Origin of the sequence: Streptomyces sp. JJ66 (genome assembly GCF_019303495.1) — a bacterium.
Taxonomy (GTDB): domain Bacteria; phylum Actinomycetota; class Actinomycetes; order Streptomycetales; family Streptomycetaceae; genus Streptomyces.
Genome location: NZ_JAEVFI010000002.1, coordinates 320,335 through 363,742, shown reverse-complemented (window position 1 = coordinate 363,742; position 43,408 = coordinate 320,335). Strand labels below are relative to the sequence as shown.

Sequence of the window (43,408 nt, the reverse complement as noted above, 5' to 3'; positions counted from 1 at the left end):
GCCACCAGCACCACGGGCACCGACCCCGCCACCGCCCCCACCGCAACTACGGGCACCGACACCGCCTACGACCTCCTCCACGCCCGCCTCACCACCGCCGCCCGCACGCTCGCCGCCCGCGCACAGGCGCTCAACGAACGCCGCACCACCACCTTCGGCACCACCGAGCTGTCCCTCATCGGCAACGCCGACCTGCACACCGCCCAGCCCGCCACCGCGCGCGCCCTGGTCCACGTCGCCGGGCACCTGCTGGCCGGGTTCCACCCCGCTCCCGCGCCCGGCGCCGAGCCCGCCGCCGTCACCGACGTCTTCCAGCTCCACCACCCCGACGGCCGCCCCGCGCCGCCCGACGCCGTGCCCGGCCTGCTCGACGACGCCCGCTTCCAGCACGACTTCGCCGAACTGCACCGCTACTACCGCCAGGCGCGTCTGCTCCAGCTGCGCCGCACCGGCACCCTGCTGCTCGCGGTGTTCCGGACCGGGGACCGCCCCGGCGACCTGCGCGTGCTGCGCTGGCGGCTGTCCGCCCCAAACGAGCCCCCGCGCTACCTGGACGCCAAGGGCGAGCGCGACCACACCGCGCCGCCGCCGCACGACGTCACCTGGGTCACCGCCACCCGGGGCGAGCACGTGCGCGGCCGTCACCCGCACGTGTCCGTGGCCGATGGGACGCTGTTCGTCTCCACCGTCGGCGGCAGCCTCGTCGTCAAGCTGACCGACGACACCGAGACGCCCGACGGGGTGTACTCCGAGCCGGTGGACGAACCACTCCAGTCGCTCGCCGACGCCGAGGTGGCCCACGCCCGCGTCGGCCCCCTCGTGCTGCTGCGCGTGCGCCCCTACAAGGAGAACGCCGACCGCTACCTGGTGTTCAACGAGCGCACCGGGGACGTCGTGCGGCTGGACGGCATCGGCCTGTCCTGCCGCCGCCTGCCCGAGGACGAGGGCATCATCTTCCCCGGCGGCTGCTACCTGGCCACCGCGCCCGCCGGGGCCGCCGCGCGCACCTTCGACACCGACACCACCGGGCTCGCCTTCGAGGACGCCGTGGCCGCACCCGGCGGCGAGGACGTGCTGTACGTCTTCCACGCCCGCGCCGAAGGCCGCACGCTGCTGCTGCCCTACAACCAGATCCGCAAGGAGGTCGCCGCGCCGGTCACCGCGCGCGGTCACGCCCTGCTGGACGACGGCACGCTGGCCGTGCTGCGCCCGCGCGACACCGAACCCGCCCGCCTCCACCCGGTGCAGCTGTGGCGCACGCCGTTCACCTCCGAGGCGTACGCCGCCGCCCAGCCACCCGTGGACGGTCCGCTGGGCCGCGTCGGCAACGCCGAACTGGTGCGGGCCGTCTCGGACGCGCTGTCCCTGGCCCGCATGGCCGACGAACTGGCCCCGGGCACCACCGTCTTCGCCGACATCGCCGCCGCCTGCACCCGCCTGGCCGACAGCCACCCGTGGCTGGCCGACGCGGAGTTCACCGACCTGCGCGAGCCGCTGACCGACCTGGGCACGGCCGCCGAGCAGGTCGTCGCGGAGTTCGCGCGCGTGGAGGAGCTGCGCGCGCACGCCGCCGAGCGGGTCGCGCGCACCGCCGAGCACGTCACCGCGCTGATCCGCCGCGCCCGGGGTGAGGCACCGCGCGACCCGGCCGCCTGGGTCACCCTGCTGACCGAACTGCGCCGCGCCCAGGGCACGGTGGAGACCCTGCACGAGCTGCGGCACGTGGACACCGCGCGGGTGAGCGCGCTGTCCGGCGAGGTGGCCGAGGCACTGGCGGCGACCGGACGCCGCGCGGTGGCCGCCCTCGCCGAGCCGCACGCCTTCGACACCACCGCCGCCACGCTCGCCGACCTCACCGCGCGGGCCGCGAAGATCGCCACCGTGGCTGAGGCGGCGCCCATCGAGGAGCGCGTCGCCGAACAGGACGAGCGGCTGCGGACGGTCGCCGACGTCGCCGGCGGCCTGGAGGTCACCGACGTCACCGTGCGCACCGCGCTGCTGGAGCGGGTCGGCGAGGTCATGGCCGCCGTCAACCGGGCCCGCGCGGTGCTCGACGGACGCCGCCGCGAACTGCGCGAACGCGAGGGACGCGCGGAGTTCACCGCCGAGTTCGCGCTGCTCGGCCAGGCCGTCGCCGGAGCCCTGGCCGCCGCCCGCACCCCCGCCGAGTGCGACGAGCAACTGGGCGCGCTGCTGCTGCGGCTGGAGGACCTTCAGTCGCGGTTCGCGCTGGTGGACGACGCGCTCGCGCAGCTCGACGGGCAGCGCGAGGAGATCTACGAAACCTTCTCCGCCCGCAAGCAGGCCCAGCTGGACGAGCGGGCCCGGCACGCCCAGCGGCTGGCCGAGTCCGCCGAGCGGGTGCTGGCCACCGTCGTCCGCCGCGCCGCGACCCTGGCCACCGCCGAGGACGTGAGCGCCTACTTCACCACCGACCCACTGGTGGCCAAGGTCCGCGCCAGCGCCGGAGAGCTGCGCGCACTGGACGACACCGTCCGCGCGGACGAACTGGACGGCCGCCTGAAAGCCGCCCGCCAGGAAGCCGCCCGCGCCCTGCGCGACCGCGCCGACCTCTACGACGCCGAGGGCACCGTACGCCTGGGCCGCCACCGGTTCGCCGTCACCACCCAGCCCGTGGACCTCACCCTCGTCCCGCAGGACGGCGCCCTGGTCTTCGCCGTCACCGGCACCGACTACCGCGCCCCCGTGCCCGACGCCGACTTCGCCCACACCCGCGCCTTCTGGGACCAGCCGCTGCCCTCGGAGTCCCCGGAGGTCTACCGCGCCGAACACCTGGCCGCGAGCGTGCTGGACGCCACCGACCCGGCCGTGCTGCACGACGCCGCCGCCACCGCCGACGGCCTGCTCACCCTCGTCCGCGCCGCCGCCGAGGCCGCCTACGACGAGGGGTACGACCGTGGCGTGCACGACCTGGACGCCGCCGCGATCCTGGCCACCGTGCTGCGCCTGCGCGCCGACGCCGACCTGCTGCGCTTCCCGCCCGCCCCCCGCGCCGCCGCCCAGCTGCTGTGGGCCTACGGCACCGACGAGCCCACCCGCACCGCCTGGACCGTCCGTGCCCAGTCCCTGGCCCGCGCCCGCGCCGCCTTCGGCACCCCGGCCGCGCTCGCCGACCTGGCGGACGACATCACCGCGGCGGCCCGGCACTTCGCGGACACCACCCGGCTGCCGCTGCCCGTCGCCGACACCACCGGCGCCTACCTGGTCGAGGAACTGGCGCTCGGCGGACCCCGGTTCGCCACCGGCGCCGCCGCCCGCGCCCTGCTCGACGGCTTCCGCGCCGCGCTCGGCGGCGCGCACTCCACCGGGGCGAAGGAGTTCGCCGAGGACCTGCGCGCCCTCGGCACCGACCTGGCCGCCCGCCACCAGCTCACCCACGCCTGGCTGCACTCCTACGCGGCCTCCCAGGGGCCGGGGCCAAACCGCCCCGCACCCGTCGCGGACGAGGCCGACGCGAATCTCCCCGCACCCGTCGCGGACCTCCCCGAGACCGACGCGGACCTCCCCGCACCCGTCGCGGACCTCCCCGAGGGCGACGCGGACCTCCCCGAGGCCGTCGCCGTCGAACTCACCGGCGACGCCCTGGACCGCCGCGAGGTGCGTGCCCCGCTCACCGCCACCGTCCCCGCCCTCCTGGGCACCCACCCCCGGCTAAGCGGCGGCGAACTGCCGCTGCGGCTCGACGAGTTCCTGACCCGCACCGCCGACTTCCGCACCCACCGCGTCCCGGCCCACCGCGCCTACACCCGGCAGCGCAACACCCTGCTCGCCGCCGAACGCGAGCGACTGCGACTGGCCGACTACCGCCCGCGCGTACTCCCGTCCTTCGTGCGCAACCGGCTCATCGACGAGGTGTACCTGCCGCTGATCGGCGACAACCTGGCCAAGCAGCTCGGCACCGCGGGCACGGAACGCCGCACCGACAGCCAGGGCCTGCTCCTGCTGCTCTCCCCGCCCGGCTACGGCAAAACCACCCTCGTGGAGTACGTCGCGGCCCGCCTCGGCCTGGTCCTGGTCACCGTGGCCGGACCCGCGCTCGGCCACCACACCACCTCACTCGACCCGGCCGCAGCACCCGACGCCGCCGCCCGCCGCGAGGTGGAGAAGCTCAACTTCGCCCTGGAGATGGGCAACAACGTCTGCCTCTACCTGGACGACATCCAGCACCTGTCCCCCGAACTGCTCCAGAAGTTCGTCCCGCTGTGCGACGCCCAGCGCCGCATTGACGGCGTTTCGACCGGTGACGGCCGCCCGCGCAGCCACGACCTGCGCGGCAAGCGGTTCGCCGTGGTGATGTCCGGGAATCCCTTCACCGAGTCCGGCGCCCGCTTCCAGGTGCCCGACATGCTCGCCAACCGCGCCGACGTGTGGAACCTCGGCGACGTGCTGGGCGGCCGCGAGGAGCTGTTCGCGCTCAGCCACATCGAGAACGCGCTCACCGCCAACCCCATCCTCGCCCCGCTCGCCGCCCGCGATCGCGCCGACATCGACCTGCTGGTGCGGATGGCCGCTGGCGACACCACCGCCACCCCGGACCGGCTCACCCACCCCGCCAGCCCCACCGAACTGGAGCAGATCACCGCCGTCCTGCGCCGACTGCTGCACGTGCGGCGCACCGTCCTGACCGTCAACGCCGCCTACATCGCCTCCGCCGGGCAGGACGACGCCACCCGCACCGAGCCGCCGTTCCGCCTCCAGGGCTCCTACCGCACCACCAACCAGCTCGCCGAGCGCATCGTGCCGGTAATGAACGACGCCGACCTCGAAGCGCTCATCGACGACCACTACCGGGCCGAGGCCCAAACCCTCACCAGCGGCGCCGAAGCCAACCTGCTCAAACTCGCCGAACTCCGAGGCCGCCTCACCCCCGACCAGGCCACCCGCTGGAACGACCTCAAAGCCCGCTACACCACCCCGCCCACCGCATGACCAGCACGGCGCCCGAGCCCACTACAACTCCAGCGAGTTGGCGATATGGTGAGGTCTGTTCGAATCTCATGCCTGCTCAGTCGCGCTCGCACGCTGGAACCCCCTTGTTCCAGCTGAACCGGTTGACCTGCCAGACACCCTCGTCGCTCTTCTCGGCCCCTAGCGTGATCTGGACGACTTCGGTCTCCAGGGGTTTGTCCCGGCGGACTTCACCTGTGTTACGGGTCTTCTCGTACACCGCGCTCTGGTCCTCACAGAACCGTGCGGCGGCGACGTCCCCCTTCAGCTCCGTCACCTCCAAACCGAAGAATCGGTAGGTTCCGGCCACGGTTTCGCCGTTTTCGCGCTTTTCCTCGATCTTGTCATTCCAGTATCGGAACGCGCTGCCGGTGAAGTACCGGGAGAGGTGGGGCGTGCTGCCTTCCCCCTTGGCGACTGCTTCGATGCGAGCCTTGACCGAATACTCGACGTCATGGAGCACTGCGGCCTTCCCGGCGTCGCCCGTGTCAGGACTTTCGACCTCTACCGTGACGTCCGGGGGGAGGGTGAAGCGGGGTGCGGGTGGTGCCGCAGGCGCTTTCGTGGTGGGAGACGCACTGCTCGTGGTGCGGTCACCGGTATCCTCGATCGCGTCGCTGGTCTGTCCACCGTTGCTGCCACCGCATCCGCTGATGGTTACGGCCACCATGGCCATAGCGGGCAGGGCGCCTGCCGTTCTGCGTCGTCCGCTCTGCATTTCCGGGGGTCCCCCAGCGTCCTCGGTCCGTTGCTGCCGCACGATGATGGCACGGAGAGGGTCACGGCTGCGCGCCGGAGTGCGGGGGTGGTCTGGACCTATGTCGCGGGCCGCCCCGCTTTCTCAAGAGCTGCGATCGCGGATTTCTGCCCCTGCCCGTGGCTTGCGCTGACAGGAGCGCAAACCGTCTCCGCGGTGCGCTCTCGGTGCGGAAGGGACGAGAGCACACCAGGAACAGAGACCGGTTTGGGCGGAAGATATCGTCCCTACGACGGAGCCATCACCCGGGGAGGAACCGCGTGCGTCTCACGCTGACCGTCGTCGACCCACTCGGTGGAAGCCGCGCCGACGTGGTGCTGGACGCCGATCCCGAGTCCCCGGTGGGGGCCGTGGCCAAGGAGCTGGCCCAGCGGGTGGGCGGAGGCGGCGCCCAGGTCATCCAGCTCGGCGGGGAGCGCGTCAGAGGTGGTGCGCCCCAGCTTTTCGTGGGCGGCTACCCGCTCGACCCGGAACAGACCGTGCTGGAGTCCGCGCTGCGCGAGGGCTGTGTCGTCAGCCTCCACGACCCCGCGGGGTGTGCCCCGGGTGAGCCGACCGGCGTCGCGGAACTGCGGGTAGCTGGAGGCCCTGCGGCGGGTACGGTGCACCGTCTGGGGCTCGGGCGTACGGAGATCGGGCGCGGCGCCACCAGCCGGGTACGCATCGAGGACCCTGAGATGGCCGACCGCGCCGCGACCCTGACCATCGGCGCCGACGGAAGGTGCGTCCTCACCGTCCACGGAGAGGGCGATGTCAGGAAGGCCGCTCGCCTCGACGGCGAGCAGGTCGAAGGCGATACCGCCTGGCCGGGAGGTGCACAGCTGACCCTCGGCAACAGCCTCATCGAACTCGCGCCCTACACGCCCCCGAACGCGGCCCTGCGCGTCTCCGAGGACGGCGAGGGATTCGACTACAACCGTCCGCCACGTCTTCTTCCGCCTGACCGCGAGACCACGTTCCGGCTGCCCTCGCGCCCGACGGAGGGGCAGGCCCGTCCGCTGCCCTGGCTGATGGCACTGCTGCCGCTGGTGACCGCCGTCGTCATGGCTATCGCGCTGGACCGCATGTACTTCCTGTTCATGGCGGTCGCCAGCCCCATCATGCTCTTTGCCAACTACTTCATGGACAAGCGGCATGGCCGTAAGTCCTACGCCGAGCAGCTCCGGGAGTACGAGGAACACAAGGCACGCATCGAGAAGGACGCCCGCTCCGCTCTCGCGGCCGAGCGACAGGCGCGGCGCTTCGGTGCGCCCGACCCGGGAACGATTCTGAACACCGCGACCGGGCCGCGCACCCGGTTGTGGGAGCGGCGCAGGACCGACGGCGATCACTTGCTCATCCGGGTCGGCACCTGCTCGCTGCCCTCCGACGTGGTGCTCGACGATCCCGAACAGGATGATCACCGTCGCAAAGTGACCTGGGACGTGACCGATGCGCCGGTTACCATCCCGTTGGCCGAACGAGGAGTGGTCGGCGTCGCGGGCATGGGCGACACGGCGCGGGCGCTCGGAAGGTGGCTGCTGGCCCAGACAGCGGTGCTGCACAGCCCCTTGGACGTGCAGTTCTACATCCTGACCGACGCCTCGGGCCAGGAAGCCTGGGACTGGACGCGCTGGCTGCCGCATGCCCGCCCTACCCTGGAACAGGACGCCAACTGTCTGCTGGGCACCGACGCCGAAACGGTGGCGGCGCGGTTCGCGGAGTTGACGGCCATACTGGACGCACGCCAGAAGGCGATGAAGGAGCACAACGCACGGGGTGCCATCTTCCAGGAGCCCGACCTCGTGATCGTGCTGGACGGCTCCCGCAGGCTGCGCTCGCTGCCCGGGGTCGTGCGACTGCTGCGCGAAGGCCCTGCGGCGCGGATGTTCGCCGTGTGCCTCGACGCGGAGGAACGCTTCCTGCCCGGCGAATGCCAGGCCGTCGTCGTGGTGGAACCGAAACCGGAGAACAAGCCGGAACCTGTGACACCGGCCGCTGAGGAGTCCACGTCGCGGCGCGGCAGGCGGGGACGCCGGGAAAGCGAGGCGGCTCCCCTCTCGGATTCCGTTACCCCGGCGGTGAGCGGTTTCCCCAGCTTCGCACCCTGGAACCCCCACCCTGTCCAGGCCGCCCACGGTCAAGCTGACGCGGCCCCGCGAGAGGACCTGGTGCGTTTGCGGGTACAGCAGACCGGAGCTGACCGCGTGCGCGGCGTCCGGCCCGACTTCGTCACCGCGGCGTGGTGCGCCCTCGTTTCCCGCTCCCTTTCCGCTATCCGGGACATCAGCGGAGCCGCCGACGACGCCTCCATCCCCAACGCCAGCCGTCTGCTGGATGTCCTCGAACTGGAACCGCCCACGGGCGAGGCCGTCGCCGCGCGCTGGCACCTGGGTGGTCAATCCACACGTGCCGTCATCGGTGAGTCCTACGACGGTGCCTTTTCCATCGACATGAGCAAGGACGGGCCGCACGGCCTGATCGCGGGCACCACCGGTTCGGGCAAGTCGGAACTGTTGCAGACGATCGTCGCGGCCCTCGCCGTGGCGAACACGCCGGAGAACATGACCTTCGTCCTGGTCGACTACAAGGGCGGCAGTGCTTTCAAGGACTGCGTCAAGCTCCCGCACACCGTCGGTATGGTCACCGATCTGGACGCGCACCTGGTCGAGCGCGCCCTGGAGTCGCTCGGGGCCGAACTCACGCGCCGCGAACACATTCTCGCCGACGCCGAGGCCAAGGACATCGAGGACTTTCAGGGCCTGCTCCGCCGGGAACCGGGACGCTTCGCCCCCATGCCACGCCTGCTGATCGTCATCGATGAGTTCGCCTCCATGGTTCGCGACCTGCCTGACTTCGTCACCGGACTGGTCAACATCGCCCAGCGTGGACGCTCCCTGGGCATCCACCTGCTCCTGGCGACCCAGCGGCCGTCCGGGGTCGTCTCGCCCGAAATCCGGGCCAATACCAACCTGCGGATTGCCCTGCGGGTGACAGACGGCGGCGAGTCCTCCGACGTCATCGACGCACCGGACGCTGGCCACATTGCCAAGTCGACGCCCGGCCGGGCCTACGTGCGGCTCGGCCACTCCTCCCTCGTGCCCTTCCAGTCCGGACGCGTTGGAGGGCGGCGCCCCGGCGCGCAGGACACCCAGCTCCCGCCACCATGGTCCGCACAGCTGGGATGGACTGAACTGGGCCGTGCCCTTCTCACCCGGCCCGCAGGCGCCAAGCAGCAAGAAGACGAGATCACCGATCTCAAGGTGCTGGTCGACGCGGTCAACGAAGCCAACGACCGGCTCGGCATCCCTGCCCAGCACAGCCCGTGGCTGCCCGCGCTCCCGGAGTCGATCCTGCTCGATGAGGTTCCCGCCCCAGCCCCCCTCGGCGCGCTTCCAGCGGCTCCGTACGGCATCGAGGACCTGCCAGCCAAGCAGGACCGGCGCCCGCTCGCCGTGGACTTCGCGAACTTCGGCCATCTGATGGTGGGTGGCTCGCCCCGCAGCGGCCGATCGCAGCTGCTGCGCACCATCGCCGCCTCGCTAGCCCGCACCCACTCCATCACTGACGTGCACCTCTACGGCATCGACTGCGGCAATGGTGCGCTGAACGCCCTCGCCAAGCTGCCGCACTGCGGGGCGGTGGTGGGGCGCAACCAGACCGAGCGGGCAGTGCGGCTGATCAAGCGGCTCAAGCAGGAACTCAGCCGCCGCCAGAACCTGTTGGCGGCCGACGGTTACGCTGACATCGGTGAGCAGCGCGCTGCCGTGGCCGAAGCCGACCGGCTGCCCCACATCGTGGTTCTGCTCGACCGCTGGGAAGGCTGGACGGCCTCCCTGGACGATGTCGACAACGGCGGCCTGACCGACGAGCTGATGACCATCCTGCGGGAGGGCGCCAGCGTCGGCGTCCACGCCATCCTGACCGGCGACCGCAGCCTGCTGATGGGCCGCATCAGTACCCTGACCGAGGACAAGTGGAGCCTGCGGCTATCCGACCGCACCGACTACTCCCTCATCGGCCTCAACTCCCGCAAGGTGCCCGACCAGCTGGTACCGGGACGCATGCTGCGCAGCGAGACCGGCACCGACGCCCAGATAGCCCTGCTCGACGCGGACGTCTCCGGCCAGGCCCAGTCCGCGGCTATCGCCGCTATCGGAGCAGCTGCCACCGAACGAGAACAGGACGTGCCGCGCAGCCGCCGCCCGTTCCGGGTCGACGTCCTGCCCGCTCAGCTCCGCTTTGACGACGCCTGGGAGATGCGTGACGTACAGAGCACCAGCTCTCCGCTCTGGGGTCTGGTCGGAGTCGGCGGAGACGAGCTGACGGCCTTCGGCCCCGATCTGGCAGAGGGCACTGCGGCGTTCATCATCGGCGGACCGGCGAAGTCCGGCAGATCCACTGTGCTGCTGAACTTCGCCCGCTCCTACCTCCGCCACGGCACCCGCCTCGTCGTGGCCGCGCCGCAGGCGTCACCACTGCGGGAGCTAGCTGGCGAAGAAGGCGTCCTGCGGGTCTTCACCGACGACGACATCGACGAGGATGAGTTCGCCGACCTCATCGGGACGTCGTCGGTGTCCGACCCGATCGCCGTTCTGGTTGACGACGCCGAACTTCTGGACCGCTGCGGGGCCAAGGACGAGCTGAAGACCCTGGTGCGTCGCGGTGCGGAACACGGCCGGGCTCTGGTCATGGCGGGCGACGAAGAGGAGATGTGCTCCGGCTTCTCAGGCTGGCAGGTGGAAGCCCAGAAAGCTCGTCGCGGCATCCTGCTCTCTCCCCAGAGCACGTCGGGGGCGGACCTCGTCGGCACCCGGCTGTCCCGAAGCCTCATCGGCGGCCAGGTCGAGCCAGGCAAGGGCCTGTTGCACCTTGGTGACGGCGTGCTAATGGCGGTCACCACACCGATGCCCTGACGCCCGGCGGCCGGTTGGGGGAGGGGTGCTCGCTGCCCAGGGCATCATCGTAAGGTGGACCCAAAGCTCCTTGCGCCACTGCAAACACACGCGCGCTGGTGGTCGGGGGGACACCACTACGTGAGGGAGGGCTGCTCGATGAGCGGAGTAAACGTAACCTTCGAAGAGATGAAGAAGGCCGAGAAGAAACTGAAGGACAAGAAGGACGACCTCGAAAAGGAACTCGACGGCCTGGAAAAGTACGTCGAGGGTCTCGTTCGGGACGGCTTCGTGACCGAAAGCGCTTCTCAGGCGTTCGACGACTCTTTCAAGGAGTTCACACGGGGCGCCAAGAAGACCGTTGGCGGGCTGGAAGGCATGGGGGACTTCCTCAAGGGTGCGGCCGACGGCCTCCGTCAGTTCGACCAGGACCTGGCCCGCCAGATGAAGGGCTGAACCAAACGGCCTAGCCGGTTCGGAGGCAGCGGGGAGCGCGACGACCCGTCGCGCTCCCCGCTGCCCTGTACGTCGTGAAGTGGGGGCACATGAGCGGTTCGGACCAGATCTATGTCGACTACGACATGCTGGAGCAGACACGCAAGGACATCAAGAACATCTCGGATCAGATGAAGAAGCCCTGCCGGGAAATGGAGAAAGTCGACGGAGCGGCGATGGGCGTCACGGAACTCGAGGCGCGCATGGACCAGTTCGGTGACGAGTGGTCCCACGGCATCAAGCAGCTTGCGAAGTTCTCCGACGTGGCCTCGGAGGCACTCGCGGAGATCAAAAAGGGTTTCGAGGAGATCGACACGAAGTACGCTGATGCGTTGCGGAACCCCCAGAAGGGCGGGGGCAAGTGAGTGTGACCACCCCCTGGTCAGGCCCGCCACGCTCGCCCGACCTCGAAGGCAAGTTCCCCGCACTCGGTTTCGTACCGTGTCCCGGTGACCAGGAGGCAGCCGCAGACGTCGCCTCTGTCGTCCGCGACACCGCCGACGCCCTCCGCGACATCGCGCACGTCCTCAACGGCACCGGCCGGGGGGATTGGAAGGGCGAATCGGCCGAGGCATTCCGGGAGCAGTTCCACGACGACTTCCGCCCCAAGGTCAACGACGCCCGTGACTCCTTCACCAAGGCCGCTGGCGCCCTGGAGGACTGGGCCCGGCACATGGAAACGTCCCAGCGCCAGGCTTTCAGGCTGGAAGACGAGGCCCAGACCGCCAAAGACGCGGTCGACTCGGCGAACACCAAGCTCGGAACCCTTCCTCCCAAGCCGATGCCCTGGGAGCTCGCCGGCGAAACCGCGGCGGAGAAGAAGAAGCGCGAGGAACTCGAAGACGACCACACCTCGGCAGAGCGCGCGGTAAGCCTCGCTGAGAACGAACTGGCCCGCATCCGCGAGCGCGCCCGCGGCCTCGCCCGCTCCTACCAGGAGTACGGCGAGGACATCGCCGACCGCATCAAACAGGCCATCGACATCGCCCCCAACGAGCCCGGCTGGCTCGACAAACTCGGCGCCGCGATCGGTGAACTCACCGAAGCGCTCGGTGATATTGCAGATCAGGTGCTCGACGCCTTGAAGGACCTCGCACCCCTCCTTGACTTCATTGCCACCGCTGCCGGTCTCTTGAGTACGCTTATGGGACTTCTATCGCTCATACCGGGCCTGCAGTTTCTCGCTGTTCCCGCGCTCATATTCGGAGGAGTGGCCCTGCTCACCTCCTACCTGTCCGCTGCCGGAAAGACGGGGAGCTTCCTGAAGGCGTTCAGTGATCCAACGGTGATCACCAATGCTGTCACCCTCGCTTTCGGTGGAGGTGCCTTCGCCGCCGGGCTGAAACTTGCCCGGGTGGGATCGGGCGGAATGTCGTACGGTAAACTGATCGCCGACTCCATGAAGTTCAAGCCTACCGTTTCCTCATATCCCAGTTTCATGTCCAGTGTGCTCACTAACCCCGGGGTCATTGAGGGCGGTGAGTTGGCGATGAATGCGACCAGATTCTCCTACACTTGGACGGGCAACGCGTTTTCCATGGGGCCTGGCGGCGGTTACCAGTTCTACAAGGACACCCGGGACTGGATTGCGGACGACGGCCCTCGACCAAAGGAGATCTTCCCCAATGAAGAGGTCCAGAGCGTCCCGGTGAGCGAAGCCATTCGGCGCATGGCCCGCAGCCCCTTCGCGCCGTTTATGACCAAGGTGGCGGGCCGGTGATCGGAGCCTCAGCAGCCGACTCTATAGAACCAGGAGTCATCAATCTTTACGCCCCCACAGACTGGTTCGATCTACTGGTGGACGGCGATGACGTCCAAGCCGCCTACGACCGCTGTGCCGACCTGATCGACCAAAGCTATCCGCACCAGGATGCGGCTTTCCGTGCCTCGCTCACCGAAGCGCTCATGGCCTGGCGTGAAACGATAATGCAACAGGGCATCATCATGAGCGGCTTCCTGGCAGTGCCAGACAGCGAGCACGGTGATGCCGCGTGGCAGGTCACCGCTGGAGTTGTGGCGACGCCACCCATTCATCGCGACGTTGACCTGGTGGAGGTGGTGCTCCGACAGTTCGGAGGCGAACTCGGAGACAAGAAGGAGGTGTATGTCGAATTGTTTGAGACGGAAATCGGTCTCGGGGTCGGCATCATGTCCCAACCAAGGTTCAGCCCCAGTGGTGAGCTGGTTCTGTTTCCCCCACTAGCGGAAAGCAGCACGGGCGGTGCCACAGCTACCTTCAACCATGTCGATAGCTGGACGAAGCTAGGCTTGGCGGCCGTCCTTTCGTGCCCGCCAGAGGGTGGTAAGGGCCTTCTGGTCATCGGAAACTGTCTGGACCCGGAGCAGGTGCTGCCGTTGGGCGCTATCGTCACGCTGATCGGCGGCAAATCCCACTTCGTTGACTCTGCAGTGTAGGGCGAAAGCGAGATGAGATAACGGATGGTCAAGCGCTGGCTGTCGTGGTTGCATCCCGTCTGGGAGTATCACGGCCTCGCCTCAAGGAGGGCTGTTGCCGTCGCCACCGTCGCGGCTGTGCTGCCTTCATTGCTCCTGCTACTCCTCGTCGTGCTGGGTTCCACTACTGAACAGCGGCTGGCATACCCCGTGCTCGCGGTGGTGCTGTTGCTTGGATACTTTCTGTACTCTCGTGTCGTCATGGGCGCGTACCGGCGTCGGTACGCGCTCCTCTTCGCGCTTTCCGCGCTCGGTCTGCTGGTCACCTATCTGGCTGGAAGCTCCAGCATCGTCTTGAGCGAGCGCGGGCAGCAGGTCACCGCAGTGGTAGTGAACCGGTACAAGCCGGCCAGGGCTGGCCCGCAGTGCGAGATCGCTCAGCTGAGCGGTGAGCGGATTCCTGGCGAGGTGTCCTGTATCGGTCTGTCCGTCGGCGACCGGGTACAGGTGACCGTCGATCCGACCGGTGCCCAAGAACCCCTTAGGGGCACACCCGGCCTGAGCAAGGTTTATCTCGGGATCACCATCTCAGGGGCAACGATGGCGCTCACTACCGTCTTGGCGGCAATGGCTGGGGAGAAACGCAAGCGCCAAGCCGGGACCATGTCACCGTCACCCTTGCCGGACCTTCCCCCGCCCCCGTCTGCCCCGCCGCCTGGGCGAAACGACGGCGGCTTCGGTCCTCCACCAGCTGCTTTCTGACCAGGGGTGCTGCCCATCGACGCGGAGCACTTCAAGGACATAAACCGGGTAATGAAATTTTGAAGCTTAAAGTACCAGTTTTTGCATAACAGTAAAAATGATCGTAAGGAGTCCGAACTTGAGTCAGCGACTGCGGCGCCCCACGAAGCTAGCAACTGCCATCTTGGTCGGTGCCGTACTGGCCATGACCGGCTGTGGCAGCTCAGACATTTCGACTGAGGACAAAATCGACGGTGTGGATGGTGGTGCAGCCACTCCGGCGCCCAAGGAATCACACACCGAGAACCAGCAGCCGTCCGTCGACTTCGATCTGCCGGATGACGTAAAAGTCGAGATCTCCAACGAGAATCCGAAAGATCCGGCAGAAGAAGCAATTCTCGCCGCTCACGCTGACATCCTTATGGCGAGGCAAAAACTTTTCACCGATCGAGAAGAAGCCGATAAGTGGCTGAGTACCTACTTCACTGGTGAAGCGAAGCAGTTCTACGGTTCCGAGGTTGAGCGGTCCCATGAGGAAGGCTGGACGCTCACAGGAACCTATCGATACTACAAGCGTGAGATCGTTACCAGTAGCGGCGACGTGGCAGTGGTCGAATATTGCGAAGACCAGTCCAAAGCATTCGGGCGGGACATCGATACCGGAGAAGTGGCAAAAACAAGTGCCAGTCCAGATGACTACAGACGCTACACGGCCACCCTTTACAAGGATCCTGGCGGGTTGAACATTTGGCAAATGGAGTCGTTCGACGTGGAACGGGGGGCGGTGGAATGCCAATGAAGTTTGGGGTCCGTGCCGCGACCACGTTTGGCGTGGTCGCGATCCTTAGCTGGGCCGTGGTCCCCGTAGCACACGGAGCAGACCCTGTGCGACCACCTGACAAATCAGGTAGCACTGGCGGGAGCAATGGGTCCGAGAGTATCTTCGCAGGAATAAAGTACCATACAAATCGCAAAGGGGGTCCCCAAAGTTCTCCCGTGGTTGCTGCGAACGAAGATTGGGATCCCCCTCTCTGCTGGATGCAGCCGAAGTACACCGGTAAAGAAATGAAAGATGAATCCGAGGAAATGTCGGAGAATCTTCCTTCTGGTGTTGATGCCCGCGGAGGAATCGATGATTACCACGAGGATGAAGAGGGTGCGTGGTGGTATCGCACCTACGACGTTCGCCGTGAAAGAGATGATAAATGGGCGGCAGCCATGAGGGAATGCGGTGCTCTGGGTGATAGTATCCAGTGGGTTCCGGACGGCGACGCGCTTCCTGATATGGCAATATCGCCCGTGGTGCTGTCCATGATTGCCTTTCGCTATATGACGCTCCCCGCACCGCCGGTTACCCTCAGCCCTTCTGCCGATAACCAGAAGGTCAATCTGGAAACACATGCAACTTTCCATGCGCCGCTCGATCGCGTGTGGGTCACAGCTACGTTCCAGGACTTCGGTCTCGATATAGCAGCGACAACAGTTGCAACTCCTACGGAACTGCGAATAGACGCAGGGACTGGCCACGCTGATCCGAAATTTTGTACCTATAGCCTCGACGAGACAGAGGAGGGCTATAAAGTCAACACTGCAGAGGAAAACTGCAACATCACATACCGCCAGTCCTCTGGTGGCGACACATATCCCCTGCAGGTCCAAATTGTCTGGGACATCACATGGACTGCGACTGACAATCCTGATGGCCCCCCGCAACAGCCAGCCATTCCTGATGGACTATCGACCGACGAAGTAGAAGTAACGGTACAGGAAATCCAGACCATCGTCCGTTGATGCGGCTCTCATATTCCAAGCCATTCGCAACGTGACGCGGAAGGTGGTGTCCTCTCGGTGCGGCCCGGATTGAAGGTGCGCGCCGAACGGCTTGTGCTTCTGGCCGTACCCGGGATCGCTGCCGTTCTCGCGGGGTCCGGGCACGCCGAGACTCGGACTCGATGAGCATGCCGACCAGGACCCCACATGCGCCGTGGCTTCGTGCCGACAGAGGTGAAGAACCTTGTGCAGGTGTGCGGCCGGGACGTCCTCGTGCCGCGAGCCACGGGCTCTCTTGCCGCCCCAGCGAACATGGCAGCCCCGGGGCAGGCATCGGTGAGGATGCACCTGGTCGCCAATCCGTGAGGTGAGGTCCCGGCGGGGCTTCGCCCGGTGCAGTCTCACACAGCTGTGTGCTCCGAACGCGTAAGCGACCCTCCTGGCTTTGCCGCCGTCCTGGCCGTCGCGTGCTATTGCGGTGGGCCTCGGGCCAGTGGTCAGCGCGGTGGCCAGGTGATGTCGGCGGCTTCGAGCCTGCGGCGGTACGTGATGTGGCGGCGGCGCATGAACGCCGAGGACAGGAAGAGGTACGCGAGCCAGATCGCGCTCGCCCCACCGGCGAGGGCGAGACCTGCTGTGACCAGGGCGCCGGTGAGGGCGACGGCGGCGAAGAATCCCATCGGTACCAGGAGCGCGAGCCGCTTCAGCCGGGCGAAGCGCGACGTGCCGTAGAGGTCCACCATGATGCGCGCGTGCAGCAGGTCCACCTCGCGCTGGTGCTCGGGCAGTGGTGTGAGAGCGCGGCCGTCCGGCCGCATGCCCGGCAGCGGGCCGCCGTTCGTCGCCTGTGGCCACTGCGCCCGGGCGTGGGCCAGGCGCCGGTCCGCGTCCGGGAGCCGCCGGAACGCGAAGACGGGGTAGCTCCGGCCCGTGTTGAAATCGGGGGAAAGGCCCGCGTAGCGGTAGCCGTAGTGCTCCGCGACGCACGCGAAAGCCGCGAACTTACGCCGCGAGTTCCACGGGTTGATCAAAGTGTAAGACTCCGCCCCCTGATCGGCGGCCTGGATCAGTGCCGTGATCTGGTGCTGGGGACTCATTCCGCCTCCTCGTGCGCTGAGACGCCGCGTACGTCATTGCTGAGTGATGATGACACGCCAAGTGTCGCGGCCAGCATCCGACGGCGGCTACACACTGGTGACGGTATGAGCCTGGCGTGAGCGCTAACCTCGGTCGTCGGGGGCCAAGGGCCCATCACCGCACCGAGATACCGTTTCACGGGGGATAGGGTGAGATGTCCTTCTTCAAGTTCGCCACGGACGAGGTCAAAGGCATGGCCAGAACGCTGGAGTCGAGCGGTGGCCGCATGAGAGACGCCTCCAGGGAGATGCAGCACACGGACGCGTCGCAGGTCGGTGACTCCGGCCTCCAGGCGGCCTGTGACGACTTCGCGGACTCCTGGAACTACGGTTTCGGCCAGCTTGCCAAGCTGACGAGGGGCATCAGCAAGGTGGTCGACGGCGCGGCGGAGGACCTCACCAAGCTGGACGACAAGTACCGCCAGGAGCTGGAGAAGGCTTCCGAAAAGGGGGACAAGTAATGGGTTCCTCGACGTACCCCAACCTCGGTTTCGACCCGGCTCCAGGTGATCTGGAGGCCGTAGGCCAGCTCGTGTCGGCCCTCGGCCGGGTTTCCCGGGACAGCGGGACGGCGAAGACGGAGGTCGACAAGCTGGGCACCTCCGACGGCTTGTGGGTCGGTGAGTCGGGGACGGCGTTCAGCGACTCGGTCGCGCCAGTCTCTCCGTATCTTCAGAAGGCGCTCGGCTCGATGGGCGCGGCGCACCGCGCCCTGTCGTCCTGGGAGACCCAGCTCTCCGGCTTCCAGGCCCGCGCCCGCCGGCTGGAGGACGAGGCCGCTAGCGCCGTCCAGTGCGTCAGCGCTGCGCAGAGCGCTGTGGATGCCTTGCCCACGGACGTTTCCCAGTTCACCGACGCAGAGAAGGACGCCCACGAGTCCAAGAAGCAGGACAAGCAGCGCGCGCTGGACACCGCCAACGACGAACTCACCAGCATCCGCAACCGTGCCCGCACGTTGCACACTGAGTTCACCGAGGCGGCAGGCGGTGCCGAGCGCACTATCCGCGACGCGGCCGACGATGCTCCGCCGGAACCCGGCTGGTTCGAGGAAGCGGTGGACGCGATCGCCGACTTCGCCGCCGCTGCGTGGGAGACGGTGACGGACCCCGACTTCTGGAAGCTGATCGGTGACTTCCTGGCTGACCTGGCTCTCGTCATCGGCATCATCTGCCTGTTCGCCATGCCCTTCGGCGGCATCGCGGGCCTAGCGCTGATCGGCTTCCTTGTCGGTGCGGGCGCTCTTGGATTCCATGCGGCCGCCCTGGCCGGCGGAGCCGAAGGCGTCACCTGGCAGACACTCGCCTGGGATGCTGCGGGTGTCCTCACCGGCGGCGTCGGCCTGGCTGGTTCGGCGCTCGCCAAGTCCGGCATGGTGCTTGTGCAGGCGGGCCGGACCCTTCGAGCAACGCAGGGGTTCGCGGCTGCCCTCTCCCGGGTACGGCCGGGCAACGTGCTGGGCGGCCTGCGCCAGCTCCCGAGCGGTGTTGCCAATTCCGCGCGAGGCTTCAGGATGTCCGCGAAGGGGTGGACGCACTTCGCCACCGGGAAGGTGGTGGACGGTACGGCTACCGTTGCGGGGGCCGCCTTCGCCCTCGGCTCCAACAGCAACAACGGACGCTGGCTGGACGGGGACTGGAACGGTTCCGACATCCCGCTGCTCGGCCCGCTCTCAGCCACCCGCGAATATGTCGCTGCCGACGAGCCTGCGGCTGCGGCGTCCGGCCGCCCCCGGCTCGATGCCCCCGCTACCCTCACTTCCGCCGGGGCCAGCTTCACCAGCGCCCTCCAGCCCTCGCAGTGGGGAACGGCCGCATGATCGAGGACGTCGCAGATGCCCGGGACATTCCGTACGCGTTCACGTACGAGGTTCCTGAGGAGTTCGTCCGCCTTCCGGAGCCCACCGCCTCGGACGGCTGGCAGGAGGCTATGGCCACACTGCTGCCGGAAACCGACGAGAACCAGCGGCTCTCCGCGAGCGCGCAGATCCGCAGCCAGCTGTCCCGCGTGAGTGCCGAAGAGCTCACTATTCTCAACGCCCTGTGCGTCGGCACCGAGGAGGTGGACGGCGACGAACGCCTGTCCATGGGGCTCCTCGCGGTCTCCGTCCGGGCCAGCGGCCACGACGACGGTCTACTAGCGGGGGAAGGCATTTACCGGGCAAAGGAGAGGTCGTTGTTCGCGGGGCAGCGCGGCCTCCTGGAGCTCGACTTTGATCTGGGCAAGGGCTGGCAGGGTCCGCAGGACATGCTCCTCGCCGTGAAACTGCCTTGCGGCCCGGCCGTGATGTCGACGTCGCTGCGGTCCTTGCAACTCCCGGCGCAGGAAGGGGGCTCCGTCCCCGCCCCACTGCCGGTGGCCTCCCTTCAGCTGATCGTGCCCGCTCCGTGTGCCTACTGCGTATACGTGACCATCGCCACGCCGTCGGTCTTCCTGCTCGACTCCTACTGCACCCGGCTCGCGCACATAGGCCGCACTCTCACCTTCGAGGTCGGCGCAGAGGGCTGAGGGCACGCTTACTGGTGGCTTTGTGCCGTTTGTCAGGGAGGTGTGACGGTGGCTGGGGCGGGCAGGGGCTCCTCGTGGCGGTGTCGGTGGTGGCTGATAATCTGCGGGCGCCTGGTGAAGTCGGCGGAGAGCGTCGAACGCCAGGGAAGCCGGAGGCAGGTGTAACCGGGGGAACCGGGTCAGGAACACGTGCGTGCGGGGGTATTGAGGTGAGGGCCCAGGAGAAGGCTGTCGCGGGTGCGCATCGTGGGTCGCGGGGCGGGGATTCGGTCGGGGATCGGCTGCCGTCCGCGCCGCGTGAGCGCAAGCCCGCGCTGGCGGCGTTGGCGGTGCTGCTCATCCTCGTCGGCGCGCTGGGTGCGACCATGCTCGTCATGCAGGCCGGAAACCGGGTGGAGGCCGTGCGCATCACCGAGCGGGTGCCCGCTGGGCAGCACATTCCACAGTCCGCGATCGAGCCGGTGATGGTGGCGGAGGACTCCGCGGTGCAGTACGTGCTGTACAGCCACCGTGAACTGCTGAAGAAGAAGTACCGGTCCTCGACCGACCTGGTGAAGGGGACGGTTCTCGTCGCGCCGATGCTCACGGAGGAGGCCGGGCTCGCGAGCGGGGAGGTCGTCGTCGGACTCTCGCTCAGCGCGGGGCAGTACCCCACCGGGTTGAAGGAGGGCGACACGGTGGCCGCCTACCGGGTCGGGGGCGATGCCCGTGGCGGAGACGGCGACGAGGACGGAACGGGCACGCGGGACGAACTGCTCGTGAACAGGGCGAAGGTGGCGGAGTTGAGCAGGCCGGGGGAGAGCTCACTCAGCTCCGACCTGCCGGTGTCGCTGCGGGTGCGGGAGAACGAGGCGGCGGCGCTGACGAAGGCGGCCGCCGCGGGTGCGGTGTCACTGGTCATCGTGCCGGCCACGGACTGAGGGGCGCCGGATGGCTTTGATCGCTCTCGCCGCCGACAAGGGCTCACCCGGTGTGACGACGACGGCCGTGGCACTCGCGGCGGTGTGGCCGCGCCGGGCGCTGCTCGCGGAACTCGACCCGGCGGGCGGTGATCTCGTCTACCGGGGCACCGCACCCAGCGGCCGCACACTCGACCCCAACACCGGCATGCTCTCGCTGGCTGCCACGGCGCGGCGCGGGCTGGCCGCCGAACAGCTGTGGGACCACACCCAGCGCATGGCGGGCGGGCTCGACGTGCTGCTGGGGCTGGGCACGGCCGAGCAGTCCGTGGGGCTAGCCGGGCAGTGGGACGCGCTGGGCCGCGCGTTCGCGTCGCTCGCCGAATCGCCGCACCAGGAAGCGGCGGCCGACGTCGTCGCCGACTGCGGTCGCGTGGGCCCCCAGTCGCCGGTGCTGGATACCCTTCAGCACGCGGCCATGCTGGTTCTCGTTACCCGGACGGAGCCAGAACACCTGGCCCGGGTGCGGGATCGAGCCGCCGCGCTGTCCGCACGTCTGCACGGTACGCAACGCGGAGCGGCGCAGCTGGGCCTGCCCGCCATCGGCGTGCTGCTGATCGCGGACGCGCACGGGGACGTGAAGGTGGCCGCGCAGGTCAACAACATGCTCGTGTCCGCGAACACCGGGGCCCGGGTGATCGGCGTGGTGGCGGACGACGCGGCCGGGGCCGGGCAACTCGCCGGCCGGCGCCGGGGCAGGGTGGAGAAGTCGTTGCTGGTGCGCTCGGTGCGCAAGGTCGTGGCCGACCTGCAGCAGAACTACGCCGCTGCCTGGGCACCTCAGCCCCAGCCCCAGGCTGCCGCCGCACAGTCCTACGCACGCCAGCAGTACAGCCAGGCGCAGGCGCAGGGACAGCCTCCCTCGCCTGGCCAGCAGGCGCAGGCCCCGCAGCGGGCGGGCCAGCCGACGGGGGTCCCACCGCAGCACGGCGGCCAGCCACCGGGGGCCGCGCAGGCCGCCGGTCAGGAACCCGGCGTCCCGGCGCACCACCGGGTAAGCCAGCACACCACCGGTCAGCAGACCGTCACCGGCCACCAGCCCGGCCCGCAGCAGCCCGGGTCCCCGTACCCGAGCGGCCAGCCGTACGCTGAGCAGCCGCACCAGCGACCCGCTCCGCCGACGGGGGCCACGCCGTGAGCGAGGCGGCCGTCGATCACCAGCTCGTCAAGCGCTTCCGCCAGGAGGCCGGAGACCGCATAGCCGACCAGCGCCGCGGTGACCAGGCCGCGGGCATCACGCCGATGTCGGCCGAGGACGAACGGCAGTACGCGCGGGCCGTCATCGCGCAGATCCTGGAGGACTATGCGCGGGCGGAGATCAGCGTTGGCCGCTCGCCGCTGGACGCCCACCAGGAGGAGGCGTACGCGGCGGCCGTGCACGCCGCGCTGTTCGGTGTCGGCCGCCTCCAGCCGCTGCTCGACGACCCGCAGGTCGAGAACATCGACATCAACGGCTGCGACCAGGTCTTCGTCGGCTACGCCGACGGCCGGGAGGTACGCGGCGAGCCGGTGGCCGAGAGCGACGAGGAGCTGGTCGAGCTCATCCAGATCCTCGGGGCCTACTCCGGTCTGTCCTCGCGGCCGTTCGACTCCGCCAACCCGCAGCTCGACCTGCGGCTGCCCGACGGCTCCCGGCTGTCGGCGGTGATGGACGTGACGCGTCGGCCCGCCCTGTCCATCCGCCGAGCCCGCATGGGCAAGGTGTTCGTCAGCGACCTGGTGGGAAACGGCACGTTGACGCGCGAGGTGGGCAGCTTCCTCGTCGCCGCGGTCCGCGCCCGCAAGAACGTGATGATCGCCGGGGCCACGAACGCGGGGAAGACGACGCTGCTGCGTGCTCTCGCCAACGAGATACCCCCGAACGAACGCCTGATCACGGTCGAACGTGCCCTGGAACTCGGCCTGGACCAGTTTCCCGATCTGCACCCCAACGTGGTGGCCTTCGAGGAGCGCCTGCCCAACTCCGAGGGGCTGGGTTCCATCAGCATGGCCGAGCTGGTGCGCCGTTCCCTGCGGATGAACCCCTCGCGCGTCATCGTCGGTGAGGTGCTCGGCGACGAGATCGTGACCATGCTCAACGCCATGTCGCAGGGCAACGACGGTTCGCTGTCCACGATCCACGCGAACAGTTCCAGTGAGGTCTTCAACCGCATCTCGACGTACGCGCTCCAGGCCAGCGAACGGCTGCCCATCGAGGCGAGCCAGATGCTGATCGCCGGTGCGATCAACTTCGTCGTCTTCGTCGAACGCCGCAACACCTATCAGGCCGGCGGACGCCTGCACCGCACCGTGACCTCGATCCGGGAAGTGAACGGCGTGGACGGACGGGTGCTGTCCAGCGAGGTGTTCACCGAAGGCCCGGGCGGCTCGCCGGTCGCGCACGCCCCGGTGGCGTGCCTGGAGGAGCTCGTGCGCCAGGGGTACCGGCCCGACCAGGCATGGGGGTGAGGGAACCGTGGAGCTGACGGGAGTCTTCTCGCTGCCGGTGCTGTACGCGCTGCTGTGCGGTGTCGCGGTCGGTGGCGGTGTCGCGCTGGTCATCGTGGCCCTGCGGGGTCTGCCGGCGAAGACGGAGCAGGAGAGGGCGCGGGCTGAGAGACGCCTGTCCGAGCTGGCGAAGTTCGCCAGTCGGCGGGGCTCCCTGGCGACGGGCGTCGCGCTGCTGATCCTGCTGCTGACGCGCTGGCCGGTGGCCGCGATCGCGGCGGGCGTGCTCGTCTTCACCTGGGACCGGCTCTTCGGCGGCGCGGGTCAGGAGCGCGCGGCCATGCGCCGTATCGAGGCACTCGCCTCCTGGACGGAGTCGCTGCGGGACACCATCGCGGGCGCGGTGGGCCTGGAGCAGGCCATTCCGGCGTCGGCCCGGGCAGCCGCGCCGTCCATCCGGCCGCACCTGGACGCGCTCATCGACCGGCTCCGCGCCCGCACGCCGCTGCCGGATGCCTTGCAGGAGCTGGCCGACGAACTCGACGACCCCTCGGCGGACATCATCGTCGCCTCCCTCATCCTCAACGCGCGGCTGCGCGGACCGGGCCTTCGGGAGGTGCTCGGGGCCCTGGCCAAGTCCTCGCGCGAGGAGGTGGACATGCGCCAGCGGGTGATGGCGCAGCGGGCCTCCACGCGGCGCAGCGTGCAGATCGTGGTGGGGGTGTCCATCGCGTTCGTCGTCGGCCTCTCCTTGTTCAACCGTGACTTCGTGGAGCCTTACACGAGCCCGATGGGCCAGGCCGTCCTCGCTGTGGTCTGTGGCCTGTTCGGGCTCGGCTTCTGGTGGTTGCGGAAGCTGTCCACCATCGAGACGCCCGAGCGCTTCCTGGTCCGCCCCGGGCGGCCCGCCATGGGCCGCCCCCGCGCCCCCGGCGAGCCTGGGGCTACGCAGAACGAACCCCACCGGCAGGTGATCCGCCCGTGACGATGTCGTCCATGACGCCGATCGTGCTGCTCGGAGCCCTCCTCGGGTTCGGCGTGTACGTGCTGGTACGCGCTCTGGCGCCGTCCCGGCGCAGCTCCCTGGAGGCGCTGGCCCGGGTGGACGCGATGCGCGCCCGGCGCGGTGCCCCGTCCGCTGCCAGACCGGGCCCCAGCGGCACCGGGAGGCTGGCCGGGGCGCGGGCGAACCTCGGTGACAGGGTGGCCGATTTCTACCGCGCCCAGGGGTGGGAGCTGCGTTCGCTGCGGGCCGACCTCAACGTGCTGGAGCGCGGCTGGGAAGGGTTTCTGGCCACCAAGGTGCTGCTGGCGGCCGCCGGGATGTTCTTCGGCCCCCTGCTCTTCGCCGTCGTGTGGGTGTCCGGGTTCGGGGACAGCCCGGTCATCCCGGTGTGGCTCGCGCTGGCGTGCGCGGCGCTGTTCTTCTTCCTCCCGGACCTCGAAGTGCGGCGCGACGCCGCTGAGAAGCGCCGTGACCTGCGACGCGTCGTCGGGGCCTACCTCGACCTGGTCTCCATGAACCTCGCCGGCGGACGCGGCCTGCCGGAAGCGCTCAAAGCGGCGGCCGAGGTCAGCGACGGCTGGGCGTTCCGCCGTATCCAGGCGGCACTTGCCGATGCCCGGATTACCGGTCACAGTCAGTGGGAGGCGCTGGCGCGGCTTGGGGACGAACTTGGCGTGGAGGAACTGAAGGACCTGTCCTCCTCCCTCGCGCTGGTCGCCGACGACGGGGCGAAGGTGCGTGCGTCGCTGGCCTCCCGGGCGGAGACGATGCGGCACCGGGAACTGGCCGAGATCGAGGGGGCGGCGGGGGAGAAGTCACAGTCCATGCTGGTCGCGCAACTCCTGCTGTGCGCCGGCTTCCTGGTCTTCCTGATCTATCCGGCGGCGATCAGGGTCTTTCAGGTCTGACCCCGGACGCCCGGCCGTTGTCTTTGCACGTTACGAGAGGACGAGTACAGCTATGAACCGCATGCGGAACGCCAGCCACCCGGCGGTGGACTTCCTGATCACGTTTTTCCAGGGACGCGTCCAGCGTGCCCGCTCCGGTGAGCTCGACCGTGGGGCGTCCGCCGTGGAGTGGGTGATCATTTCCGCGGTGGTCGTCGCCATCGTCGGCGTCGTGGCCGCCATCATCAACGGGGCGCTCAGCGAGGGCGCGCACAAGGTGGAGGACTGCATCGCGGGGGCCCAGGCGTCGGGCACCTGCTGAGGTGCTGAAGGCGCCATGACGCCGTTGCGACGGACGCCTTGTGGCAACTGCTGAGCACGGTCCGGGAAACGGAAGCGGAAACGGAACGGTCAACGGGGATGGGCATGCAACGGCTGGCGAGCTGGGTGCGCCGCCGGACGGACGAGGTGTCCGCCCGGGGTGAGCGGGGCATGACCGCCATCGAGTTCGTCGTCCTGACGCCGGTCCTGTTCTTCATGATCTTCCTGACCGTCCAGTTCGGTCTGTACTTCTTCGCGCAGAACATCGCCGAGGCGGCGGCACAGGCCGGTGCGCGCACGGCGCGGGCCGAGGCGGACGCCGACCCGGGCGGCTGGCGCGGCAAGGCGACGCGGAAGGCGAACAGCTATATCCAGCAACTGGGCCCCCAGCTGCTGGTCGGACCGAGCGTCACCACGATGCAGCCGGAACAGTCCACCGTCGGTGTTCAGGTGCGCGCACGGGTCCCCTCGGTGTTCCCGGGCATGGACCTGAACGTGACCGCCACCTCGCGGGGACCGGTGGAACGCTTCGTGCCGGACGGGGGATGACGTGGTGGTGATGCGGCCCAGCGGCGGAGACGACGAGGCCCGGACCGTCGGGTGCGGGCTCCCCATGAACGGCTGTCACGGGGAGAACCGGTGTGCTGAGCACCCAGCGGCCACCGGGAAGGGGGACGCCGGACTGTCCACCATCGAGGTCGTCATCCTGGCTCCGGTGATGATGATGTTCGTGCTGGTCCTGGTCGCCTTCGGGCAGCTCGTGGACGGCCGCAGCTCCGTGGACAGTGCCGCGCGCGACGCGGCCCGCGCGGGGTCGCTCCAGCGGGAGGCGGGCGCCGCGATGGCGGCGGCCCGGCAGGCGGCCGCCGCGGACCTCGGCGACATCTGCACTGGGCCGCCGACGGTACGCAAGACCAGCGCGGGCTTCGAACCGGGCGGCCTGTTCTCCGTGGAGGTCAGCTGCCAGGTGCGTGGCCTGGCCATGATCGGACTCGACATCGGCACGCGGATCAGTGGCACCTCCAGCTCGCCTATCGACCCGTATCGGAGGGCCGCATGAGCCGCCGGACCACCGCCCGCCGCGCGGTCACCCCGGTGCGCCTGGAGGTTCGCGGGCGCGGCCGTGCCGCCCTGGTGCGGCGATGGACAGCGGTACGGGACGGCGTTCTGGGCGCCGAGCGGGATCGCGGCTCCGGTGCCGGTGCCGTCATCGTCTTCGCGCTGGTCTTCCTCACCCTGGCGGCGTTCGTCGTGGACGGAGGGATGTCCATCGCCCAGCGGGAGCGGGCCGCCGACATCGCCGAACAGGCCGCGCGCTACGCCGCCATGGACATCGACGAGGAGGCGCTGCGCGAGGGCAGCGGAACCCCGGCGCCCATCAACTACGAGAACTGCCAGGCGCGGGTGGCCGAGTACGCGGTGCAGGCCGGTGTCTCCCCGGCCGACATCGCGGCCTCCGGCTGCACGGAGGCCGACGCCGAAGGGGTCGCAGTGCGGATACAGCTCACCTACGAGCCCGTCCTGACCGGCATCTTCTACTCCGCACCGGTCCGGGTCCACGGCACCGCCCGGGCGGTCAACGAGACGGGCTGACCCAGCTGTCCGCCGTGGACACCCCGACACTCCGACCCACCGACCACGCCACCCACCCGTAAGGAGCACGCGACATGCCAGGCACTCCGGTCCCGGTCCGGACCGGCCGCACGGTCGGTGACTTCCTGCGCGCCATCCTGGCCTTCCTCGCCCTCGCCGTGCTGGTCATCGGCGTACCGGCGGCGCTGGCGTACTTCATCGGCTGGCCGCTGCCGCGCTCCGTCCCCTCCCTGGACACGCTGCGGCAGGAGATCAGCTTCGCGGTTTTCCAGAAGATCCTCGCGCTGGCCGTCTGGGTGGCCTGGGCGCAGTTCGCGGCCTGCGTGCTCGTCGAGGCCAAGGCCGCGATCTCCGGCGTGGGCATGCCCACCCGCATTCCCGGAGCCGGGCCCAGTCAGCTGCTGGCACGCAACCTGATCGCCTCGCTGCTGCTGGCAACCTCGGCCGCCGCCAGCTTCATTCCCACGGTCGGCCAGCTCGGAAACGGGTTCAGCGAGCCCCCGAAGGCGGGCCCGGCGGCCGTGGCGCAGCAGACACCGGGGCAGGAGGCGGCCGGTGGCGGCGTGGAACGTACGGCTGAGCGTGGTGGAGGAAGCGAGGCGGCCGACAGTGCGGCAGGCGAGAAGGCGGAGAGGGACACGAAGTTCTACCGCATCCAGCCGCCCGAGGGACGCCACCATGACACGCTGTGGGGCATCTCCGAACGTCACCTGGGCGACGGCCTGCGGTACAAGGAGATCTTCGAGCTGAACAAGGACCGGGTGCAGCCAGACGGCTCCAAGCTCACCGAGGCGAGCCTCATCCGGCCAGGCTGGATCATGGAGATGCCCGCGGACGCACGCGGCGGCGAGCTGGTCGAGATGCCCGACGAGGCGCCTGTGGTGAGCCCCGAGGTGCGGCAGGAGATCCGGGACTACCAGCGTACGGGCGACCAGTTGACGGGCGGGGGTGGGCAAGACGGAGGAGCAGCGGCGGAGCAACCCGGGCGCCAGGCCCCGGCGGCGCACGAGGCGCAGCAGCAGGAGGCGGCCCCCGACGCCGCTCCATCCGACAGCCGGGGGCCCGCCGCGGACGCCGCCGCCCCGGGCGCCGACGAGGCACCGGCGGGCGGCGGCAGCGCGGTCCCGGGCACGGGCGGGGCCTCCGCTGACGCCGTGGCCACCTCCGGCTCTCCGTCCTTCGGGCTTCCCGAAGCGCTGCTGGGCGCCCCGCTGCTCGCCGCGGGCCTGCTCGGAGCGCTCGGCCGACGCCGTCGGCACGCCTTGTGGCGCTCCATGGCGGGCGGGCTGCGACGCGGTGTCGCCAACGAGTTCGAGCCTCCAGCAGGTGCGGCCACCGACGCCCGGGACGCCTTGCTGGTGGGCGCCGACCCCGAGGCCGTTCGCTTCCTCGACCGCTCCCTGCGCGGCCTGTCCCGTGCGCTGTCGGCCGACAACCGGCCGCTGCCCGCCGTCTACGCCGCCTGGCTCGGTGACCGGGACCTCCACCTCCAGCTCGCCGCCGAGGCACCACCCCCGCCAGCGCCGTGGAAGCTGGGCCAGAGCCCCACGTTCTGGACGATCGACCGCACGGACGCGGAGGTGTACGACGAGGACCGGGGCGCCGCCGCCCCCTATCCAGGGCTCGTCAGCCTCGGCACGCGCGAGGGCGTCCGCCTGCTGCTGAACCTGGAGTCGTTGCCCGGGCTGGTCTCGGTGACCGGCCCGGCCGAGTACCGGACGGCGGTCCTGGCCTCCGCCGCCGCCGAGCTGGCCACCAGCGGCTGGTCGGATCGCATGACGGTCACCCTGGTCGGCTTCGGGGCGGAGCTGCCGACGCTGGCGCCGACCCGCATGCGGCACCTGGCGGACGTGGCGGGGCTGTTGGAGGTCATGGAAGCCGAAACCGAGCTGCGTCGCGGCCAGCTCCACGGGGCCGGGCACAGCAGTGTGCTGACCGGCCGCGTCGGTCCGGCTCGGGGTCAGCAGTGGGCGCCGCACCTGGTGCTCCTGGACGCCGAACCCACCCAGGAGCAAGGCGAGCGCCTGGCCGAACTGGCGGCCGACTCCGACAGCCTGGGCATCGGGTACGTCGTCGGCACCGAGCAGGAGGACCTGCGCGGCGCCGTGTGGCAGTTCGACGTCCAGAGCAACGGCAAGCTGGCCGCCCCCCTGATGGGGCTGGAACTCGACGCCCAGCTCCTCCCCGAGGCTCAGCGTGCCGCCGTGGTGGAGCTGTTCACGTCCACCGACGCGGACGGCACCGACCCCGACACCGCCGCTACGGACCGGGCCGCTCAGGCGGGCCCCCGCTTCTCCATCGACCTCAGCGAACACGGCAGGCCAGCTGTCTACGCCCGACTGCTGGGGCAGTACGAGGTGGTGGGCCTCGACGAGCCCGAGGGCGCGCGCAGCCCGCTGCTGTACGAGGCTCTGGCGCTGCTGCTGTTGCACCGTGAAGGGGTGCACCCCCGGGTGCTGGCGTCCGCGCTGTGGCCGCGCGGGGTCACCGAGGACGTGCGTGACGCGCTGATCGAGCGGCTGGGGACCTGGCTGGGCACCAGCACCGGCGGCGCGGCCCTGCTGTCCTGCGACGACACGGGCCGCCTCCTGCTGGCCCCCTCCGTGGTCTGCGACTGGGACGTGCTGCGCACCCTCCACCACGAGGCGCGGGCCGGCGACAGCGCCGTGGAGCGACCCTCCGCCACGCGCCGGCAACGCCTGAAGGAAGCGCTTGACCTGGCCCGTGGGCCGTTGCTCGCCGGGCGCCCCGAGGGGCGGTACGGCTGGCTGGCGCACGAGATCGTGGACGCCCAGCACCCGGTCATCGTCGCTGACGTGGGCCTGGCCCTGGCCGCCGAGTACCTGGCGGCCGACAAGCCCAGGCGTGCCGCGCACGCCGTGCGCACAGCCCTGGCCACCGCGCCCGGCGACGAACGCCTGTGGAACGAACTGCTGCGCACCGCTAGTGCCACGGGTGACGAGGCCCAGCTGGCCACCTCCGCGCAGTGGCTGCTGGAGACCAACCGGCGGCTGCACGGCCCCGGCCGGGGCCTGCCGTCCCGTACCGAAGCACTGCTGGACGAACTCCTGCCCACCTGGCGCTCCCACACCACCGCGAACGCGGGGTGATCACGTTCCGGGCTACCCGACCCGGGGCGTGATCACCGTGGCGGGCCTGCCGGGGGAGTCGATAGCGTCCTGTTGTTCGATGACTGGCCATAGTCAAAGGAGCCCCGTTGTGAGCCACCGCCGCACTCTGCCCGCCCTGGCTGCCGCAGCAGCCGCGACCGTACTGCTCGCCGGTTGTGGTGGGGGCGGTGGCGGGGAGAAAGACGACACGATCGCCGGTGCGCAGGAGCCCAGCCACACAGCGACGCCGAGTCCGGACGCGACAGAGGACGGCATCGAACGACCTGACATGACGTTGCCGAAGGACTTGAAGCTGGTCTTCGACGACTGGACTACGTCCGCAGGCCCTGAGGGTGAAGCTGCCTTGCGCGACGCAGCCAACTACGTGCGGAGCATTGCGCATGGCATCGTCAAGCAGGACGCCAGTGATTCGGCATACCTGACCTACTCCGTGCCCCTGGAGCAGGCGCAGAGCTACGCCAAGAACCAAATCGAGCAGTACATCGAGGGCGGTTGGACTCTCACGGGTACCGATCGCTATTACCGTCCGGAAGTCCGGGTCGCCGAGGAGAAGACGAGAGCAGCCGTCATCTTCTGCGAAGATCAGTCCGACGTGTACGGCAAGGATGTCGAGTCAGGGGAGGTTTTGCGCGACGAAGAGGCTGGCGAGGGGGAGGCTGAAAACTATGTCTCTTACGAGATCGTCATGCAGCAGTCCGAGAAGTCCACGCTGTGGCAGGCACACTCCCTGGTGGTTCGAGGGAAGGCGGACGAATGCCGAGACTGATATCGACAACAAGGGCGTTCAGCGGCGTTTCCGCAGCCTTCGCGTTGGTGTTGCTGGCGGCGGTGCACGCGTACGCGGGGAAGCCGGTCGCGCCGGATACGGAGGGAGGCCGGGAGGGGGGTACTCTCTTCGCCCGCGCGACCGCGATCACCTACGACACCTCCCGGAACGGTTCCGGGGAGGGAGCTGGCCGCATGGCGGTGGCGGGTGGGGACTGGACGCCGCCGGCTTGCTGGTACGCGCCCACCATGACTCCCGAGGAGTTCAGGCAGCGCTATGCGGACTACCTCGGCACGCCGCTCCACACGGGCAAGGCTGAAGCGGTGGAGACGCATGAGGAGATGTACGGCGAGGACAGCCAGTACAAGGACCACAACATCGACAAGCAGGGGGAGGGAATGTGGTGGGAGGGCGTCATGAACCCCAGCACACCGGCCGGCGACCCCGGAAAACTCGCGTGTGACGAACCGCCTTTCTGGGTGGAGAACGGGGAGACGCCGGACATCGAGAACGTGATCAGTCCGGAGATTCTCGCCGGTCTCGCGTATGAGCAGATTCAGGTGCCCACGACCGAATTCGAGTTGAGCCCTGCGGACGAGCAAACGGTGAACCTCGACACGTGGGTGTGGTCGGCGAACGCGGACTTCGCACCGGTAGCGGTGACGGCGTCGGTCGAGGCGCTCGGTATTGAGGCGACCACGACGGCGAGGCCGGTGTCGTTCCGCATCGAGCCCGGGACCAGGGACGCAGAGCTGCATCCCGTTTCGGGCGAGTGTGCTATCGCGGCGGACGGCGTGATCGGTGAGCCCTATGAGAAGGGCCGCTCCGCCCAGACGCCTCCGTGCGGTCTGACGTACCTGCGTGCTGGAGACTACGAGTTGCGGGCGACGGTGACGTGGGAAGTCGCCTGGGAGGGCTCTGGCGGAACGGGGGGCGACCTCCCTGACGGTACGTTCGAAGCCGCACAGTCGGTGACGGTGCGGGAAGTGCAGTCCATCGTGCGCTGAGGCGCTGGCGGGTTCTTCGGTGCCGCAGGGGATCGGTTCGAAAAGGACCGTGGCCTTGCGGGCGGGGAGCCCCGCTGTCCGGAGGGGGAGCCGGGGCACGAGCGCGAGCGCGGCGGCGAGCTTGCTGAGGGGGCGAGGGAGCCGGGCACGGACGCGGCGCGGCAGCCGGGCCGGTGGGAATCGGTGACGCGGTATCCTGCTCGCGCGTCCGCAGTGGCCGTGGAGTGAGGAGGTGGCGCCGTGACCTGGTGGAAGTGCGGCGAACCTCCCAGTCGGTCACCGCGCGGCGCCGCCTGCCCGCCCCGCTAGCGGTGCGAGAGTGGCGGTGCCCGCGGTAAGCCCCGGTGCCCGAAGACCACGCCGCCGTGCTGAGGACGTTCCATGCCGCAGAGTTCCGTCACCGACGAGCTGCATCCTGACCTGCCCGAGTCGCTTCAGGACATAGTGGAGGGCCAGCGCCTGCACGCCGCGCTGGAGTGGCTGGAGACGCACCCGCCGCACGTCATCGCGGACGAGCTGGCCCGCATGGACAACGTGACGGCCGGGATCGCCTTCCGCCTGCTGGACAAGGACCGGGCGCTCACCGTCTTCGAGGAGCTGGAGCCGGTTGACCAGCAGGCGATCCTGGAGGGCCTGCGCGACCACACCTTCCTGGAACTCGTCGAGGGCATGGACCCCGACGACCGCGCCCGCATGCTGCGCGAGGCGCCCGCGAAGGTGGCCAAGCGGGTCCTGGCCGGGCTGAGCACCCACGAGCGGCGCATGACGGCGGCGCTGCTGGGGTATCCCGAGGGCTCGGTCGGGCGGTACATGACGCCCGAGGTTGTCGCGCTGCCGCAGGACCTCACCGTGGAACAGGCGCTGCGCACGGTGCGGCAGAAGGGCGCGCACGCGGAGACGGTCTACACCCTGCCCGTGGTGGACGGCAGCAGGCGGCTCACCGGCATCGTGGAGTTGCGCGAGCTGGTGCTGAGCCCGCCGGAGACGATGGTCTCGGAGCTGGTCACCACCGAGCCCGCCTTCGCCCGGGCCGCCGACTCCGCCGAGCAGGCCGCCCGGCTGATGCGCGAGACCAACGACCTGAACCTGCCGGTGGTGGACAGTGAGGGCCGTCTCGTCGGCATGCTGACGTTCGACGACGCCGACGAGGTCATCGAGGCCGCCGACACCGAGGACATGGCCCGCCAGTCCGGCGCCGCGCCGTGGAGCGGCCACTACATGGCGGCCGGGGTGTGGCAGCTGGCCCGCTACCGTGCGTTGTGGCTCTCGCTGCTGCTGGTGGCCGCGACGCTGACGGTCAGCGTGACGCGCGCCTTCGAGGGGACCCTGGAGCAGGTGGCGGCGCTGGCGATGTTCATCCCGATGCTCATCGGCGCGGGCGGCAACGCGGGCGCCCAGGCGGCGACGGCCTGCGTGCGCGCGCTGGCCGTCGGCGAGGTGCGGGGTTCGGACCTGCTGAAGGTGATATGGCGTGAGTGCCGCGTCGGCACCGTGCTCGGTGCGCTGCTGGCCGTGCTCGGGGTCGGCGTGGCGGCCGTGTTCGTCGGCACGAAGATCGCCGCTGTCGTCGCCATCACCCTCGTGGTGATCTGCGCCTGGGCGGCGACGATCGGCGGCACCATGCCGCTGCTGGCCAAGCGGCTGCGCATCGACCCGGCGGTGGTTTCCGCCCCGATGGTCACCACGCTGGTGGACGCCACCGGGCTCGTCATCTACTTCCTCACCGCCAAGGCCGTGCTGGGCGTGTGAGGTTGACGCCGGGCCACCGGCCGGAGCGCGGGCCGGACCGGGCGTGACGGGAGCGGGACGCGCCGCGTAGGTTCGGGGCATGCCGGACGGAAAGCTGTGGGCCATCAGCGACCTGCACATCGCCTACGCGGAGAACCGCACGATCGTCGAGGGCCTGCACCCCGCCTCCGGCGACGACTGGCTCATCGTCGCCGGGGACGTGGCGGAGAGGTCGCGGGACATCGCGTGGGCGCTGCGCCTCCTCGCCAGCCGCTTCGCCCGGGTCATCTGGGCGCCGGGCAACCACGAGCTGTGGACGCCGAAGGACGACCCGCTCCAGCTGCGCGGCGAGGCGCGCTACCGGCACCTGGTAGAGCAGTGCCGCACGTGGGGCGTGCTCACCCCGGAGGACCCGTACCCGGTGTGGGAGGGCGCCGGGGGCCCGGCCCGGATCGCACCCCTGTTCCTGCTGTACGACTACACTTGGCGCCACGGCGACGTCACCCAGGAGGAGGCGCTGGCGCACGCTTACGACACCGGGGTGGTGTGCAGCGACGAGTTCCTGCTGCACCCCGATCCGTACCCCTCGCGCGAGGCGTGGTGCCGGGCCCGGGTCGCGGCGACGGAGGAACGGCTGCGCGCTTGTGACGACGCCGACGTCCCGCTCGTCCTCGTCAACCACTACCCGCTGGTCCGGGAACCGACGCGCATCCTGCACTACCCGCAGTTCGCCCAGTGGTGCGGCACCGAGCTGACCGCCGACTGGCACCGGCGGTTCCACAGCGCGGCGATGGTCTACGGGCACCTGCACATCCCGCGCAGCACGGTGTATGACGGCGTGCCGTTCGAGGAGGTCTCCGTCGGCTACCCGCGCGAGTGGAAGCGGCCCCGGCACCCGCGCGTCGGGCTCCGGCAGATCCTTCCCGCACCGGGGCCGAGGGCGCGGTGGTGACGGACGCGCCGGTCAGGCCGCGTCCGTCACCCAGTCGAGGGGCAACTCCTGGCGGCGGGTGATGGCGAGCTTGCGGTAGACGCGGGTGAGGTGCTGCTCCACCGTGCTGACGGTGACGTACAGGCGCCGGGCGATCTCCCGGTTGGTGTAGCCGTGGGCCGCCAGCGCCGCGACCCGCCGCTCGGACGCGCTGAGCCGGGCCGCCCCGTCCGCCGGTGCGCGGACGGCGTCTGGGTGCGGCGGATGCTGACGCGCGGCCAGGCCGGGCAGCACCTCCTCGCACAGCGCCTCCGCGCCGCAGGCGTGCGCCAGGCTCCAGGCCCGCCGCAGCACCGTCCCCACCCGTCCGGTGAGCCCTTGCTCACGCAGGGCCCGGCCCAGGTCGGCCAGCGCCCGGGCCTGTTCCAGCCGGTCATCCGCCTGCCGCAACTCCCCGGCGGCCCGCTCCAGCAGGCCGGTGCGTTCCCGCGCGGCGGGCGCGACGGCGGCCCGCGCCCGCAGGGCCAGGCCCCGCACCCACGGCACCGTGCCCTCCGGTCCGGCCAGTTGCGCCCGGGCCAGCCGCTCGGCCTGCTCCGGTTCGCCGACCTGGGCGAGTGCCAGCGCCGCGTCCGACCGCCACGGCAGCACTGACGGCCGGTCGGCGTCCAGGTCGCGGGCGAGCCGGCCGGCGTCCAGGAAGTCGGCCAGCGCCGCGTGCGGGCGTCCGGTGGCCAGCGCGTGCAGCCCGCGCGCCCGGCGGTACGTCAGCCCCTCGGCTGTCGCCAGGTGGTGCGGCGGCACCGGCCGCTCCAGCAGGCGGGCGGCGCTGCCGTACCGGCCCATGGCGGTACGCGCCCGCACGAGCGCGGCCGTCACGGCGAGGCCGAACGGGCCGTCCCGCATGCCGTGCCGGGCCGCGCGGGCGTCCCGCGCACCGCCGTCGGATGCCGCACCGCCGTCGGGTGCGGCGTCGCCGCCCCGCGCTGCCAGTGCCCGCTGTTCGGCGTCGCGCAGGTCGCCCAGGCGCAGCAGCAGGTCCGCGTGGACGAGGGCGACGGCCGCTGCCTGCCGTGCGTCGCCGCGCCGTTCGGCGTCGGCCCGCAGCCGCTCGCACCAGGGCACGGCCTGGCGCGGACGCGGGGCGTGCGCCAGCTCGCGCAGTGCCCGCACCGCGGCGGGTCCTGAGGCGCCGCCGCGCAGGGCCCTTTCCGCGTCCTGCCACCTGGCGTCCGTCTGCCACCTGGCGTCCGTCATGTGGCCAGCGTGCCGCCGCCACGTGTCCCGAGCCCGGCCACGGAGGAACCGGAGGTGAACGACTCGACGTCGCTTCGGCATCGCGGGTACGGCGGACGTCAACTCCGGCCGTAACTTCAGGAGGCGGAAACCGCCGTTCGCCTGCGCGAGACGCGTCGCTGAGGTCATCCTGTGTGCATGCTCGAACACGGAGAGAACGTGCCGGGGTACCGGAAGGTGCGGGTGACCGCACCCGCCGATGCCGCCGAGGCACGGGCCGACGAAGAAGCGTGGTACGCCAGGGACTCCTACCCGGACCTCCACAGCGCCGGTGGACCCCTCTTCGGCGTTGCCCGGGAACGCGAGCAGGGCGGTTGGCAGCTCCTGCCCTACTTCGGCTCGCACGCCCCGCAGGACGCCCGGGACTCCCTGGCAGCGCACTTCCGCAGGGCGGCACACGAACAGGACGAGGCGGATGACCCGGCGGACCGGGACGCCTGCCTGGCCGCCGCCGAGCGACTGGACTGGGAGGTCATCGACGAGTTGACGGTCTCGGGCACGCGCTACCGCGTCGTGCGCGCCGAGCAGTTCATCCGCATGGGACCCGAGGGGCCGGAGCCGCCCCGCCCCTCAGACCCGGCCCCTGACCCGCGTCCACCCTCCCAGCGCCGAGCGGAGCGCACGCCCGACCCGGTGGACGGGTTCATCATCGACACCGACACCGCGACCGGGATGTCCGAGGGCATCCTGAAGGTCGAGCTGCTGTCCCTGGTGCCCGGCCCCGGCACCGTCCCGCCAGACGTCCGGGGCGACGCGCTGAAGGCGGTGCACACGCACCCCGGTGGCGTGCTCCTGCCCGCCGCGTTCCTGATCGCCGAGCGCATCGACGGGCGGTGGGCGGCGGAGTCCGGCGCCCGCCCGACCCCGCAGGACGCGCGCGAAGGGCTGATGCTGGATCTGCGGGTGATGGCCCCGGTGATGCGCAAGCTCGACGCCGCCCAGCGCGCCGAGTACGCGCGTGCGGCCGACCGGTTCGAGTCGGAACAGGATGGCGTGGTACTGGAGGTGGCGGGGCGGCACCTGCGCCTGGCGCGCGTAGAGCGCCTGGTGCGCGTCGGTCCCGACGGCCCCGAGGGCCCGCGTCCCTCGGACTACGACCCACAGCCACCGGTCAACGTGCACACCCGGCAACTGCGCGAACAGGGCCTGCTGACGGACGACGAGGACGCGGAGGACGCGGACGACGACGGCTCCCAGGCCCAAGCCGACGCCAACGCCCGGGAGCTGATGCGCCTGTTCGAGGCGGAAAACGCCCGCCAGGACGCGCGGGAGTTGGAAGCGGAACGCGCCCGCCAGGACGCGCAGGAGGAGGCCGCCGAACGGCGCGCGGACGAGGGGCGGACAGCGAGCGAACCGGGCCCACCACCCGCCGCGCCGTAAACCTCCCTTCCTGGTGAGGAAGAGCCGCACCCGCCCCAGTGCCCGTCCGGCGGATCGCTGGCGGGCTCGTGCGGGGCGGCGGCCGGGGCAGGCGGTGTCCGTGCCCCGGCCCTTCCCCCGCCACCCCTCCGCCCTATGGGTGGGCACCCCTACCCATGGGGCGGAAAGTGCCCTGCCGCTCATGCCCGGGGCCGCCGCGTTGCCGAAGTTAAAGATTCAATGCTCCGGCGGCGCTTGGCCAAACCGGCCGGGGCGTGCGCCCGACGCACCCGCTGGTTCCGCCCTTCACCAGGTGCGCTGACCGCCCCGCCGCTACGGAGCGAGGCAGTTCTTCAGCGTCGAGAGCGCGATATTCAGGTTTTGTCCACGCAGCCCCTTCTCCCCGTTGCTCTGCCTGGCCAGCCGGCGGACAGTACCCGGCGGTGGCGCCCGCGGTGCCGCGAGGCGCGTCCCCCACCCCGGAGAAGGAGCGAACGTGAACAGACCGATACGTACCATCCTGACGGCCCTCGGGGCGGCGTTCGCCGTCACTGCCGCCGTGCTCCCGGCAGGCCCCGCCGGGGCCGCGCCCCCACCCCCCGGGCAGGAGCTGAAGCAGGTCGTGAGCGGCGCGATGCAAGACCGGCTCGGCGCCCAGGCCAGCACCAGCTACGGGCTGGAAGCCTCGGCCCAGCTGGACATCCTGGTCGAGCCACAGCGGTGGTCCGACAACGGGTCCTGGACGTTCGGGAGTTCGGCGTTCGTCATGCCCCGGGGGGTCGAGACCGCCCCCGTCGTCTCGCTGTTCCTCGCCCGGCGCTCGGGCGGCACCTGGGAGGTCGGTCTCCAGGGCACCCCCGCCTTCGCGGCGCTCTCTCACCGAGCCCCCGCCTCGGTGGTCAAGAGCTCCGAGCGCGCCCCGTTCGCCCGTACCACCTCGCCCGAACCGCGTGCGGCCACCGGCTTGTCGCTGCCGTGGCGGCAGAACGCGGGCTGGGGCCACTGGGGTGTGCACGGCAACAGCGGCAGGTCTCGCCCCTACAACTCGATCGACTTCTACGGCGGCGACGGCAACGTGCGCGCCTCGCGGGCCGGGACGATGTACCGGCACTGCACCAGCGGCGGCCGGTGGCCCCACATCACGGTGATGCACGACAACGGCTACACCACCGGCTACTACCACCTGCGCGACACCACCAACAAGCCCTCGGGGAGCACGGTGGCCCACGGCGAATACCTCGGCCGGATCGCGGAGGAACTCCCGTGCGGCGGCTCGGCCAACGGCGACCACACGCACTGGACCCTGTGGACGGGAGCAGGCGGCAACACCCCGGTGGCGGTGCGGGGCAAGGAGATCGGCGGCTGGACCTGGTACGAGGGCGCCTCCGCCTACCAGGGGTACGCCGAGCGGCGCGGCACCCGCATCTACCGCAACCAGTGCTGCGGCCTCATCAACTACGGAGGCGGCGGCGACCCCGGCCCGTACTTCGAGAACACCACCAACGTCAGCATCCCCGACCGGGGCCAGGCCGAGTCACCCATCACCGTCAGCGGAATCAGCGGAAACGCGCCCACGTCCCTGTCGGTGTACCAGGACCTCCACCACACCTGGCGCGGCGATCTGCGGATCGAGCTCATCGGCCCCAGCGGCACGGCCTACCGGCTGCGCAGCCCAGACCCCGGCGACGACGGTGACGTGATCCACGAGACGGACACGGTTGACGCCTCCGCGGAGACCGCGAACGGCGTCTGGAAGCTGCGGGTCACGGACACAGCGGTCAACGACAGCGGCTACCTCGACGCGTGGAGCCTGACCTTCTGACCACTGCGGCGGCGGACGAGTTGGCCCGCCGATCTCGACGGCGCTTCCGCCCCCGGGTACCTTCGTGCTCGTCCCGGGGGCGGACGTACGCCGTCAGGAGGACCCCGCAGATGGTGACCAGCACGCGCACCGCACCCAGCCACGGACCGCCAGAGCTCCCGCCCGTCCACTCCTTCGCCGAGGCTCTGCGGACCGCCATCCGGGCCCGTGGCCTGAGCCTCGACAGACTGCACGCCCGGCTCGCGGAACGCGGCATCCAGGTCAGCGTGGCCAGCCTCTCCAACTGGCAGCGCGGACGCTGCCGCCCGGAACGCGCCCATTCGCTGCACGCCGTCCGCGCCCTGGAACAGATCCTGGGCCTGCCGCGCGCATACCTGGTCGCCCGGCTCGGCCCGCCCCGTCCCCGGGGCCGCTGGGTGCGGCACATCCCCGGCGCGCTGTCCTACCGCGATCTGTGCCGGGTCCCCGGCAGCGTCGGCCGGCTGCTCGGCCAGATCGAGCAAACCGCCGACGGCCAGCTCGAATGGCTGGGCTGTCACGAGCGTTTCCGGGCCGGACCCGACCGCGAGGAGCGAAGCGTCCACACCCGGCTGGTGTTCCGGGCACGGGCGGACGGCGTGGACCGCCACGTGGTGCTCCACCACAACGAACGGGGTCAGCTTCCGGACCTCCACCACTGCGCCTACTGCCGGATGGGCCGCGTACGAACCGACCCGGCTACGGGCGTCACAGCGGTGGAACTGCTCTTTGAACGCCCTCTCCAACGCGGCGAGACGTATGTGATCGAGTATGAGTTCGGCTACCGGGAGGTCGCCCCGCCGGCGAACTTCTACCAGCGCTGGTTCCGCTTCCCCGCCCACACGTACCTGCTCCAGGTGGAGTTCGACCCGGCCGCCCTGCCCACCCGCTGTTACCGCGCCTGGCAGCCGAACGTATCCACCCCGGCCAAGGACCTCACAGAACTGCGCCTGACCAGTTGGCACACCGTCCACCTGGCCGACACCCTGATCCGCCCCGGAGTCCATGGCATCCGCTGGGAGTGGGACTGACCTGGCTCCCTTCCGCCGGGCATCTCCAGCACCGCCTGGGTGTACGGATGCGTGGTGCTGTAGAGCTGGCCGGGGCTGGTGCGGAACACCAGATTGTTGACGGCATTCCCATTGACGTCCCTGTGGTGGACGGTGGCTCCCAGGTTGCTCGCGGTGGAGGTTGCCAGCGAGAAGAGGTAGCCCTCATAGACGTCCCAGGGCTGGGAGGAACAGCGTGGGCGGCCCGATGGTGCCGATGACGGAGGCCGGGCGGAGGCGGTCACGGTGAGCTGGATGCCTTCGACGCTGGCGGAGGGCATAGCGATGGTCATGGGTTCCCCCCTGGGCTGACGCCAGATGCTTACGGATGGCGACATTCAGAGTTGAGAATGACAATGAAAGCTGTGTCAAGCAATTGACATGGGTCTGGGTGCGTGTAATCTGTTGCCTGTCGCTCATGTCGAACAGCGAGGAACCCCTGTCATGCCGAAGCAGCCCGACGTCTCTGCCGCACCCGAGGTGTCCGCCCAGGTCACCGCGGCGGAGATCTCCCGGCTCGCCGGGGTCACGCGGGCGACCGTCAGCAACTGGCGCCGACGTCACGCGGACTTCCCCTCTCCCGCGGGGGGCACGGACAGCAGTCCGCTGTACGACCTCGCGGAGGTGCGCGGCTGGCTGGCGAGGCGCGGGCACGGCGAGAAGACCCCGCCGCTCGAAGAGCTGCGCACGCTGCTGCGGCTGAGTGCTCACGAGCGCGCGGCGGCCTCCCGCCTCCTGCCTTTCGTACTCGCCGAGCGTCGGCGCCCCGACCTCTTCAACGCGGCCGACGCCCTCCCGGACAGTGAGGTGGCGGCCCGAGCCCAAGCGCTCGTTCGTGAACTTCCCGCGCCACCTGAGGCGCACTTCGACGACGTGACGTACACCGCGCCGGATGCGTCCCTGTTGCGAGCGATCCTCCGCTGCATCGACGCCGGTCAGGCCCAGGGTGCCGTTGATGTGCTGGCGGAGCGCGAGCTGGAGGACGAGTCGGCCGGCGGCACATACACGACACCGGTCCCGGTGGCCGAACTCATGGCACGGCTGCTCGCTGCCGGGTCCCCATCCCGCCCTCCCGTGCGGGTCTTCGATCCCGCGTGCGGAAGTGGCGCGCTACTCGCCGCTGCGGCCCGGCAGGGCGCGCAGCATCTGTACGGTCAGGACCTCGTGCCCGTGCAGGTCCGGCGAAGCCTGATCCACCTCGGCATGCAAGCTCCCGGTTCCTCCGCTGACATCCGTGCGGAGGACTCCCTGCGCGCCGACGCCTTCGCGGACCTCACCGTGGACGGGGTGCTGTGCAACCCGCCCTACGGCGACCGTGACTGGGGTCACGACGAGCTCGCCTACGATCCGCGCTGGGCGTACGGCGTGCCCCCCCGCGGCGACTCGGAGCTGGCGTGGGTCCAGCACGCGCTGGCCCATGTCACGCCCGGGGGATTCGCTGTCGTACTCCTGCCGCCGGCCACCGCCTCCCGTTCCCTGAGCCGTCGCGTCCGCGCCGAGCTGATCCGGGCCGGCGCACTGCGTGCCGTCATCTCCCTGCCGGCCGGAGCCGCGCCGCCCCTCCACATCGGACTGCATGTGTGGATCCTCCAGCGACCTGAACTCACGGCGCCGGAACACCATTCGGTCCTGTGTGTGGACGGGGCGGCCCTGTCCGGCGGAGGCGGGAGGACGACGGCGCGCCTTGCCCGGACGAGTGGTTCCGTCCGGGCACCATGGCGCGACGGTGCTGCCGGTGCCGATGGGGACGCGTTGAGCGAGGACGTGCTGGGGCACTGGACCTCGTATGTCGCCGACCCTGCCGCCTTCGAGGACGTGCCGGGCCAGGCGCGTGCGGTCCCGGTGGTGGACCTCCTGGACGACCTCGTCGATGTCACCCCGGCACGCAATATCCGCACGGCGGCGGTCGCGGCGGCCCCGGTCGCAGTCGCCGAACAAGCGGCTCGGCTGGGACGTGAACTGGCGAAAGCCGCCGATGGGCTGGCTACCGGGGCGCGGGCGGGGACGTGGCCCGCGTCGGGCGCCGAAGCTCGTCAGTGGCGAACGGCGACGCTCGCCGACCTCACGCGTGGCGGGGCTCTCACCCTTCACCGCGTCGGCCCGCCCTCCACCAGGGAGCGAGACGCCCCGCCTCCCGCCGCGTTCGCGAACCGGCCCGTGCTCGTCGGTCGCGACGTGGCGGCGGGACAGCGGGCCACCGCCGCCCCGCAGACGCCCGTCCCGCACGCGACGGTGATCGTCGCCGAAGGAGACGTACTCCTAGCGGAGATCCGCAGCGCGCACGGCACTGCGGCTCGCGTCGCGGACGAACGGGACAGTGGCGCGGTGATCGGGCGCGGGGTCCGCCTGATCCGCCCCGACCCCAAGCGCCTCGACGCCTGGTTCCTGGCCGGGTTCCTCGCCGCGGAGGACAACCTCAACAGCGCCTCGGTCGGGACCAGTTCGGTACAGATCGACCCCACCAGACTACGAGTCCCCCTCTTGCCCCTACAGGAGCAGCGCAGATACGGCGAAGCCTTCCGCCACCTGTATGGATTGCGCCAATCCGCGCGGCAGGTGACCGAACTCGCCGCGTTGCTGCCAAAGACCCTCGCGGAGGGGCTGACCAGCGGGACACTGGTACCTCCGGAGTCGGGGAAACAGTGATGGAGCAGCCCCCGCCCCTTCCAGCCGATAGGGACGCCAATCCGCTCCAGCGCATCAGACCGCATCGCATCGGATCACATCCGCACCGCCTGTCCCGTTCCTCGCGGACCGGCGCCGAAGGGAAACCGTTGAACAGCACCAAGCACACGGAACTGGCGAACCACGCCTGGTCCGTCGCCGACCTCCTGCGCGGCGACTACAAGCAGTCCGACTACGGCAAGGTGATCCTGCCGTTTACGGTCCTGCGCCGCCTTGAATGCGTCCTGGAACCGACGCGCGAGAAGTTCGCCGAGGTGTACGCGCAGTATGAGGACAATGACGTGAAGCCGGAGCGCCTGCTGCGCCGCGCCTCGGGCCACGCTTTCTACAACACCAGCGCCCTCACGCTGAAGAAGATCGCGAACGACGCGAACACGGCGTCGGCCAACCTCCAGCTCTACGTCAACGCCTTCTCCGACAACGCGCGTGAGGTCCTGGAGAAGTACGAGTTCGGCCGACAGATCAAGAAGCTCGCCGACGCCGGCCTTCTCTACCGGGTCATCGGCAAGTTCACGGACCTGGACCTGAGGCCCGAGACCGTGCCCAACCACAACATGGGCTACGTCTTCGAGGAACTGATCCGCCGCTTCGCGGAGCAGTCCAACGAGACCGCGGGTGAGCACTTCACCCCGCGTGAGGTGATCAAGCTGATGGTCAATCTCCTCGTCGCCCCGGACGCCGACGCGCTCAGCGTGCCCGGTGCCGCGCGCACCGTCATGGACCCGGCCTGCGGCACGGGCGGCATGCTCAGTGCGGCCGAGGAGCACATCACCGACCTCAACC

34 protein-coding genes (1 of these 34 cut by a window edge) are annotated in these 43,408 nt (G+C 70.0%); 31 read left to right on the top strand and 3 right to left on the bottom strand.

Annotated elements, in window-relative coordinates:
• On the top strand, positions 1-4,950 hold a 4,950-nt coding region (locus JJV70_RS03540; protein WP_219046162.1), incomplete at its 5' end, for a DNA repair ATPase.
• A 76-nt stretch (positions 4,951-5,026) separates the two neighbouring features.
• On the opposite strand, the gene JJV70_RS03535 is transcribed toward JJV70_RS03540, so the two are convergent.
• Positions 5,027-5,644: a hypothetical protein gene (locus JJV70_RS03535; RefSeq protein ID WP_219046161.1), complete on the bottom strand. Its 618-nt coding sequence runs from the start codon at positions 5,642-5,644 to the stop codon at positions 5,027-5,029.
• Positions 5,645-5,985: 341 nt separating this feature from the next.
• Here JJV70_RS03535 and JJV70_RS03530 point away from each other — a divergent pair, with 341 nt between their 5' ends.
• From JJV70_RS03530 to JJV70_RS03495, 8 genes are all read left to right on the top strand, one after another.
• The gene (locus JJV70_RS03530; protein ID WP_219046160.1) at positions 5,986-10,620 is read left to right on the top strand and encodes an FtsK/SpoIIIE domain-containing protein; all 4,635 of its coding nucleotides are present in this window, start codon (positions 5,986-5,988) and stop codon (positions 10,618-10,620) included.
• Between the two features lie 54 nt (positions 10,621-10,674).
• Complete coding sequence (locus JJV70_RS03525) at positions 10,675-11,055, top strand: WXG100 family type VII secretion target (protein WP_308294662.1); 381 nt, start codon at positions 10,675-10,677, stop codon at positions 11,053-11,055.
• An 89-nt stretch (positions 11,056-11,144) separates the two neighbouring features.
• Positions 11,145-11,459 carry a hypothetical protein gene (locus JJV70_RS03520; RefSeq protein WP_257573229.1) on the top strand — a complete coding sequence of 105 codons (315 nt, stop codon included), beginning with the start codon at positions 11,145-11,147 and terminating at the stop codon, positions 11,457-11,459.
• On the top strand, positions 11,456-12,814 hold the full coding sequence (locus JJV70_RS03515; protein WP_219046159.1) for a putative T7SS-secreted protein: 1,359 nt from the start codon (positions 11,456-11,458) through the stop codon (positions 12,812-12,814). The genes JJV70_RS03520 and JJV70_RS03515 overlap by 4 nt, the downstream gene beginning before the upstream one ends.
• A complete protein-coding gene (locus JJV70_RS03510) occupies positions 12,811-13,509 on the top strand; it encodes a hypothetical protein (RefSeq protein WP_219046158.1) in 699 nt (232 codons plus the stop codon). The genes JJV70_RS03515 and JJV70_RS03510 overlap by 4 nt, the downstream gene beginning before the upstream one ends.
• 24 nt (positions 13,510-13,533) lie before the next feature.
• Positions 13,534-14,250, top strand: coding sequence for a hypothetical protein (locus JJV70_RS03505; protein ID WP_219046157.1), 717 nt, complete (start codon positions 13,534-13,536; stop codon positions 14,248-14,250).
• A gap of 118 nt (positions 14,251-14,368) precedes the next feature.
• Positions 14,369-15,028, top strand: a complete 660-nt coding sequence (locus tag JJV70_RS03500; RefSeq protein WP_219046156.1) for a hypothetical protein — start codon at positions 14,369-14,371, stop codon at positions 15,026-15,028.
• Between the two features lie 197 nt (positions 15,029-15,225).
• Positions 15,226-16,020, top strand: coding sequence for a hypothetical protein (locus JJV70_RS03495; RefSeq protein WP_219046155.1), 795 nt, complete (start codon positions 15,226-15,228; stop codon positions 16,018-16,020).
• A gap of 476 nt (positions 16,021-16,496) precedes the next feature.
• Here JJV70_RS03495 and JJV70_RS03490 read toward each other — a convergent pair whose 3' ends face one another.
• Positions 16,497-17,096, bottom strand: a complete 600-nt coding sequence (locus JJV70_RS03490) for a hypothetical protein (protein ID WP_219046154.1) — start codon at positions 17,094-17,096, stop codon at positions 16,497-16,499.
• A gap of 194 nt (positions 17,097-17,290) precedes the next feature.
• Between JJV70_RS03490 and JJV70_RS03485 the strand changes: the two genes are divergently transcribed.
• The 17 genes from JJV70_RS03485 to JJV70_RS03405 all read left to right on the top strand — a co-directional run bounded on the left by JJV70_RS03485 (position 17,291) and on the right by JJV70_RS03405 (position 34,417).
• Entirely contained in the window at positions 17,291-17,596 is a 306-nt protein-coding gene (locus JJV70_RS03485) for a hypothetical protein (RefSeq protein ID WP_219046153.1), read from the top strand.
• Positions 17,596-18,951 carry a putative T7SS-secreted protein gene (locus JJV70_RS03480; protein ID WP_219046152.1) on the top strand — a complete coding sequence of 452 codons (1,356 nt, stop codon included), beginning with the start codon at positions 17,596-17,598 and terminating at the stop codon, positions 18,949-18,951. Before JJV70_RS03485 ends, JJV70_RS03480 begins: the two co-directional genes overlap by 1 nt.
• Positions 18,948-19,640 carry a hypothetical protein gene (locus tag JJV70_RS03475; protein ID WP_219046151.1) on the top strand — a complete coding sequence of 231 codons (693 nt, stop codon included), beginning with the start codon at positions 18,948-18,950 and terminating at the stop codon, positions 19,638-19,640. The genes JJV70_RS03480 and JJV70_RS03475 overlap by 4 nt, the downstream gene beginning before the upstream one ends.
• A 209-nt stretch (positions 19,641-19,849) precedes the next feature.
• Entirely contained in the window at positions 19,850-20,560 is a 711-nt protein-coding gene (locus JJV70_RS03470; RefSeq protein ID WP_219046150.1) for a hypothetical protein, read from the top strand.
• 10 nt (positions 20,561-20,570) lie between these two features.
• A complete protein-coding gene (locus tag JJV70_RS03465) occupies positions 20,571-21,737 on the top strand; it encodes a hypothetical protein (RefSeq protein WP_257573228.1) in 1,167 nt (388 codons plus the stop codon).
• Entirely contained in the window at positions 21,734-23,047 is a 1,314-nt protein-coding gene (locus tag JJV70_RS03460) for a CpaF family protein (RefSeq protein ID WP_219046149.1), read from the top strand. Before JJV70_RS03465 ends, JJV70_RS03460 begins: the two co-directional genes overlap by 4 nt.
• Before the next feature lie 13 nt (positions 23,048-23,060).
• On the top strand, positions 23,061-24,011 hold the full coding sequence (locus JJV70_RS03455; RefSeq protein ID WP_219046192.1) for a type II secretion system F family protein: 951 nt from the start codon (positions 23,061-23,063) through the stop codon (positions 24,009-24,011).
• Between the two features lie 2 nt (positions 24,012-24,013).
• Positions 24,014-24,940, top strand: a complete 927-nt coding sequence (locus tag JJV70_RS03450; RefSeq protein ID WP_219046191.1) for a type II secretion system F family protein — start codon at positions 24,014-24,016, stop codon at positions 24,938-24,940.
• Between the two features lie 52 nt (positions 24,941-24,992).
• Entirely contained in the window at positions 24,993-25,241 is a 249-nt protein-coding gene (locus tag JJV70_RS03445; RefSeq protein ID WP_219046148.1) for a hypothetical protein, read from the top strand.
• 98 nt (positions 25,242-25,339) lie between these two features.
• Positions 25,340-25,789 (top strand): TadE family protein, encoded by a 450-nt coding sequence (locus tag JJV70_RS03440; RefSeq protein ID WP_257573227.1) that lies wholly within the window; start codon positions 25,340-25,342, stop codon positions 25,787-25,789.
• A gap of 64 nt (positions 25,790-25,853) precedes the next feature.
• Positions 25,854-26,300, top strand: coding sequence for a TadE/TadG family type IV pilus assembly protein (locus JJV70_RS03435; RefSeq protein WP_219046147.1), 447 nt, complete (start codon positions 25,854-25,856; stop codon positions 26,298-26,300).
• Positions 26,297-26,833: a pilus assembly protein TadG-related protein gene (locus JJV70_RS03430; RefSeq protein WP_219046146.1), complete on the top strand. Its 537-nt coding sequence runs from the start codon at positions 26,297-26,299 to the stop codon at positions 26,831-26,833. Before JJV70_RS03435 ends, JJV70_RS03430 begins: the two co-directional genes overlap by 4 nt.
• 74 nt (positions 26,834-26,907) lie before the next feature.
• Positions 26,908-29,943: a hypothetical protein gene (locus tag JJV70_RS03425; protein WP_219046145.1), complete on the top strand. Its 3,036-nt coding sequence runs from the start codon at positions 26,908-26,910 to the stop codon at positions 29,941-29,943.
• A 109-nt stretch (positions 29,944-30,052) separates the two neighbouring features.
• Entirely contained in the window at positions 30,053-30,730 is a 678-nt protein-coding gene (locus tag JJV70_RS03420; protein WP_219046144.1) for a hypothetical protein, read from the top strand.
• Positions 30,718-31,737 (top strand): hypothetical protein, encoded by a 1,020-nt coding sequence (locus JJV70_RS03415; RefSeq protein WP_219046143.1) that lies wholly within the window; start codon positions 30,718-30,720, stop codon positions 31,735-31,737. The genes JJV70_RS03420 and JJV70_RS03415 overlap by 13 nt, the downstream gene beginning before the upstream one ends.
• 381 nt (positions 31,738-32,118) lie before the next feature.
• On the top strand, positions 32,119-33,486 hold the full coding sequence (gene mgtE, locus JJV70_RS03410; protein WP_219046142.1) for a magnesium transporter: 1,368 nt from the start codon (positions 32,119-32,121) through the stop codon (positions 33,484-33,486).
• Between the two features lie 79 nt (positions 33,487-33,565).
• Positions 33,566-34,417, top strand: coding sequence for a metallophosphoesterase (locus JJV70_RS03405; protein WP_219046141.1), 852 nt, complete (start codon positions 33,566-33,568; stop codon positions 34,415-34,417).
• Between the two features lie 12 nt (positions 34,418-34,429).
• Here JJV70_RS03405 and JJV70_RS03400 read toward each other — a convergent pair whose 3' ends face one another.
• Positions 34,430-35,653 carry a helix-turn-helix transcriptional regulator gene (locus tag JJV70_RS03400; protein ID WP_219046140.1) on the bottom strand — a complete coding sequence of 408 codons (1,224 nt, stop codon included), beginning with the start codon at positions 35,651-35,653 and terminating at the stop codon, positions 34,430-34,432.
• Between the two features lie 177 nt (positions 35,654-35,830).
• Between JJV70_RS03400 and JJV70_RS03395 the strand changes: the two genes are divergently transcribed.
• From JJV70_RS03395 to JJV70_RS03375, 5 genes are all read left to right on the top strand, one after another.
• The gene (locus JJV70_RS03395; RefSeq protein ID WP_219046139.1) at positions 35,831-37,072 is read left to right on the top strand and encodes a DUF5954 family protein; all 1,242 of its coding nucleotides are present in this window, start codon (positions 35,831-35,833) and stop codon (positions 37,070-37,072) included.
• Positions 37,073-37,547: 475 nt separating this feature from the next.
• A complete protein-coding gene (locus JJV70_RS22420) occupies positions 37,548-38,873 on the top strand; it encodes a proprotein convertase P-domain-containing protein (protein WP_308294661.1) in 1,326 nt (441 codons plus the stop codon).
• A 110-nt stretch (positions 38,874-38,983) separates the two neighbouring features.
• Positions 38,984-39,922, top strand: a complete 939-nt coding sequence (locus tag JJV70_RS03385) for a helix-turn-helix domain-containing protein (RefSeq protein WP_219046138.1) — start codon at positions 38,984-38,986, stop codon at positions 39,920-39,922.
• Positions 39,923-40,384: 462 nt separating this feature from the next.
• Complete coding sequence (locus JJV70_RS03380; RefSeq protein WP_219046137.1) at positions 40,385-42,586, top strand: N-6 DNA methylase; 2,202 nt, start codon at positions 40,385-40,387, stop codon at positions 42,584-42,586.
• A 128-nt stretch (positions 42,587-42,714) separates the two neighbouring features.
• Positions 42,715-43,408: the beginning of a class I SAM-dependent DNA methyltransferase gene (locus JJV70_RS03375; RefSeq protein ID WP_219046136.1), read on the top strand. Its footprint extends 1,319 nt past the window's final position; the window shows 694 of its 2,013 coding nt (coding positions 1-694); it begins with the start codon at positions 42,715-42,717; its stop codon lies beyond the right edge, outside the window.

Bases quoted from the DNA above. Each gene is read 5' to 3' on its own strand.
- JJV70_RS03535 (WP_219046161.1), bottom strand. From the start codon at position 5,644: ATGGCCATGGTGGCCGTAACCATCAGCGGATGCGGTGGCAGCAACGGT.
- JJV70_RS03520 (WP_257573229.1), top strand. From the start codon at position 11,145: ATGAGCGGTTCGGACCAGATCTATGTCGACTACGACATGCTGGAGCAG.
- JJV70_RS03505 (WP_219046157.1), top strand. From the start codon at position 13,534: ATGGTCAAGCGCTGGCTGTCGTGGTTGCATCCCGTCTGGGAGTATCAC.
- JJV70_RS03490 (WP_219046154.1), bottom strand. From the start codon at position 17,096: ATGAGTCCCCAGCACCAGATCACGGCACTGATCCAGGCCGCCGATCAG.
- JJV70_RS03485 (WP_219046153.1), top strand. From the start codon at position 17,291: ATGTCCTTCTTCAAGTTCGCCACGGACGAGGTCAAAGGCATGGCCAGA.
- JJV70_RS03480 (WP_219046152.1), top strand. From the start codon at position 17,596: ATGGGTTCCTCGACGTACCCCAACCTCGGTTTCGACCCGGCTCCAGGT.
- JJV70_RS03475 (WP_219046151.1), top strand. From the start codon at position 18,948: ATGATCGAGGACGTCGCAGATGCCCGGGACATTCCGTACGCGTTCACG.
- JJV70_RS03465 (WP_257573228.1), top strand. From the start codon at position 20,571: ATGGCTTTGATCGCTCTCGCCGCCGACAAGGGCTCACCCGGTGTGACG.
- JJV70_RS03450 (WP_219046191.1), top strand. From the start codon at position 24,014: ATGTCGTCCATGACGCCGATCGTGCTGCTCGGAGCCCTCCTCGGGTTC.
- JJV70_RS03445 (WP_219046148.1), top strand. From the start codon at position 24,993: ATGAACCGCATGCGGAACGCCAGCCACCCGGCGGTGGACTTCCTGATC.
- JJV70_RS03440 (WP_257573227.1), top strand. From the start codon at position 25,340: ATGGGCATGCAACGGCTGGCGAGCTGGGTGCGCCGCCGGACGGACGAG.
- JJV70_RS03435 (WP_219046147.1), top strand. From the start codon at position 25,854: ATGAACGGCTGTCACGGGGAGAACCGGTGTGCTGAGCACCCAGCGGCC.
- JJV70_RS03430 (WP_219046146.1), top strand. From the start codon at position 26,297: ATGAGCCGCCGGACCACCGCCCGCCGCGCGGTCACCCCGGTGCGCCTG.
- JJV70_RS03425 (WP_219046145.1), top strand. From the start codon at position 26,908: ATGCCAGGCACTCCGGTCCCGGTCCGGACCGGCCGCACGGTCGGTGAC.
- JJV70_RS03415 (WP_219046143.1), top strand. From the start codon at position 30,718: ATGCCGAGACTGATATCGACAACAAGGGCGTTCAGCGGCGTTTCCGCA.
- mgtE (WP_219046142.1), top strand. From the start codon at position 32,119: ATGCCGCAGAGTTCCGTCACCGACGAGCTGCATCCTGACCTGCCCGAG.
- JJV70_RS03405 (WP_219046141.1), top strand. From the start codon at position 33,566: ATGCCGGACGGAAAGCTGTGGGCCATCAGCGACCTGCACATCGCCTAC.
- JJV70_RS03400 (WP_219046140.1), bottom strand. From the start codon at position 35,653: ATGACGGACGCCAGGTGGCAGACGGACGCCAGGTGGCAGGACGCGGAA.
- JJV70_RS03395 (WP_219046139.1), top strand. From the start codon at position 35,831: ATGCTCGAACACGGAGAGAACGTGCCGGGGTACCGGAAGGTGCGGGTG.
- JJV70_RS03385 (WP_219046138.1), top strand. From the start codon at position 38,984: ATGGTGACCAGCACGCGCACCGCACCCAGCCACGGACCGCCAGAGCTC.
- JJV70_RS03380 (WP_219046137.1), top strand. From the start codon at position 40,385: ATGCCGAAGCAGCCCGACGTCTCTGCCGCACCCGAGGTGTCCGCCCAG.